The 57,671-nt window shown below is 68.4% G+C and carries 49 protein-coding genes, 1 tRNA gene and 1 pseudogene (2 of these 51 only partly in view); 29 read left to right on the top strand and 22 right to left on the bottom strand.

Features of this window, described 5'->3' with window-relative positions; genetic code table 11:
- Positions 1 to 1,330: the 3' portion of a beta-N-acetylhexosaminidase gene (locus tag K5L49_RS13335; RefSeq protein ID WP_223693442.1), read on the top strand. 338 nt of this gene lie to the left of the window's left edge; 1,330 of the gene's 1,668 nt are visible here — the last part of the coding sequence; its start codon lies beyond the left edge, outside the window; it ends in the stop codon at positions 1,328 to 1,330.
- Between the two features lie 70 nt (positions 1,331 to 1,400).
- Here K5L49_RS13335 and K5L49_RS13340 read toward each other — a convergent pair whose 3' ends face one another.
- Positions 1,401 to 2,261: an aldo/keto reductase gene (locus tag K5L49_RS13340; RefSeq protein WP_223693444.1), complete on the bottom strand. Its 861-nt coding sequence runs from the start codon at positions 2,259 to 2,261 to the stop codon at positions 1,401 to 1,403.
- A gap of 17 nt (positions 2,262 to 2,278) precedes the next feature.
- Positions 2,279 to 3,250: an aldo/keto reductase gene (locus K5L49_RS13345; RefSeq protein WP_223693446.1), complete on the bottom strand. Its 972-nt coding sequence runs from the start codon at positions 3,248 to 3,250 to the stop codon at positions 2,279 to 2,281.
- 110 nt (positions 3,251 to 3,360) lie between these two features.
- Here K5L49_RS13345 and K5L49_RS13350 point away from each other — a divergent pair, with 110 nt between their 5' ends.
- On the top strand, positions 3,361 to 3,990 hold the full coding sequence (locus tag K5L49_RS13350; RefSeq protein WP_223693448.1) for an MBL fold metallo-hydrolase: 630 nt from the start codon (positions 3,361 to 3,363) through the stop codon (positions 3,988 to 3,990).
- A gap of 35 nt (positions 3,991 to 4,025) precedes the next feature.
- On the opposite strand, the gene K5L49_RS13355 is transcribed toward K5L49_RS13350, so the two are convergent.
- From K5L49_RS13355 to K5L49_RS13370, 4 genes are all read right to left on the bottom strand, one after another.
- On the bottom strand, positions 4,026 to 4,286 hold the full coding sequence (locus tag K5L49_RS13355) for a glutaredoxin family protein (RefSeq protein ID WP_223693450.1): 261 nt from the start codon (positions 4,284 to 4,286) through the stop codon (positions 4,026 to 4,028).
- A 21-nt stretch (positions 4,287 to 4,307) separates the two neighbouring features.
- Positions 4,308 to 6,800 carry an alpha-L-rhamnosidase-related protein gene (locus K5L49_RS13360; RefSeq protein WP_223693452.1) on the bottom strand — a complete coding sequence of 831 codons (2,493 nt, stop codon included), beginning with the start codon at positions 6,798 to 6,800 and terminating at the stop codon, positions 4,308 to 4,310.
- A gap of 58 nt (positions 6,801 to 6,858) precedes the next feature.
- Positions 6,859 to 7,644: a nucleotidyltransferase domain-containing protein gene (locus K5L49_RS13365; RefSeq protein ID WP_223693454.1), complete on the bottom strand. Its 786-nt coding sequence runs from the start codon at positions 7,642 to 7,644 to the stop codon at positions 6,859 to 6,861.
- Positions 7,645 to 7,754: 110 nt separating this feature from the next.
- The gene (locus tag K5L49_RS13370; protein ID WP_223693456.1) at positions 7,755 to 8,759 is read right to left on the bottom strand and encodes a LacI family DNA-binding transcriptional regulator; all 1,005 of its coding nucleotides are present in this window, start codon (positions 8,757 to 8,759) and stop codon (positions 7,755 to 7,757) included.
- 286 nt (positions 8,760 to 9,045) lie between these two features.
- Here K5L49_RS13370 and K5L49_RS13375 point away from each other — a divergent pair, with 286 nt between their 5' ends.
- From K5L49_RS13375 to K5L49_RS13405, 7 genes are all read left to right on the top strand, one after another.
- Positions 9,046 to 10,353 carry an ABC transporter substrate-binding protein gene (locus K5L49_RS13375; protein WP_223693457.1) on the top strand — a complete coding sequence of 436 codons (1,308 nt, stop codon included), beginning with the start codon at positions 9,046 to 9,048 and terminating at the stop codon, positions 10,351 to 10,353.
- A 108-nt stretch (positions 10,354 to 10,461) separates the two neighbouring features.
- Positions 10,462 to 11,403, top strand: coding sequence for a carbohydrate ABC transporter permease (locus K5L49_RS13380; protein ID WP_223693459.1), 942 nt, complete (start codon positions 10,462 to 10,464; stop codon positions 11,401 to 11,403).
- A complete protein-coding gene (locus tag K5L49_RS13385; RefSeq protein ID WP_223693461.1) occupies positions 11,400 to 12,230 on the top strand; it encodes a carbohydrate ABC transporter permease in 831 nt (276 codons plus the stop codon). Before K5L49_RS13380 ends, K5L49_RS13385 begins: the two co-directional genes overlap by 4 nt.
- An 80-nt stretch (positions 12,231 to 12,310) precedes the next feature.
- Positions 12,311 to 14,587: an alpha-L-rhamnosidase gene (locus K5L49_RS13390; protein ID WP_223693462.1), complete on the top strand. Its 2,277-nt coding sequence runs from the start codon at positions 12,311 to 12,313 to the stop codon at positions 14,585 to 14,587.
- A 37-nt stretch (positions 14,588 to 14,624) separates the two neighbouring features.
- Complete coding sequence (gene rhaI, locus K5L49_RS13395) at positions 14,625 to 15,788, top strand: L-rhamnose isomerase (RefSeq protein WP_223693464.1); 1,164 nt, start codon at positions 14,625 to 14,627, stop codon at positions 15,786 to 15,788.
- Positions 15,776 to 17,827 (top strand): bifunctional aldolase/short-chain dehydrogenase, encoded by a 2,052-nt coding sequence (locus K5L49_RS13400; protein WP_223693465.1) that lies wholly within the window; start codon positions 15,776 to 15,778, stop codon positions 17,825 to 17,827. Before rhaI ends, K5L49_RS13400 begins: the two co-directional genes overlap by 13 nt.
- A gap of 10 nt (positions 17,828 to 17,837) precedes the next feature.
- Positions 17,838 to 19,307: a rhamnulokinase gene (locus K5L49_RS13405; RefSeq protein WP_223693467.1), complete on the top strand. Its 1,470-nt coding sequence runs from the start codon at positions 17,838 to 17,840 to the stop codon at positions 19,305 to 19,307.
- Between the two features lie 30 nt (positions 19,308 to 19,337).
- Here the strand turns inward: K5L49_RS13405 and K5L49_RS13410 are convergent, their stop codons facing one another.
- The 3 genes and pseudogenes from K5L49_RS13410 to K5L49_RS13420 form a co-directional block, all read right to left on the bottom strand.
- Positions 19,338 to 19,736: an L-rhamnose mutarotase gene (locus tag K5L49_RS13410; protein WP_223693469.1), complete on the bottom strand. Its 399-nt coding sequence runs from the start codon at positions 19,734 to 19,736 to the stop codon at positions 19,338 to 19,340.
- 293 nt (positions 19,737 to 20,029) lie between these two features.
- Positions 20,030 to 21,327: pseudogene (locus K5L49_RS13415) on the bottom strand (MFS transporter).
- A 5-nt stretch (positions 21,328 to 21,332) separates the two neighbouring features.
- Entirely contained in the window at positions 21,333 to 21,764 is a 432-nt protein-coding gene (locus K5L49_RS13420; RefSeq protein ID WP_223693470.1) for a MarR family winged helix-turn-helix transcriptional regulator, read from the bottom strand.
- A gap of 72 nt (positions 21,765 to 21,836) precedes the next feature.
- Between K5L49_RS13420 and K5L49_RS13425 the strand changes: the two genes are divergently transcribed.
- The 7 genes from K5L49_RS13425 to K5L49_RS13455 all read left to right on the top strand — a co-directional run bounded on the left by K5L49_RS13425 (position 21,837) and on the right by K5L49_RS13455 (position 29,947).
- Positions 21,837 to 22,685: an alpha/beta fold hydrolase gene (locus K5L49_RS13425; RefSeq protein WP_223693471.1), complete on the top strand. Its 849-nt coding sequence runs from the start codon at positions 21,837 to 21,839 to the stop codon at positions 22,683 to 22,685.
- A 53-nt stretch (positions 22,686 to 22,738) separates the two neighbouring features.
- A complete protein-coding gene (locus K5L49_RS13430) occupies positions 22,739 to 23,788 on the top strand; it encodes a lipoate--protein ligase family protein (protein WP_223693473.1) in 1,050 nt (349 codons plus the stop codon).
- 199 nt (positions 23,789 to 23,987) lie between these two features.
- Positions 23,988 to 26,213, top strand: coding sequence for an HtaA domain-containing protein (locus K5L49_RS13435; protein ID WP_223693475.1), 2,226 nt, complete (start codon positions 23,988 to 23,990; stop codon positions 26,211 to 26,213).
- A complete protein-coding gene (locus tag K5L49_RS13440) occupies positions 26,210 to 27,430 on the top strand; it encodes a heme/hemin ABC transporter substrate-binding protein (RefSeq protein ID WP_223693476.1) in 1,221 nt (406 codons plus the stop codon). Before K5L49_RS13435 ends, K5L49_RS13440 begins: the two co-directional genes overlap by 4 nt.
- The gene (locus K5L49_RS13445; protein WP_374107688.1) at positions 27,427 to 28,590 is read left to right on the top strand and encodes a FecCD family ABC transporter permease; all 1,164 of its coding nucleotides are present in this window, start codon (positions 27,427 to 27,429) and stop codon (positions 28,588 to 28,590) included. The genes K5L49_RS13440 and K5L49_RS13445 overlap by 4 nt, the downstream gene beginning before the upstream one ends.
- Positions 28,587 to 29,453 (top strand): heme ABC transporter ATP-binding protein, encoded by an 867-nt coding sequence (locus K5L49_RS13450; RefSeq protein ID WP_223693478.1) that lies wholly within the window; start codon positions 28,587 to 28,589, stop codon positions 29,451 to 29,453. Before K5L49_RS13445 ends, K5L49_RS13450 begins: the two co-directional genes overlap by 4 nt.
- 164 nt (positions 29,454 to 29,617) lie before the next feature.
- Complete coding sequence (locus tag K5L49_RS13455) at positions 29,618 to 29,947, top strand: hypothetical protein (RefSeq protein ID WP_223693480.1); 330 nt, start codon at positions 29,618 to 29,620, stop codon at positions 29,945 to 29,947.
- Positions 29,948 to 29,966: 19 nt separating this feature from the next.
- Here the strand turns inward: K5L49_RS13455 and K5L49_RS13460 are convergent, their stop codons facing one another.
- Positions 29,967 to 30,395: a GNAT family N-acetyltransferase gene (locus K5L49_RS13460; protein WP_374107689.1), complete on the bottom strand. Its 429-nt coding sequence runs from the start codon at positions 30,393 to 30,395 to the stop codon at positions 29,967 to 29,969.
- On the opposite strand from K5L49_RS13460, the gene K5L49_RS13465 reads away from it, so the two are divergent.
- Both K5L49_RS13465 and K5L49_RS13470 read left to right on the top strand, forming a co-directional pair.
- A complete protein-coding gene (locus tag K5L49_RS13465; RefSeq protein WP_223693484.1) occupies positions 30,321 to 31,208 on the top strand; it encodes a DNA-methyltransferase in 888 nt (295 codons plus the stop codon). The two genes, K5L49_RS13460 and K5L49_RS13465, sit on opposite strands and share 75 nt — an antisense overlap.
- A 62-nt stretch (positions 31,209 to 31,270) precedes the next feature.
- The gene (locus K5L49_RS13470; RefSeq protein WP_223693486.1) at positions 31,271 to 32,101 is read left to right on the top strand and encodes a phosphatase PAP2 family protein; all 831 of its coding nucleotides are present in this window, start codon (positions 31,271 to 31,273) and stop codon (positions 32,099 to 32,101) included.
- Positions 32,102 to 32,277: 176 nt separating this feature from the next.
- Here the strand turns inward: K5L49_RS13470 and K5L49_RS13475 are convergent, their stop codons facing one another.
- The 6 genes from K5L49_RS13475 to K5L49_RS13500 all read right to left on the bottom strand — a co-directional run bounded on the left by K5L49_RS13475 (position 32,278) and on the right by K5L49_RS13500 (position 40,467).
- Positions 32,278 to 33,300: a LacI family DNA-binding transcriptional regulator gene (locus tag K5L49_RS13475; protein ID WP_223693487.1), complete on the bottom strand. Its 1,023-nt coding sequence runs from the start codon at positions 33,298 to 33,300 to the stop codon at positions 32,278 to 32,280.
- A gap of 26 nt (positions 33,301 to 33,326) precedes the next feature.
- Positions 33,327 to 34,832 carry a glycoside hydrolase family 1 protein gene (locus tag K5L49_RS13480; protein WP_223693489.1) on the bottom strand — a complete coding sequence of 502 codons (1,506 nt, stop codon included), beginning with the start codon at positions 34,830 to 34,832 and terminating at the stop codon, positions 33,327 to 33,329.
- Positions 34,833 to 34,834: 2 nt separating this feature from the next.
- Positions 34,835 to 35,737, bottom strand: coding sequence for a carbohydrate ABC transporter permease (locus K5L49_RS13485; protein WP_223693491.1), 903 nt, complete (start codon positions 35,735 to 35,737; stop codon positions 34,835 to 34,837).
- Positions 35,734 to 36,855, bottom strand: coding sequence for a carbohydrate ABC transporter permease (locus tag K5L49_RS13490; RefSeq protein WP_223693492.1), 1,122 nt, complete (start codon positions 36,853 to 36,855; stop codon positions 35,734 to 35,736). Before K5L49_RS13490 ends, K5L49_RS13485 begins: the two co-directional genes overlap by 4 nt.
- A gap of 78 nt (positions 36,856 to 36,933) precedes the next feature.
- On the bottom strand, positions 36,934 to 38,256 hold the full coding sequence (locus tag K5L49_RS13495) for an ABC transporter substrate-binding protein (protein WP_223693494.1): 1,323 nt from the start codon (positions 38,254 to 38,256) through the stop codon (positions 36,934 to 36,936).
- 216 nt (positions 38,257 to 38,472) lie between these two features.
- On the bottom strand, positions 38,473 to 40,467 hold the full coding sequence (locus tag K5L49_RS13500) for an MDR family MFS transporter (protein ID WP_223693496.1): 1,995 nt from the start codon (positions 40,465 to 40,467) through the stop codon (positions 38,473 to 38,475).
- A gap of 314 nt (positions 40,468 to 40,781) precedes the next feature.
- On the opposite strand from K5L49_RS13500, the gene K5L49_RS13505 reads away from it, so the two are divergent.
- The 4 genes from K5L49_RS13505 (at position 40,782) to K5L49_RS13520 (ending at position 45,093) form a co-directional block, all read left to right on the top strand.
- Positions 40,782 to 41,666 (top strand): amidase domain-containing protein, encoded by an 885-nt coding sequence (locus K5L49_RS13505; RefSeq protein WP_223693498.1) that lies wholly within the window; start codon positions 40,782 to 40,784, stop codon positions 41,664 to 41,666.
- A 211-nt stretch (positions 41,667 to 41,877) separates the two neighbouring features.
- Positions 41,878 to 42,513 carry a M15 family metallopeptidase gene (locus tag K5L49_RS13510; protein WP_223693500.1) on the top strand — a complete coding sequence of 212 codons (636 nt, stop codon included), beginning with the start codon at positions 41,878 to 41,880 and terminating at the stop codon, positions 42,511 to 42,513.
- Between the two features lie 117 nt (positions 42,514 to 42,630).
- Positions 42,631 to 42,861, top strand: a complete 231-nt coding sequence (locus tag K5L49_RS13515) for a hypothetical protein (protein ID WP_223693502.1) — start codon at positions 42,631 to 42,633, stop codon at positions 42,859 to 42,861.
- 171 nt (positions 42,862 to 43,032) lie between these two features.
- Entirely contained in the window at positions 43,033 to 45,093 is a 2,061-nt protein-coding gene (locus tag K5L49_RS13520; protein WP_223693503.1) for a sigma-70 family RNA polymerase sigma factor, read from the top strand.
- Between the two features lie 91 nt (positions 45,094 to 45,184).
- Here K5L49_RS13520 and K5L49_RS13525 read toward each other — a convergent pair whose 3' ends face one another.
- On the bottom strand, positions 45,185 to 46,762 hold the full coding sequence (locus tag K5L49_RS13525; protein ID WP_223693505.1) for a DUF5979 domain-containing protein: 1,578 nt from the start codon (positions 46,760 to 46,762) through the stop codon (positions 45,185 to 45,187).
- A 131-nt stretch (positions 46,763 to 46,893) separates the two neighbouring features.
- A complete protein-coding gene (gene pgm / locus K5L49_RS13530; protein ID WP_223693506.1) occupies positions 46,894 to 48,516 on the bottom strand; it encodes a phosphoglucomutase (alpha-D-glucose-1,6-bisphosphate-dependent) in 1,623 nt (540 codons plus the stop codon).
- A gap of 97 nt (positions 48,517 to 48,613) precedes the next feature.
- Here pgm and pheA point away from each other — a divergent pair, with 97 nt between their 5' ends.
- The 3 genes from pheA to K5L49_RS13545 are packed head-to-tail and all read left to right on the top strand — an operon-like array spanning position 48,614 to position 50,663.
- Positions 48,614 to 49,609 (top strand): prephenate dehydratase, encoded by a 996-nt coding sequence (gene pheA, locus K5L49_RS13535; RefSeq protein ID WP_223693508.1) that lies wholly within the window; start codon positions 48,614 to 48,616, stop codon positions 49,607 to 49,609.
- Positions 49,610 to 49,636: 27 nt separating this feature from the next.
- Positions 49,637 to 50,401 carry a hypothetical protein gene (locus K5L49_RS13540; protein WP_223693509.1) on the top strand — a complete coding sequence of 255 codons (765 nt, stop codon included), beginning with the start codon at positions 49,637 to 49,639 and terminating at the stop codon, positions 50,399 to 50,401.
- Position 50,402: 1 nt separating this feature from the next.
- On the top strand, positions 50,403 to 50,663 hold the full coding sequence (locus K5L49_RS13545; RefSeq protein WP_223693511.1) for a hypothetical protein: 261 nt from the start codon (positions 50,403 to 50,405) through the stop codon (positions 50,661 to 50,663).
- On the opposite strand, the gene K5L49_RS13550 is transcribed toward K5L49_RS13545, so the two are convergent.
- A complete protein-coding gene (locus K5L49_RS13550) occupies positions 50,641 to 51,633 on the bottom strand; it encodes a diacylglycerol/lipid kinase family protein (protein ID WP_223693512.1) in 993 nt (330 codons plus the stop codon). The genes K5L49_RS13545 and K5L49_RS13550 overlap by 23 nt on opposite strands.
- Before the next feature lie 105 nt (positions 51,634 to 51,738).
- Here K5L49_RS13550 and serS point away from each other — a divergent pair, with 105 nt between their 5' ends.
- From serS to K5L49_RS13570, 4 genes are all read left to right on the top strand, one after another.
- Entirely contained in the window at positions 51,739 to 53,004 is a 1,266-nt protein-coding gene (gene serS / locus K5L49_RS13555) for a serine--tRNA ligase (RefSeq protein WP_223693514.1), read from the top strand.
- Positions 53,001 to 53,804, top strand: a complete 804-nt coding sequence (locus K5L49_RS13560; protein WP_223693516.1) for an HAD family hydrolase — start codon at positions 53,001 to 53,003, stop codon at positions 53,802 to 53,804. The genes serS and K5L49_RS13560 overlap by 4 nt, the downstream gene beginning before the upstream one ends.
- A 95-nt stretch (positions 53,805 to 53,899) precedes the next feature.
- Positions 53,900 to 55,186, top strand: a complete 1,287-nt coding sequence (locus K5L49_RS13565) for an LCP family protein (RefSeq protein ID WP_223693518.1) — start codon at positions 53,900 to 53,902, stop codon at positions 55,184 to 55,186.
- 51 nt (positions 55,187 to 55,237) lie between these two features.
- Positions 55,238 to 55,322 (top strand) — tRNA-Ser (locus K5L49_RS13570).
- Positions 55,323 to 55,583: 261 nt separating this feature from the next.
- Here the strand turns inward: K5L49_RS13570 and K5L49_RS13575 are convergent.
- From K5L49_RS13575 to K5L49_RS13585, 3 genes are all read right to left on the bottom strand, one after another.
- Positions 55,584 to 56,429 (bottom strand): SDR family oxidoreductase, encoded by an 846-nt coding sequence (locus K5L49_RS13575; RefSeq protein WP_223693520.1) that lies wholly within the window; start codon positions 56,427 to 56,429, stop codon positions 55,584 to 55,586.
- A complete protein-coding gene (locus K5L49_RS13580) occupies positions 56,426 to 57,319 on the bottom strand; it encodes an isocitrate lyase/PEP mutase family protein (protein WP_223693522.1) in 894 nt (297 codons plus the stop codon). The genes K5L49_RS13575 and K5L49_RS13580 overlap by 4 nt, the downstream gene beginning before the upstream one ends.
- Before the next feature lie 99 nt (positions 57,320 to 57,418).
- Positions 57,419 to 57,671, bottom strand: the 3' end of a protein-coding gene (locus K5L49_RS13585) for a LysR family transcriptional regulator (protein WP_223693523.1). It continues 737 nt past the right edge of the window; 253 of the gene's 990 nt are visible here — the last part of the coding sequence; its start codon lies off the right edge, out of view; its stop codon occupies positions 57,419 to 57,421.

Genomic DNA, 57,671 nt, shown 5'->3' on the forward strand with positions numbered 1-57,671 from the left:
CGGCGCGCAAGCGCTGCTCCAACTGTTGCCCGCCGAGGTCTACCGCCGTTCGCGGGTCGACGGGGTCCGCTGGGCCGCTCCCTGCTGCGAGGTTCGGGACGCGCCCCGCTTCGCCTGGCGTGGCGTGCTGCTCGACGTGGCCAGGCACTTCCTGCCGAAACACGAGGTGCTGCGGTTCGTCGACCTGATGGCGATGCACCGGCTGAACGTGCTGCACCTGCACCTGACGGACGATCAGGGGTGGCGCATCCAGATCCGGCGCTACCCGAAGCTCACCCAGGTGAGCTCCTGGCGGCGGGAGTCCCAGGTGGGCTACGGGCCGGATGCGCCCGGCGACGGTCGCCCGCACGGCGGCTTCTACACCCAGGACGATCTGCGGGAGATCGTGGCCTACGCCGGGTTGCGGGGGATCACAGTGGTTCCGGAGGTCGAGTCGCCCGGGCATGTGCAGGCGGCGATCGCCGCGTATCCCGAACTCGGGGTGGGCGGCCGGCCGCTCGACGTCGGCACACGGTGGGGGATCATCCCGAACGTGCTCAACCTCGAAGAGAGCACGGTGGAATTCTTCACGAACGTGCTTGACGAGGTCGTCGACATCTTCCCCTCCCCGTTCATCGGGGTGGGCGGTGATGAGTGCGTGAAAGACCAGTGGCGCGCCGACCCTCGCACGCAGGAGCGGATGCGCGAACTCGGCGTGACGTCGGAGGAGGGTTTGCAGAGCTGGTTCATCTCTCGCCTCGACGACCATCTGACCAGGCGGGGCCGCCGGCTCTTCGGCTGGGACGAGATTCTCGAGGGTGGCCTGGCGCCCGGGGCCACGGTGGCCTCTTGGCGCGGTGAGACCGGTGCGATCGCCGCCGCCCGCGCTGGGCACGACGTCGTGCTCTGCCCCGACCACACGACGTACCTCAACTACCGGCAATCGGAGCGGCCCGACGAGCCCATCCCGCTCGTGGTTCCGATCACGGTAAAGGACGTCTACCGGTTCGACCCCGTGCCGACCGAGCTGAGCGGGCCAGAACGCGCGCATGTGCTCGGCGGCCAGGCGAACCTGTGGACGGAGTACATGGACTCGCCGCGTACACTCGACTACTTCGCCTTCCCGCGCCTGTGTGCGCTCGCCGAGGCCCTGTGGAGTTCGGCGCCGAAAGACTACGACGCGTTCGCGGAACGCCTGCGTCTGCACCTGGAACGGCTCGACGCGGTCGGTGTGGAGTACCGGCACGAAGACGGACCGTTCCCGTGGCAGACCAGGCCGGGCATCCCGGGACGGATCGACACCCGCGAGCAGCGAGCGGCTGTCGTCGCCGCCCTCGTCGCGAACATCTGAACCGCATCCCCGCCCCGCCTCACGCCGACCCGTTCACGGGCCACGAGCGAGGCGGGGCAGGGCGGGCCGATCAGGCGGCGTCGAGGGAGGAGAACTCCTCGGCGGTGAGCTGCAAGTCGACGGCGGTGGCCGAGTCGCGGATCGACTCCGGTCGCGAGGCGCCGGGGATCGGGATCACATGCGGGCTCTTCGCCAGATGCCAGGCCAGCGCGACGACCTGCGGGCTGACTCCGCGCGCATCCGCCACCGTCTGGAACGGGGCGAACCGGTCGCCGAGGGCGGCCGCCGATCTGATGCCGCCGAGCGGGCTCCACGGCAGGAAGGCGACGCCGAGCCGGTCGGCCAGCACCAGTTCGGTCTCGCTGGAGCGGAACGCCGGCGAGAACTGGTTCTGCACCGAGGCGAGACGCCCGCCCAGGATGTTCTGCGCCAGCTCGATCTGCGCGGGGTCGGCGTTCGAGATGCCGGCGAGGCGGATGATGCCCTCGTCGAGCAGCTCCCGGATGGCGCCGACCGAATCCTCGTAGGGCACGTTCGGGTCGGGGCGGTGGAACTGGTAGAGACCGATGGCGTCTCCGCCCAGCCGGGCGAGGGAGGCTTTGGCGGCCTCCTTCAGATACTCGGGGCGGCCGTCGACGTTCCAGCTGCCGTCGCCCGGGCGCAGGTGGCCACCCTTGGTGGCGATCAGCACACCGGAGGTGTCACCGCCCCAGCGTGCGACAGCCTTCGCGATCAGGGACTCGTTGTGGCCCACCTCGTCCGCGTGCAGGTGATAGGCGTCCGCAGTGTCGAAGAACGTGACGCCGGCGTCGAGTGCCGCGTGGATCGTCGCGATGGAGCGGGCCTCGTCGGGGCGTCCCTCGATCGACATGGGCATGCCGCCCAGGCCGATCGCGCTCACCTCGACATCGGCGATTCTGCGTGTCTTCATTGTCTGCTCTCTGCCGGTCACCAGGCGTAGTCTTCGGGCGCGGTCTTGTGCCCGGGGAAGATCGCGTCGAGGTGGGCCAGCGCGGCGTCGTCGAGCGTGACCTCGAGGGCGCGCACGGCCGCATCCAGCTGCTCGCGGGTGCGCGGGCCGATGATCGGGGCGGTCACGGCCGGCTGGTGCAGCAGCCAGGCAAGGGCGATGTCGCCCGGCTCGTGGCCGAGCTCATCGGCGAACGCCTCGTAGGCTTCGATCGCCTCACGGTGGGTCGCCAGAGTCTCGGCGGCGCGACCCTCCAGGCGGCGCTTTCCCTCGTTCTGCTTGCGGATGACGCCGCCGAGCAGACCGCCGTGCAGCGGCGACCAGGCGATCACGCCCACGCCGTTCGCCTGGGCGGCGGGCAGCACCTCCAACTCCACCTGGCGGGTGAGGAGGTTGTAGATGGACTGCTCGCTGACGAGGCCGGTGTAGTTGCGGCGGCGCGCCTCCGCCTGAGCAGTGGCGATGTGCCAGCCGGCGAAGTTGCTGGAGCCCGCGTAGAGGATCTTGCCCTGCGCCACGGCGACCTCCATCGCCTGCCAGATCTCGTCCCAGGGGGTGTCCCGGTCGATGTGGTGGAACTGGTAGATGTCGATGTGGTCGGTCTGCAGCCGCGTGAGGCTCGCATCCAGGGCCTGGCGGATGTTCAGCGCCGAGAGCTTTCCCTCGTTCGGCCAATCGCCCATGTTCCCGTAGAGCTTGGTGGCGAGCACGGTGCGCTCGCGGCGGCCGTCGCCTTTGGCGAACCAGTCGCCGATGATCGACTCGGTGGCGCCGCGCCCGCGGTGCTGGCCGTAGACGTTGGCGGTGTCGAAGTAGTTGATGCCGTGCTCGTGGGCGGCGTCCATGATCGCGTGCGAGTCTTCATCGCTGGTCTGGGGGCCGAAGTTCATCGTGCCGAGAGCGAGTCGAGAGACAGTCAGGCCGGAACGGCCGAGGTGTGTGTACTCCATGGTCTCAGCCTCCGCCCGCCGGAGTCACCTGTCCAACAGGAAGAATGGATGGCATTGTGCGTCTCGGCTTCTGAGTGGCTGGAGCGGTCGACCGGTGGGATGCTTTCCTCATGCGAGAACTCACTCCCACCGTCTTCGCCCTGGAGAAGACCGCCGGCGCCAACGGGTATCTGGTGGCCGGGGAGGACTGCAGTGTGCTGATCGACCCGGGTCTCGCATCCGGCGCCCGATCATCGCTGGCGGAACTCGCTGGGGCGCGCCGTCTCGTCCCGCCGGTGACGGATGTGGTGCTCACCCACTACGACCCCGATCACTCGGGCGCCGCGCCGGCCGTTCAGGAGGCGCTCGGCGTGAGGGTATGGCTGGGGCGCGAGGATGTTCCGATCCTGCGCGGCGAGACGGAGCCGCCGACGAGGGCGCGTCGGTTCCTGAAGCTGATCAATCCGATGCACCCGCCCGTCGCGTTGAGTGAGATCGTCGAGCCGACCGAGATCATCCCTGGGCTGTCGGTGCTTCCGGCGCCCGGGCACACACCGGGTCACGTGATCGTCAGCTGGCGTGGCGTCGTGTTCGTCGGTGATGCCGCGATGATGCGCAGGGGGCGTCTGGTGCAGCTTCCGGCTCCGCTCATCAGCGACCGGGATGCGGCGCTCGCGACCACGGATCTGATCGCCTCGCTGCGTCCGCGCCTCGTCTGCCCCGGCCACGGCCGCCCCGATCGTCTCAGCCTGTCCGACTGATCGCTTTCGCGAGGCCGGGAAGGGCCAGGAAAGGGTTAGCGGGCGGCGAGGGCGGCTTCGAGGTCGGCGTCGGTGGGCTCGACGAAGAAGGCTCCGTCCGGGAAGACCACGACGGGGATGTTCGTGCGCCCGCTGATGGCCTTCGCCCGCTCGGCGCCGTCGGCGACCGATTCGAGGTCGATGTAGTCGTAGTCGGTGCCGAGGCGCTCGAACAGGGCCTTCGAGCGGCGGCAGTCGCGGCACCATTCGGCGCCGAACATGGTGACACGGTCGAAGGTCTCGGGTGCAGAAGTCATGGTTTCAGCATAATCCGCCGACTACAGGGCGAGCGCGGTGCGCCCGGCCGCGAACCCTTCCTCCCGCCCGTCGGAGTGCACCAGGGTGCCGGGAACGGGGGAGTCGACGGTCACGGTTCCGTCGGCGACGCGCACCACCACCGACCCGTGCGGGGTCGGCACCGCCCCCTCGGCCCAACCGAGGGTGCCGAGCGCCGGCGCGACCCGCACCGTGGCGAAGCCCGGCTCGCCCGGCGTGACACCGAGCACGTACTGCACCAGGTCTTTCGTCGGCGTGCTGCTCCACCCGTGCACCGGGGTTCCCCAGCCCCAGCATTCGCCGAAGGTGTCGTACCCGTCGGTGAGGAAGGGCGACCAGCGGCGGATGAGGGTGACCAATTCGCCGGCGTGACCGGCCGCTGCGACGGCATCGTGCACGAGGTAGCTGAAGAACGGTTCGGCGATCACGATCTGGCGTTCGGCATCCCAGTCGATGCGCTGCACACCGCGCATCTGGTCGGCGATCTTCTGCACATCGTATGAGCCGTCTTCGCCGCCGATCCATGAGCGCACCACGAGCGTGGCGGGATCGGTGACGGTGCCGACGATACGACCCCACCGGCTCTGCGGGGCGAGCCCCGAAACGATCGCGGTGGCGCCTGCCGCCTGCGATGCGGCCGGTAGCGCCTCGCCGTTCACGATGTGGTCGCGGTAGGTGCCGCGCGCCTCATCCCAGAAGTCCTCGAAACCGTGGGCGGCACGGGCGTGCAGGCCGTCGGCCCAGGTGGCCGCACCGGAGTTCCCGACGAACAGGCTCAGTTCGGCGAACTCCCGCAGCCCTCGGGCCCAGAGGGCGGTGAGGATGCTGCTGCGACCGGTGACGAAGACGCTCGACCAGTCCACGAGGTTCCACTCGGGCACGTCGGCGATGGTGCCACGGCCGTCGACGTATGGGAGGTACCAGCGCAGCACCCGCTCGACCGTGGGAAGCAACGCGCGAATCTCCTCGGCATCCCCGAGGTAGCGGTAGAGGTTGTGCACGCCGTGCACCCAGTGCAGCGACCAGTCGGGGATGGTGTACCCGGCCGACGATTCGATCTCGCCGACGACGCTCATCGGCAGGATGCCGTCGGAGCGCGGCGAGTCGCCCAGGGCCACATAGTTGCGGGCCAATCGCCAGTCGCCGTTGGTGGTGAGGTGCACGAGCTGGTGCACGACGCCGTCGCCCACCCAGGCGCGCTGCTCGCGGGTCGGGCAGTCGGTGTACGCGTCCTGCGCGTTCGCCTGAACGGTGCGGATGCCGGCACGGTAGAGCGTGTCGATCTCGGGGTCGTCGGAGCGGAAGTAGGACTCGCCCACCTGCGGGTAGAGGCGTTCGCGCACCTCGAACGACTCGATCACGGTGTCGCCGGAGACGAGGAGGTGGGCGTAGCGCATCCCGTTGACCTCGTGCGCGTCGAAACGGTCGTCGGCGCCGCGCGCGATGTAGCGGGCGCCGGTCTTGGGGATGGAGAAGCTCTCCGCCTCGTCGGAGCGGTGGGGTCGCTCACGGTAGAGGATGTCCACCACGGTTCCCGTGGCGGCACTCAGGCGGAGGTGCACTGTTCCGACGACGACGCGCCCGAAGTCGAGGGTGACGACGCTGCCGGCGGCGACCGGTGCGGGAAGGGCGGTGATCGCATCCGCTTCGACTGTGTGACCGTCGAGTGCGGCGCGCACACCGGCGACCGGATGTTCGGCGGGGGTCGCACCCGTGGCCACCGGGGTGCTCACCCGCACAGTGGCCGGGGTCTCGGTCGCGCCCCCGACGGCAGCCGTGCCGCGGGGGAGCAGCGCGCCGTAGGGATCGGTCGGCGGGTGGGTGCGGCCGAAGCCGCCGATGTGCGCGGCGGGGCGCAGCTGGGCGGCATCCCAATCGCTGTCGTCGAAGCCGGGCTGTTCCCAGCCGAGCGGCATCTGCCGGGCGTCGACGAGCTCGACAGGGACCCCGTCGAGGCCGTCGAGCGCGGGGGAGGTCCAGGCGGTGGAGCGGCGCACGCGCCAGTCTCCGTCGCTCACCAGCCAGCGGGAGCCGAGCCGCGCCTCGAAGGCGAGCACCGCATCCAGGCCGAGGCCGCCATTCGCCACGGCCGGCTGCCAGAAGGCGGTGGGGTTCCCGTAGTAGGTGACGAGAACAGCGACCGTGTTCTGGCCGGCCCGGAGGAACGGGGCGAGGTCGTATTCGTCGAACCGCAGCCGCCGGGGCTGGGATCGGGCGGGGCCGCGACCCACCTCGACGCCGTTGACGTAGAGCACATAGCGGGAGTCGGCCGTGACGCGGGCGGGCACGCCGTCCGGCACGGTGTCGACGGTGACGGTGGAGCGGAAGAAGGTGCGGTGGAACGGGGCGCGTGGGCCGTCGTTGCTGAACGCTTCGGTGGAGATGGCGCCGACGCCTTCGGCGCCGATCCAATGGGCATGCCAGTCGATGCCGGGGAAGGCTGTGGGGGTGGAGGCGGTGATCGCGCGCGTCGTTGCGGCGGGGGCGGAGGTCATTGTGCGGCTGCTTTCGGATCGGAGGGTGGAGGGAGGGTGATGCCTGTCGGTGTGCCGGTCAGGAGTATTCGGGTGTCTTGGTGCGGTAGCGCCAGGCGAGCTCGTTGTCGAGCACGAACGTGGAGAGGGTCTGTTCGTGAGGCAGCACCGAACCGGTGAACGATTCCAGACTCGACAGCAGCGCGCCGCCCGTGGCCGGGTTCGGCTCGCTCAGCAGCGCGCTGATGAGGTCGTCGAAGCCGTCGGGTTTGCGGTCGAGCTCCGCGGTCAGCTTCGCCAGGTACTTCGGTCCGGGGAAACGCCGATGGTTCAGTGCGAGCAGTGCACGGCAGGCCGACGTCGCCAGGTGGACGGATGCGTGCGTGAGCAGCAGTTGATCGCCGGCCGTCCAGGCTTGGTCGAGGAAGTACCCGCCGTGCAGTCGCGCCTGCGCCAGGAACGAGGCGGCGCGCGCCTCCCAATCGGTGTCGGAGGTGGTGTGGATGCGCGCGATGCGGTCGGGGAGGTCGTCGATGCGGCTGAACGCGATGCGCGTCGAGGCGAACGATTCGCGCACGGGGTCGTCGCCGCGATCCGCCGCGTCGTCGAGGTAGGAGAGCGTGGCGAGTTTCACGTCGTAGTAGCCGCCCGGGTAGCCGATGCCGTCGTCTTCGGTGTACATCAGCCGGTTGTGCCGGTGCGCGTCCGCCCAGCGTTCTTCGGTGACGACGAGGTAGAGGTCGACGTCGGATTCGGGGCGCTCGGCGCCGCGGGCGAGGGAGCCGCTCACGATGATGGCGAGGCAGTCGGTGGCCGCGGATTCTCGCTGGACATAGCGTGCGACGGCCTCGTCATGGTGTTTCATCGGGGTCCTCCTGCGTCGTTGCGCCCTCACCATAGCCGAGATCCGTGCGAATTTGAATCGCTTCAATGCAATCGCCCGGAAAATCGTTCGGAAGACGGGGTGCCCGGCGGTTACGAGCTGGAGGCGCGGACGACCAGCTCGGGCTGGTACAGGATCTGCCGTGGCTCGAGCGTCGGGTCGTCGGCCTCTTCGAGGAGGATCTGCACCGCGGTCTCGCCGATCAGCCGGCTCGGCTGCCGCACCGAGGTGAGCGGCACCACCGAGGCGCTGGCGAACAGGATGTCGTCATAGCCGACGAGGGCGATCTCGTCGGGGATCGCGATGCGGCCCTGCATGTAGAGCGCCTGCAGCAGCCCGATGGCGAGGAGGTCGTTGGCCGCGAAGATGGCGTCGGGTCGTGCATCCGCCGGTCGCTCGACCAGTGCCTCGCCGGCCCGCTTGCCCTCTTGCACGGTGAGGGCCGCGAGCGTGATCACCTCGAGCGTGACCCCCGGATGCGCGGCCGCGGCCTGCCGGGCGCCCAGCAGCCGGTCGCTCACCTGGCGGATCTCGGACGGTCCGCCGACGAAGGCGATGCGGCGCCGGCCGGACTCGATGAGATGCGAGACCGCCAGCGAACCTCCGGCGACGTCGTCGACGGAGACCGAGCTGAACGACATGTCCTTGCTCATCCTGTCCACCAGCACCGCCGGGATGCCGCGGTCGCGCATGCGGCGCAGCCGCGGGATCACATTGCCGACGGGGGAGATCAGGATGCCGCGCACCCGAAGCTCCTCGAAGAGTGTGAGATAGCCCGACTCGCGGTCTTTCTTCTCGTCGCTGTTGCCGGCGATCACGGAGTATCCGACCGTGGCGGCCTCGTCTTCGGCTGCCGTCGTCACTTCGGTGAAGAACGGGTTGCCGCCGCTGAGGGTGATCAGGCCGAGTGCGTGGCTGTGGCCGACGCGCAGCTGTCGTGCCGCCTCATTGCGCACGTAGGAGAGCTTCTCCATGGCGAGGGTGACCCGCTCCACGGTCTCAGGCGAGACGATCTCGGGTCGGTTCAGAACATTGGAGACCGTTCCGATCGACACCCTCGCCAGTGCGGCGACATCCTTGACGCTCGATGAGACCATGGCCGTCCTCTCCGCTTGGCATTCTAGGGCGAGCGACGATTGAATCGATAACCTGTGCGCTGGCTTGTCGCCGGCCGCCCCGAATCCCCTCCTGTGTCGAATTGAATCGCGAGACGGGCTCGATCGATCGTATTTCGCTGCGGAACGGCGCGTCATCAGCACCGTTGCTGAATCGTTACAATCGGTCATTGCGGTTGTCGCATCCGCCGTTTATCTTCAAATGAAGCGTTTCAATGCTCACCCGAATACCCGCGGGCGCTACAGCGCTAAATACAAGGAGGTATTTATGTTCTCTCGACGGACGGCAACTCGCACGGCCGCCATTCTCGGTGGGGCGGCCCTCGCCGCCCTCACCCTCGTCGGATGCTCCACCAGCAGCTCGGGCGGCGCGACCACCATCAGATTGATGGCTGGCGGAAACGACCCGGTCGCGACCAAGTTCGCGAACACCATCGCCGACGGATTCCACAAGGCGAACCCGACGATCACCGTCAAGGTCGACACCCGCCCGGGCGGCACCGACGGCGACAACCTGATCAAGACCAAGCTCTCCACCGGGACTATGGACGATGTGTTCCTGTACAACTCGGGATCGCTGTTCCAGGCGCTCCACCCCGACAGCCAGCTCCAGCCGCTCACCGACGAGCCCTGGGTGAAAGACATCACGCCGGACTTCAAGGCGGCGGTCAGCACGTCCAAGGCCACGTACGGCGCCCCGTGGGGCACGACCTTCGACGGCGGCATCATGTACAACAAAAAGGTCTACGAGAAGCTCGGGCTGACCGTGCCCAAGACCTGGGACGAGTTCATCAGCAACAGCGAGAAGATCAAGGCCGCCGGGATCACGCCCGTGCTCGTCTCCTACGGAGACACCTGGACCAGCCAGCTGTTCGTCCTCGCCGACTTCGCCAACGTGAGCGCGCAGGACCCGAGCTGGGCAGCGCAGTACACGGCCAACAAGAAGAAGTATGTGAACCCGCCGGCGCTCGCCGGCTTCACCCACACACAGGAAATCTTCGACAAGGGTCTGATGAACAAGGACTACGCGTCGATGACGAACGTGAACGCCCTGAAGGCCCTGGCCACCGGAGCGGGCGCACAGTACCCGATGATCACCGCAGTGATCGGCAACGTGGTGCAGTCCAACCCGGACCAGGTGAACGACATCGGCTACTTCGCGATGCCGACCGAGAGCGGCGACCCGCACGCCACCGTCTGGGAGTCGAACGGAGCGTACATCCCGAAGACGACCACGGGAGACAAACTGACCGCCGCGAAGAAGCTCATCGCATACATCAACTCGCCCGCCGGCTGTGACGCGCAGAACTCCGTCGGTGTTCCGGCCGGTCCGTTCGCCATCAGCACCTGCAAGCTTCCGAGCGACGCTCCCGCCCTCGTCGCGGACGAACTGAAGTACCAGGAAGCCAAGAAGACGGGCCTGGCGCTCGAATTCATCTCGCCGATCAAGGGCCCGAACCTGGAGAAGATCCTGATCCAGGTCGGCTCGGGCATCACCAAAGCCCCCGCCGGAGCCGCCCTCTACGACAACGATGTGAAGGCGCAAGCCCAGCAACTCGGGCTCAAAGGCTGGTAGACCAGCCAACATCGGGCGCCCCAGGCGACCCGCAATGCGGAGCCGATGGCACCGGGTCATCGGCTCCGCATTTCGCACCAACGCACCGAACTCGACGAGGAGCAACCAATGTCGACTGCCACCCCCGTGACCGCGATCCGAGCAGGCGAAGCCGCCCGTGAAGCGCACCCTCCCGAGAAGAAGCCACGAAGGTCGATCAAGTCGATCTACCCGACCTGGTTCTTCATCCCGGCCCTCGTGCTCTACGTCGTCTTCTTCGCGCTCCCCACCTTCTCGTCGTTCTACTTCTCGCTGACACGCTGGTCGCTCTTCGACTCGACGTTCATCGGGTTCGCGAACTACGTTCAGTTCTTCAGCGACCCGCAGCTCTACACGAGCTTCATCCACACGCTGATCTACGCCGTCATCACCTCGGGGGCGAAGGTGATCATCGGGTTCTTCCTGGCGCTCCTCCTGACGTCTCCGATCATCGGGCGCGGATACCTCCGGGCGGTCGTGTTCTTCCCCGTCCTGCTCTCGACGATCGGGGTCGGGATCATGTGGAAGTCGCTCCTCGATCCGTTCCACGGAATGGTCAACGCAGTGCTCGGGTTCTTCGGACTGCCGCAGCCGGGCTGGCTGACCGACCCCAACCTGGCCCTCTACAGCATCGCCGGCATCGACATCTGGAAGGGCGTCGGCATCGCGACCCTCATCTTCATGGCCGGCATCGTCGCCATCCCGAACGAGTACTTCGAGGCGGCGAAGATCGACGGCGCCGGGAGCGGGAAGATCCTGCGCCAGATCACGGTGCCGCTCACCCGAGGCGCGACCGCGACGGTGATCATCCTCTCTCTCATCGGCGGGCTCCGGTCGTTCGACATCATCTGGGTCACGACCGGCGGCGGCCCCGGCTTCACCAGCGACGTCCTCGCCTCCGTGATCTACAAGCAGTACCAGGCCGGGTTCTTCGGCCTTTCCACGGCGGGCAACGTCGTCCTCTTCCTGCTCGTCACGGTGATCATGGTTCCGCTCTCGTACTTCCTCAACAGAAAGCAGGTGGAACTGTGACCCGCGAGCGCCGCCGCGCCTGGATCGTCGGCAGCATCGCGATCCTCGTCTCCATCGTCGTCTTCCTCGTCCCCTTCGCCTTCGTGCTGCTCCAGGCGGCGAAATCACCGGCGGATGCGTCGAACCTCCAGTTCTCCTGGCCGACGCAGTGGCAGTTCTTCCAGAACTTCGTGGACACCCTGAACTCCAATGACGGCGTCATCTGGCGGGCCATCATCAACAGCACCGTCCTCACGGTCGGCTCGGTCCTGCTGATGGTCGCCATCGGCGCGATGGCGGGCTACGTCCTTGCCCGCAAGCGGAGCAAGTGGGGCCCCGTCGTGAACTTCTTCGTGCTCGCCGGGCTGATCGTTCCGCCTGCCGTGGTGCCGACGATCTGGGTGCTCCAAGGGCTCAAGCTGTTCGGGACGATGCCCGGGATGATCCTCATCGAGGCCACCTTCGGGCTGTCGTTCTGCATCCTGCTCTTCCGCGCGTTCGTCGGGAACATCCCGCGCGAACTCGACGAGGCCGCCGTGCTCGACGGAGCCGGTCCGATCCGGTTGTTCACCCGTGTCGTCCTGCCCCTGCTGCGTCCGGTGATCGTGACCGTCGTCGTGGTGCAGGCGGTCTTCGTGTTCAACGACTTCGCCGGCCCGCTGTACTTCCTGCCGGGCGACCAGGTCACCGTGCAGCTCGCGCTGTACACCTTCTCAGGTCAGAACCTCAGCTTCTACAACCTGCTCTTCATGGCCATCTTCATCATCACCATCCCGCCGCTCATCGCCTACATCTTCTTCAATCGGCAGATCGTGGGCGGTATCACCAGCGGAGCGGTCAAAGGCTGATGCCGCAACCGACGACACCAGCGGGAGCGTTCGCCGCCCCCGCCATCCGAGAACGAACGACACACACGGGAGAAACCGCAATGGACTGGCACGCTCGCATGATCGCAGCCGACGACGATTTCGACGGGGCGCCTCTGCTCCGCTCGGAGTTCGCCCTCGACCAGGGACACGGTGCGGTGACCGGGGCGACACTCACGCTCACCGCCCTCGGCGTGGTCGAGGCCTGGCTGAACGGGCGGAAGGTCTCGGACGACCTTCTGACGCCGGGCTGGAGCAGCTACGAGTGGCGGCTCCGCTATGCGAGCTACGACGTGACCGCGTTCGTCGACACGACGAGCGTGCTCGGGCTGGCTCTCGGCAACGGCTGGTACCGGGGGCGCCTCGGCTGGTCGGGCCGTTCGGCGTTCTACGGTTCGGAGCTCGGCGCATTCGCTCAGCTCGAGGTGACCTTCGAGGATGGCAGCACCCAGACCGTCTCCACAGATGCCGGCTGGACGGCGGGGCCGAGTGCGGTGCTCGCGAACGACCTCTACGACGGTGAGACGATCGATGCCCGGCGCCGCAACGACGCGTGGCTCGCGCCCGGCTTCGTCGGCGAGGGGTGGGTCGGCGTGCACACGCTCGACTTCGACACCGCGATCCTCGAACCGTACGTGGGCCCGAGCGTCAAACGCTGGAACGAGCTCGCCGTACAGAAGGTGTGGACGTCGCCCTCCGGCACGACACTCGTCGACTTCGGCCAGAACCTGGTCGGGTGGGTGCGCGTGCAGGCGAGCGGCCCCGAAGGCACGGAGATCACGCTGCGCCACGCCGAGGTGCTGGAAGACGGCGAGCTGGGCACGAGACCGCTGCGCTCGGCCCTCGCGACCGACCGGTTCATCCTGAGCGGTGGCGCGGATGTGTTCGAGCCCACCTTCACCTTCCACGGCTTCCGGTATGCGGAGATCACGGGCTGGCCGGGCGAATTCGACGCCGCTGCCATCACCGCCGTCGCGATCGGATCGGAGCTCGAACGGATCGGCACCTTCCGCACCTCCGACCCGCTGCTGAACCAGTTCCACGAGAACGTGGTGTGGGGAATGCGCGGCAACTTCGTCGATGTCCCCACCGACTGCCCGCAGCGCGACGAGCGTCTCGGCTGGACGGGAGACATCGCCGCGTTCGCGCCGACGGCCGCCTTCCTCTACGACGTGGATGCGTTCCTGTCCGACTGGCTGATCGACCTCGGTCTGGAGCAGAAGCACCATGACGGCATCGTCGGATTCGTCATCCCGGATGTTCTGAAGTACCTCGGCGGCGACGCTCCCAGCGAGTTCGGAACGGTCGACTCCACGGCGATCTGGAGCGATGCCGCGGTGTGGGTGCCGTGGACGCTCTACGAGGCGTATGGGGACGAGTCGGTGCTGCGCCGGCAGTTCGGTTCCATGGCCGCCCACGTGCGCCACGTGAAGTCGCTGCTCTCGCCCGCAGGGGTCTGGGACGGCAACTTCCAGTTCGGCGACTGGCTCGACCCGGATGCGCCGCCGGAGAACCCGGCCGAGGCGAAAGCCGACAAGGGCGTCGTCGCCACGGCCTGCGCCTACCGTTCGGCGACCATCGTGGCCCAGACCGCCGCGCTGCTCGGCCTCGCTGCCGAACAGAAGGAGTTCGAGGCCATCGCCGCCGGTCTCCGCGCGGCCTTCACCGAGAACTACGTCACCGACGGCATCGTGCTGAGCGATTGCACCACCGTCTACGCTCTCGCCATCGTATTCGGTCTCCTCGATCAGGAAGACGAGGCGACCGCCGGGGCGCGTCTGGCCGAGCTCTCGGCCGCGGCAGGCTACCGCATCTCCACCGGTTTCGCCGGCACCCCCTTCATCACCGACGCCCTGACGAAGACCGGCCACGTGGATGCCGCCTACCGGCTCCTGCTCGAGCGCGAGTGCCCGTCCTGGCTCTACCCGGTGACCATGGGCGCCACCACCGTGTGGGAACGCTGGGATTCGATGCTGCCGGACGGCACCATCAACCCCGGTGAGATGACGTCGTTCAACCACTACGCGCTCGGCGCCGTGGCCGACTGGATGCACCGGGTGGTCGGCGGGATCGCGCCGCTCGCCCCCGGCTACGCGAAGGTGCTCATCGCACCGCAACCGGGCGGCGGTCTCACCGAAGCGGAGACCGAGCTGAAGACTCCGCACGGCCGCGTCGCCGTCGCGTGGACTCTCGTCGGCGACACCCTCACCGTCGAAGCCGACATCCCGTCTGGCGTCGACGCCGTTCTCCGCCTCCCCGGACAGCCCGAGCGACCTCTGGAGGCGGGCCACCATTCCACCACTGTCGTCATCCCCGCCACGGTCCCCGTCGGCCGCTGAGCACCAACCCGCTACAAAGAAACGATTGAGCACTGACATGACTGACCTTCACACCATCGCCCCGGCGCTCGCCGCGCAGGCGATCGAGCTTCCCTCGTGGGCGTTCGGCAATTCGGGCACCCGGTTCAAGGTGTTCGGTTCGCCGGGCACACCGCGTGACCCGTTCGAGAAGGTGTCGGATGCGGCGCAGGTGCACAAGTACTCCGGCCTGGCTCCGACGGTGGCGTTGCACATCCCGTGGGATCTGGTGGACTCGTTCTCCGATCTGCGCAAGCATGCGGAGGACAGCGGGGTGTCGTTGGGGACGGTGAACTCGAATACCTTCCAGGACGACGACTACAAGCTGGGATCGGTCACGCATTCCGATCCGGTGGTGCGGCAGAAGGCGGTCGATCATCACCTGCGCTGTATCGACGTGATGAACGAGACGGGTTCGCGGGATCTGAAGATCTGGTTGGCGGACGGCACGAACTACCCGGGGCAGGACGACATCCGCGCGAGGCAGGACCGTTTGGCCGACTCTTTGGCGGCGATCTACGCGGGTCTCGGTGACGACCAGCGACTGGTGTTGGAGTACAAGTTCTTCGAGCCGGCGTTCTATCACACGGACGTCCCGGATTGGGGGACCAGCTACGCGCACACGGTCGCACTGGGTGAGAAGGCGCTGGTGTGCTTGGACACCGGGCACCACGCGCCCGGGACCAACATCGAGTTCATCGTCGCGCAGCTGCTCCGTCTCGGAAAGCTCGGCTCGTTCGATTTCAACTCGCGGTTCTACGCCGACGACGACCTGATCGTCGGAGCGGCCGACCCGTTCCAGCTGTTCCGCATCCTGGCGGAGGTGATCCGCGGTGGCGGGCTGAACAACCCGGACGTCGCTTTCATGCTCGACCAGTGCCACAACATCGAGAAGAAGATCCCGGGCCAGCTCCGCTCGGTGCTGAACGTGCAGGAGATGACGGCGCGTGCTCTCCTGATCGATCGGGGGGCCTTGTCGGCGGCGCAGGCGGCCGGCGATGTGCTCGGTGCGAACGGGATCCTGATGGATGCGTTCTACACGGATGTGCGCCCGGCGTTGGCCGAGTGGCGCGAGTCGCGCGGTTTGCCGGCCGACCCGATGAAGGCGTATGCCGCATCCGGGTATCAGGAGAAGATCGAGGCCGACCGTGTCGGCGGCGTTCAGGCCGGATGGGGGGCATGAGCGTGACGAACCCGGTAGCGGAAGAACTGATTGCTCGTTCGAATCGGTTGGGTTCCGATCCGCGGAATACGAACTACGCCGGCGGCAACACCAGTGCGAAGGGTGCGGGGATCGACCCGGTGACGGGGGAATCCGTGGAGTTGTTGTGGGTGAAGGGCTCTGGTGGTGATCTTGGCACGCTGACGGAGTCGGGGTTGGCGGTGTTGCGTTTGGATCGGTTGCGGTCTCTTGTCGGGGTGTATCCGGGTGTGGGGCGGGAGGATGAGATGGTGGCGGCGTTCGATTACACGCTGCATGGCAAGGGGGGTGCGGCGCCGTCGATCGATACGGCGATGCATGGTTTGGTGGATGCGGCGCATGTGGATCATTTGCATCCGGATTCGGGGATCGCTTTTGCGACGGCGGTTGATGGGGAGGCGTTGACGGGTGCGGCGTTCGGTGGGCGGGTGGTGTGGGTGCCGTGGCGGCGTCCGGGGTTCCAGTTGGGGTTGGATATCGCGGCGTTGAGGCGGGAGAGCCCGGGGGCGGTCGGCGCTATCCTGGGCGGTCATGGCATCACCGCGTGGGGTGACACGTCGGAGGAGGCCGAGGCGAACTCGCTGTGGATCATCGAAACCGCCGCGGCGTACATCGACCAGCACGGCAGATCGAAGCCGTTCGGAACCGTCTTGACCGGTTACGAGGCACTGGAGGCGGGGGAGCGGCGGGCGAAGGCGGCGGCGTTGGCCCCGCATCTGCGGGCGATCGCGTCGACCGATCGGGCGCAGGTCGGGCACTTCACGGATGCCGACGTCGTCCTCGACTTCCTGGTGTCATCCGAGCATCCGCGGCTCGCCGCCCTGGGCACGAGCTGCCCGGACCACTTCCTGCGGACCAAGGTGAAACCGTTGGTGCTGGATCTGCCGGCGGACGCCTCCGTCGACGAGTCGGTGGCGCGGTTGGAGGTGCTGCACGAGCAGTACCGGGCCGACTATCAGGCGTACTACGACCGTCACGCGAGCCCGGAGTCGCCGGCGATCCGCGGGGCGGACCCGGCGATCATTCTGATCCCCGGGGTAGGCATGTTCTCCTATGGCGCGAACAAGCAGACCGCTCGTGTGGCCGGGGAGTTCTACGTCAACGCCATCAACGTGATGCGGGGAGCCGAAGCGCTCTCGACCTATGCGCCGATCGACGAGGGCGAGAAGTTCCGCATCGAGTACTGGGCGTTGGAGGAGGCCAAGCTTGCGCGGCTGCCGAAGCCGAAGCCGCTGGCTGGTCGTATCGCATTGGTCACCGGAGCTGCATCGGGGATCGGCAAGGCCATCGCCACCCGGCTCGCGGACGAGGGCGCGTGTGTGGTGATCGCCGACCTCGACGTGGAGAAAGCGCAGGCCGCAGCGGCCGAGATCGGCAACACGGATGTCGCGATCGGTGTGGTCGCGAACGTGACCGATGAGGGTGCGGTGCAGCAGGCGGTGGATGCGGCATTGCTCGCGTTCGGCGGTCTTGACCTGGTGGTCAACAACGCCGGCCTGTCGTTGTCGAAGTCGTTGCTGGAGACAACGGTCGCCGATTGGGATCTGCAGCACAACGTGATGGCGAAGGGATCGTTCCTGGTCTCGAAGGCCGCGGCCAAGGTGCTCATCGAGCAGAAGCTCGGCGGCGACATCGTCTACATCTCCTCGAAGAACTCCGTCTTCGCCGGCCCGAACAACATCGCCTACTCGGCCACCAAAGCCGACCAGGCGCACCAAGTGCGGCTGCTGGCAGCAGAACTCGGTGAGTACGGGGTGCGGGTCAACGGCATCAACCCGGACGGGGTGGTGCGCGGGTCCGGGATCTTCGCCGGCGGTTGGGGTGCCAAGCGGGCTGCCGTCTACGGGGTTCCCGAAGACGAGCTGGGTCAGTACTACGCCCAGCGCACGCTGCTGAAGCGGGAGGTCCTGCCCGAGCACGTCGCGAACGCGGTGTTCGTGCTCTGCTCCTCCGACCTCGACCACACCACCGGGCTCCACATCCCCGTCGATGCCGGCGTCGCCGCCGCGTTCCTGAGATGAGGCGACGCCGATGAGCGGCAGCGGGCCGGGCGGAAGCGGCGCTGTCGCCGCGGTCGACCTCGGTGCCACCAGCGGCCGGGTCATGCTCGGCCGCGTCGGACCGAACACGCTCGAACTCAGCGAGACCGCACGCTTCGCGAACACGCCCGTGCAGCTGTGGGAAGGCGACCGTGCCGGCCTGCACTGGAACGTCGTCGAGCTGTACCGGCACGTGACCGACGGGCTCGGTGCGGCACTCCGCACCGAGCCGGGGATCGTCAGTGTGGGAGTGGATGCGTGGGCTGTCGACTACGGGCTGCTGCGCGGGGGAGTGCTCCAGGGCATCCCGTACCACTACCGCGACGAGCGCTCGCTTCCGGGGGTCGAGCTGACCCACTCCCGCGTGCCGGCCGCAGACCTCTACCGGCAGAACGGCCTGCAGTTCCTGCCCTTCAACACGCTCTATCAGCTGGCCGTGGACCGTGCCGGCGGGCGGCTGGCCGACGTCGACACGATGCTGCTCATCCCAGACCTGATCACGTACTGGCTGAGCGGCGAACGCGTCGCCGAGCGCACCAACGCCTCCACGACCGGTCTGCTCACCGCCGACGGCGAATGGAACGACGCCCTCCTCGACCGTCTCGACCTGCCGCGGGGCATCCTCCCCCCGGTCGTCGAACCCGGAACCCCCATCGGAGCGCTGCTGCCCAGCCTCCGTTCCCGGCTGAACGTCGATGGCGTCGGGCCGACGGTCACCACGGTCGGCTCGCATGACACCGCCTCGGCCGTCGTCGCCGTGCCCATGGTCTCTCCGAACGCCGCCTACATCTCCTGCGGAACGTGGGGCCTCGTCGGCGTCGAACTCGAGCATCCCGTCGCCACGGAAGCCGCACGCAACGCCAACTTCACCAACGAGGGCGGTGTCGACGGTCGGGTCCGGTTCCTCCACAATGTGATGGGGCTGTGGCTGCTGAGCGAATCCATCCGCACCTGGCAGGCGCGCGGGATCGACGTCGACCTCGTGACGTTGCTCGACCAGGCCGGATCGTTGACCACACCGGTACCCGTGTTCGACGCCGACGACCCCCGCTTCCTCGCCCCCGGCGACCTGCCCCTCCGCATCGCCGAATGGTGCAACGAACACGGTGTCGCCGCCCCGACCACCCCCGTCGAGTACGTGCGGAGCATCGTCGAAAGCCTCGCGGATGCGTTCGCCGGCGCCGTCCAGACCGCCGCCGACCTCTCGGGCCGGGTCGTCGACACCATCCACATCGTCGGCGGCGGAGCACAGAACCGTCTGCTCTGCCAACTCGTCGCCGACCGCAGCGGACTGCCGGTGCTGGCCGGTCCGGTCGAAGCGACCGCGATCGGCAATGTGCTCGTTCAGGCCCGGGCGCAGGGGCTGGTCGGCGGCGACCTGGAAAGCCTGCGCGCGCTCGTCGCCCGCGTGTTCGCCCCCACGCTGTACTCGCCCGCTCGCGTCGCTCGCCCGCTGGCGTAGCGCGCGGTCGCGATCTGCGCCAAATGGTGGCTACGTCGCGCTGATTCCAACGATGTGCGCCGAATGTTCTGCCGTCGTGGGGGATGACGTGGCGAGTTGGTCGGCCAGGTTGAAGACCTCGTTCAGGTGGGGCGCATCCTGGTCGGCACGGCCGTCGACCGAGAGGAAGAATCTGCCCATCGCGGCCTCCCATTCCGCCGCCACCGCCGATTCGGCGAGGTAGCGTGCGCTCGCCTCGGGGGAGTCCGCTTCGTAATAGCCGATGAGCAGCCCGTCCTCGGCGAGGAACAGCGTGTAATTCCGCCGCCCGGACGCCTCGATCTCGCGCAGCATCGCGGGCCAGACCGCCTCGTGAGCGCGCCTGTACTCGTCAAGCAGTTCGGGACGCACCCGCACCTGAAAGCACACCCGTTGACCGCCTGTGCCCACCGCCGCCTCCTCGCACTATGAATCGTTTCAAGCCTACCGCGACTCCGCCGCCGCCCGTCCGCCCCGCCCGCCCCGCCCCGTCCCGCCCGGTCCCGCCCCGTCCCCCGCCCCGCCCCGCCCCGTCCGCCCCCCACCCACCCCGAAGTGGCACGCGAGTCCGCGAAGAATCCGCGGACTCGCACGTTTTCGGGCGACTTTGAGTGGACTCGACTGCTGGGGTGGGGTGGGGTGGGGTGGGAGAGGGGGGCGGACGGGACGGGGCGGGAGGGGTGGGGAGGGGGGGGGGAGGGGCGTCAGGATGCGCGGGTGGCGGTGGCCTCGGTGTCGGCGAGTTCCTCGCGAACCTCTTCGCGGGCGTCGACGGTGAACCGGGGGCGCCAGGAGGTGAAGCGCAGGCGAAGGTTGCGGTATTTCACCAGGTAGATCACACCGACGAGGGCGGCCGCGAAACCGGAGGCGGCTCCGACGCCCATCGCCCAGCGCGGCCCGAAGGTGTCGGCGACCCAGCCGACGATCGGGCGCCGATCGGGGTGCCGCCCATGAAGATCGCCATGTAGATGGCCATGACGCGACCGCGGAGGTGCGGGTCCGTCGTCATCTGCACGGTGCCGTTGGCGGTCGTCATCAGGGTCTGCGACGAGATGCCGATCACGATGAGGGCGAGGCCGAAGAGCCAATACTCGGGCATGACGGCGGCCAGCGCGCATCCGAACCCGAAGAACGCGGCGCCGGCGAAAAGGAGGGCGACGCGCGGGCGTTCCCGACGGGCCGAGAGCAATGCGCCGACCACCGAGCCGATCGCCATGATCGAGGAGAGGAGCCCGAATTCGCCGGCGCCCTTGTGGAAGACGCTGACCGACATCGTCGAGATGAAGATGGGAAAGTTGAGCCCGAACGTTCCGATCAGGAACACCATGACGAGGATGACGAGGATGTCAGGACGCCGGCGCACATAGCGGAAGCCTTCGGCGAGACCGCCGCGCTGCTTCTTCGCACGCTCGGAGCGGTAGAGCTGGCTCACCCGCAGGAACTTGAGCGAGAGCAGCACCGCACCGAATGTCGCCGCGTTGATGAGGAACACCCAGCCCGCGCCGACCACCGCGGTGAGCACGCCGGCGACGGCCGGGCCGATCATCCGGGCGGCGTTGAAGGACGCCGAGTTGAGGGCGACGGCGTTGGAGAGGTTGGGGCCGGCCACCAGTTCCGAGACGAAGGTCTGCCGGGCGGGGGCGTCGAAGGCGGCAACGCAACCGAGCAGCGCGGCGAACACGTAGACATGCCAAAGCTGCACGAAACCGAAGACGGTGAGGAGGCCGAGTCCGAGGCCGAGCGCGCCCATCGCCCCCTGCGTCGCCATGAGGAGCTTGCGGCGGTCGAGATGGTCGGCCGCCCATCCGGTGACCGGGAGCAGCAGCAGCTGCGGCGCGAACTGCAGCGCCATCACGACGCCGACCGCCGCGGCGTTGTTGTGGGTGAGCTGGGTGAGGACGATCCAGTCTTGCGCCGTGCGCTGCATCCAGGTGCCGACGTTGGAGACGATCGCGCCGGTCGCCCAGATGCGATAGTTCACTCCGGCCAGCGACCGGAACATCGCACTCAAGAATCGGCCAGCTCTCGCAGGATGGTCGCGGCCTCGGCCAGGGTGGAGCGCTGCTCGGGGGTGAGCGTGCGCAGGCGCTTGTTCAGCCAGGCGTCGCGACGGCGGCGGGTCTCGGCGATGAGCTCGCGGCCCGACTCAGTGGCGACCACCACCACCTTTCTGCCGTCTTCGGCGTCGGGGGTGCGGCGCACGTAGCCGGCGTCTTCGAGGTGGTTGACGGTGCGGTTCATCGACGGCGGCGTGACCCGCTCGTGTTCGCTGAGCTGGCCGATCGTGCCCGGCCCTTCTCGCACGGTGAAGGCGAGGACGGAGGTCTGGGTGTCGCTCAGCTCGTGGTCGGCCTTTTCGGCGCGCAGCCGGCGGGAGAGCCGGGCGACGGCGATGCGCACAGCCGTGCTGAGATCGTGGGTGCTGAGGCGTTGAGACATACATTGTTAGCCTAACAAATTAGTCTCGCTAAATAAATCCCATTCTCGGATGCGGTGCGCCAGAATGAGCGCGTGCCTACCTATACAGACGCCACCGGCGTGGAGATCACCTACGATGTGTGGCCTGTCGAAGCGCCGCGGGCCGTGGTGCAGGTCGCGCACGGCGTCGGGGAGCACGCCGGTCGCTATCGTGCCCTTGCCGAACACCTGAACGCCGACGGTTACACGGTCTACGCCGACGACCATCGCGGACACGGTCGCACCGGCATGGCCCAGTGGGGCGACCCGGCCAAGCTGGGCCGGCTGGGGCCGGGCGGGCTGCGGGCCGCGGTGGATGCGCTGCACGACTTCAGCACGCTGGTGCGTCGCGAGAACCCCGGCCTCCCGCTCGTGTTCTTCGGGCACAGCTGGGGATCGCTCATGGTGCAGATGATCCTCAATCGGCACTCGGATGAGTACGACTTCGCGGTGCTCTCTGGAACGGCCTACCGGATGCTCGGCTCGATGAACAGCGGATTCGATCTCAACAAGCGGCACGCGCACCTGGGCGCGACGGGCGCCGAATGGCTCAGCCGCGACCCGGCCGTGGCGCAGGCCTTCGTGGACGACCCGCTCACCACGATGACTCCGCTGCCGAAACTGTTCGGAACGGTCGACGCCATGCGGCTGCTCGGCCGGCCCGCGCGCTCGCTGGCCCGCGACATCCCGTTGCTCGTGCAGGTGGGCGGCGATGATCCGCTGGGCGGCGAGAAGAGCGCGCGTCGCCTCGAACGTGTCTACCGCGAGCGGGCGGGGCTCACGGATGTGACGACCATCGTCTATCCCGTTGCCCGCCACGAGATCTACAACGAGACGAACCGCGCTGAAGTCATGGCCGACCTGACGGCCTGGTTGGATGCGCGCATCGCCCGGCGCAGCTGAGCCGATGGCGGCTCCTGGGTTCAGGTGACGCGTCAGAGTCTTAGGCTGGAGCCATGCACGGTGAATACAAGGTGCCCGGCGGAAAACTCGTCGTCGTCGACCTCGAGGTCGTCGACGGCAGACTTGCCGATTTCCACCTCGCAGGCGACTTCTTCCTCGAACCCGACACGGCTTTGGAGGCGATCGACCGGGCGGTCACCGGCCTCTCGGCCGAGTCGAGTGCGGCCGATATCGCGGCGACCGTGAAGGGGGCGCTGCCCGAGGGTGCCATCCTTCTCGGCTTCTCGCCGGAGGCGGTCGCGGTGGCGATCCGTCGATCGCTCGCCAAGGCCACGAGCTGGCGTGACTACGACTGGCAGATCGTGCACTCGAAGGCGGTTCCGCCCGTCGAGCAGATGGCTTTGGATGAGGTGCTCGCCATTGAGGTGGGGGAGGGCCGCCGTCGGCCCACGCTGCGCATCTGGGAGTGGGATGAGCCGGCCGTGGTGATCGGCAGTTTCCAATCGGTGAAGAACGAGGTCGACGCCGACAATGCGAAGAAGTACGGCTTCGATGTGGTGCGCCGCATCTCGGGCGGTGGCGCCATGTTCATGGAGGCAGGCTCGGTGGTGACGTATTCGATCTACGCCCCTGCCGACCTCGTGCAGGGGATGAGCTTCGCCGATAGCTACGCCTTTCTCGACGAGTGGGTGCTGGTCGCGCTCAAGTCGCTCGGCATCGACGCCTTCTATCAACCGCTGAACGACATCACGAGCCCGAAGGGCAAGATCGGCGGCGCCGCGCAGAAGCGGCTCGGGTCGGGTGCCGTGCTGCATCACGTGACGATGAGCTACGACATGGACGGTCAGAAGATGACCGAGGTGTTGCGTATCGGCCGGGAGAAGATCAGTGACAAGGGCATCGCCTCCGCGGCGAAGCGCGTCGACCCGCTTCGCAGTCAGACGGGGCTGAGCCGGGCCGAGGTGATCGATCGCATGAAGCAGACCTTCGCCCAGCTCTACGGTGCGACCCCGGGCGATATCACGCCCGAGGAGTATGCGAAGGCCGAGCAGCTGGTTCGCGACAAGTTCGGTACCGACGAATGGCTCTACCGGGTGCCGTAGTCGCTCGCCCGTGAACGCTGAGAAGTGTGTCTCATTCATCGCGAATGAGGCACATTTCGCATTTCTGGCGACCGAGGTGCTTGCGTGAGGAGGGGGTCGGCCTGTTAGGTTAGGTAAGGCTTAGTTAGCTAAGCCTTACCTAACCACACCAGATCACCAAGCGAGGCGGCAGCAGCGCCGTCCCGCTCTCAGGAGCGCCATGAGAACGTCGAATCCCCCATCCGCCGTGTCGGCCAGAACCGCGCCCGTTCGCCGGGGAGGCCGCCGCATCCTGGCCGCCGTGCTGGCCACGGCGCTCGCCACCGTGGGCATGACGGCCGTGGTCGCCGCGCCTGCCCAGGCCGCCGGACCGGCCGTGTCCGTGCCCGAAGCGCCCGCGGCCGGTGGCACCATCACCCTCACGGGAAGCGGCTTCGCCGGAGTCTCACCGGGTATCTACCTCGGCGTCGGTCCGGCCGGCCTCGCCGGCTTCTACCCGGGCTCCGGAAGCCTCGTCGCCAGCGAGACGGTCTGGGTCGCGCCGGGTAACGCCGACGGAACCGGCGCCGCCGGCCGCACCGCGCCGATGGCTGCCGACGGTTCGTTCAGTGTGACGGTCACGATTCCTGCGCCCAGCACCTCCGTGCCGGCGTATTCGATCTACACCTCGAAGGCCCACGGGCAGGGGATGAGCGACCCGTCACAGAACACGACGACCGCCGTCACCTTCGCGAAGGCCGCCCCGACCGCAACGAGTCTCGCGCTCACCGCGAGCTCGAGCAGCGTCACCGAAGGCGCCCCCGTCACGTTCACGGCGACGGTCTCGCCCGCCGCGGCTGGAATGGTCGCGTTCTCCGACGGTTCGACATCGCTCGGAACGGTGTCCGTCAGCGGTTCGACCGCCGCGTTCACCGGACCGCTCAGCGTGGGGCTCCACTCGGTGACCGCCGCGTTCACCCCGACGGACCCGGATGCGTTCGCCGGCTCGACCTCGGGCGCCGTCACCGTCACCGTGACCGCGGCCGGACAGCCGGCGGCCGCAGCGGTGTCGGTCTCACCGGCGACCGGTCTCGACCCTGCCGGCTCACCGATCACCGTCACCGGTTCGGCGTTCAAGCCGACCGGTGGTGTGGTGCAGGGCGTGTACGTCGGCGTCGGCCCCAAGAGCGCGAAGAGCGACCCCAGCTGGTTCGTCAACGCCGGCTTCTACCAGGGTGTGCAGTGGGTCAGGACGATCGGCGCAGACGGCTCCTTCACGCAGGCCCTCAGCGGCGTGAAGTCGGTCTTCACCTCGAACGGCACTCAGGTCGACTGCCTCGCCGAGGAGTGCGGCGTCTACACCTTCGCCGCGCACGGCTCATCCGACCGTAGCCAAGACACCTACACACCGATCGCATTCCAGGCGCCGGCCGTCGCACCAGCCGTCACGACGCTGACGGTCACCACCTCCGCGGCGAGCTCGGCCGCCGGCGCTGGCGTCGACGTGACCGTCGCCGTGTCACCGGTCGCCGCCGGCACCGTGGACGTGCTCGACGGCACGAGGGTCGCCGCCCGCAACCTCGCCCTCAAAGACGGCAAGGCGACGACGCGACTCAGCTCGCTCGCAGCCGGAGCACGCGCCCTGGGTGCGACCTTCGCGCCGGCCGACCCCACCGCGTTCGCACCGTCGGTCGCTGCCGTCGTGACCCACACCGTCACCGCGGCCGTCACGACGGTTCCGCCCGTGACCGGCGGTGTCGCGTCGGCCGCGACCACGCAGGCCGAGCCGGTCTGCGTCGCTCGGGCCGTCTCGGGAGCCACCCTGCAGTGGGGTGTGAAGTCCAGCTTCCGAAATTACATCTCCGGCGGGATCGCCAACGGCTCCTGGACCCTTTCGGGCGTCGGCTATGAAAGTGGCCGCTACACCTGGAGCGGGGGCAGCGGAAGCTACAACGCCGCCGACGGCAAGGGCACCGTGCGGTTCCCGGGCAGCGTCTCGTTCACCGGCCACGGCGGCGTACTCAATCTGGTGCTCTCGAACCTCGGAATCCGCGTGAGCGGCCCCGGTTCGGCGACCATCACCGCCGATGTGCACTCCACCGATATGAGCGGCGCCGCGAGCGAACACCCGGGCGTCTCGTTCGCCACCGTCGCGCTCGGCGGCTCCGGGGCTTCCGGTGCGACCCCCACGGCGACGGATGCGCCGGTCACGCTCACCGCGGCCGGAGCCGAGGCCTTCGCCGGGTTCTACACCGCCGGAACGGCCCTCGACCCGGTGTCGTTCCGTCTGCCGCTCGGCGCCACCGTACCCTGTGACAGCAGCACAGCGGCCAACCTCGCCACCACCGGCGGCGGCGACACGGGCGCCTGGCCGATCCTCGGCGGCCTGATGCTGCTCGTCGGCATCGCAGCGGTCTCCGCGGCCCGCCGACGGATCGCCACCCCCGCTCCGGCGGCGCGGGCGTGACGATCGGCATCATCGAGTCTGTGGGCGGCGCGTCGAGCGCCGCCCATGGGCGTGTCTCCGCAGTGACCGCACGTGCGCCGTACCGGTCGAGGCGACGGTTCGGCCGGATCGGCTTGGCAGGCCGGCTCGCCGCGATCGCCCTCGCCGTCACCACTCTCGCCGGTTGCGGCGGGACCGGTGGCGGTGGCGCGCCCGCCGGGCCCGCCGCATCCGCCGCATCCGTCACCCCGAGCGCCGCAGCGAGCACGGACGCGCGGGCCGGACTCGCGAACCCGCGCACCCTCACCGGGCCGTCGACGGCGGCCACCGTCGCCGACGTCGTCCCGATCCAGAAGAACCCCCAGCCGATCCTTCCGGTGACAGTGAAAGACGCCACCGGTGCGAGCGTGACCGTCACCGACGCCGACCGCATCCTCGCCCTCGACGTCTACGGTACGCTCGCCGAGACCGTCGTCGGGCTCGGGCTGGGCGACCGGCTCGTCGGTCGCGGCTCCTCCAACACGCTCACCCCGATGAAGAAGCTCCCGCTCGTGACCCAGAACGGGCACGAATTGAACGGCGAGGCGATTCTGGCGCTGCACCCCACGCTCATCCTCACCGACACGACGCTCGGGCCGCGCGAGGTGCAGGACCAGCTGCGCGCCTCCGGAGTCACCGTCGTGTTCTTCGACCCCAAGCGCAGCATCGCGACAATCGGCCCGCAGGTGAAAGCCGTGGCGCATGCGGTCGGTTTGGACTCGGCTGGAAAGAAGCTCGCGTCGCGCATCGAAGCCGAACTCAGCGAAGCCCGCACCGCCGTCGCCGCACTCGCGCCGAAAGCCGACGCCGAGAAACTGCGGGTCGCCTTCCTCTACGTGCGCGGGCGGGCGGGCGTGTTCTTCCTGTTCGGCAAGGGGATGGGCGCCGACGACCTCATCGACTCGCTCGGTGCCGTCGACGTGGCGACCGCCGCCGGGATCACCGGAGCCAAGCCGGCCAACAGCGAGGCCCTGCTCGCCACCAACCCGGACCTGCTGCTCACAATGACCGACGGTCTCGCCTCCACCGGCGGTGTCGACGGCCTGCTGCAGCGGGCCGGGGTCGCCGACACCGCGGCCGGCCGCCACCAGCGCATCGTCGACATGGCCGACGGCCAGGTGCTGTCGTTCGGGCCGACGACGCCTGCCGTGCTGCGCTCCCTCGCCGACGCGATCTACCGGCCGGGCGGGACGAGATGACGGCCGTGACCGAAAAGGTGGAGGGTGGCGATCCGGCGGCCCGAACGGAGACGGGCGGCCCGCCCTCCGCGCTGCCCTCGGCGCTGCCCTCCGCGCGGTCCGCGCGCCCGAGCTCGGTCGTGCGCGCCCGCCGCCGCCGTGCTCCGGTGATCGTCGGCATGATCGTTCTCCTCCTCGCCGTCGTCCTGGCCTCCGCAGCGCTCGGACAGTTCGCCCTGTCGCCGGCGGAGATCCTCGCGTCGATCGGCCGCAGACTCGGGCTGGTCCCCGTGCCCCCGGGCACCGTCTCCTACGCCGACGGCGCGCTGTGGAACATCCGGTTCCCGCGCCTCGTGCTCGGCGTCATCGTCGGGGCCGCCCTGGGGGTGGCGGGTGCACTGATGCAGGGGGTGTTCGCGAACCCGCTCGCCGAACCGGCCGTCGTCGGCGTCTCCGCCGGATGCGCGGTCGGCGCCTGCGCCGTCATCGTGTTCGACCTGCAGGGGCTCGGCCCCGCGAGCATCCCGGTCGCCGCGTTCGTGATGGGCGTGCTGACCACCATCCTCGTCTACACGCTGTCGCGGGCGCGCGGCCGCACACAGGTGCTCATGCTCGTGCTCACCGGGATCGCCGTGAACGCTGTGGCCAATGCGATCATCGCCTTCCTCGTCTTCTCGGCCGACACCGCGAGCCGGGAGCAGATGATGTTCTGGCAGCTGGGATCGCTCAACGGCGCCACCTGGAACGCCGTGGCGGTCACCCTGCCGCTGCTGGTCGTGGGCCTCGGATGCGCCTGGGCGCTCGCCCGGCGCCTCGACGCCCTCGCCCTCGGCGAACGCAGCGCCCGCCACCTGGGGGTGAACGTCGAACGGGTGCGGCTCTGGGCGATCCTGCTCGTGGCCCTCCTCACCGCGGCGGCCGTGTCGTTCGCCGGGATCATCGCGTTCGTCGGCCTGATCATCCCGCACCTGCTGCGTCTGCTGATCGGGCCCGCGCACAGCGCCCTCATCCCCGCGAGCGCCCTCGGCGGGGCTCTGCTCATCAGCGGCGCCGACGTGGTGGCGCGCACCGCCGTGCCGTTCGCCGATCTGCCGATCGGTATGTTCACGGCTCTCGTCGGCGGCCCCGTGTTCTTCGTGCTGCTGCGTCGCACCGTCTCCGGCAAGGAGGGCGCGGCGTGAGCGCGGAGGCGCAGGCGGCCCGCGACCCGCTGCCGGGCGCCGCGCTGCGCGGGGTCGACCTGCGGATCGCCGGCCGCGACATCCTCACCGCCGTCGACCTCACGGTGCGCCCGGGCGAACTCGTCGCCCTCATCGGACCGAACGGCGCCGGCAAATCCACGGCGCTGGCGGTTCTCGCCGGCGACGCGACCCCAGATGCGGGGCAGGCGACGATCGCGGATCGCCCCGCCCACCGCATCCGGGTCTCCGACCTGGGCCGGCTGCGCAGCGTGCTGCTGCAGCAGAAGGGGGTCTCGTTCTCGTATCCGGTGCGGGATGTGGTGCGGCTCGGTCGGATGCCGTGGCAGGCCGGCGCAGGCCGCGGCCGTCGCATCCTGTCGGCGATCGAACCGGGTTCGCCCACCCGCAGCGCGGAGCAGAACCTGCCCGACGACGACGCCATCGTCGCCGACGCCCTGGCCCGAACCGACACCGCCCACCTCGCCGACCGGGACGTGACAACCCTCTCCGGCGGCGAGCTCGCCCGCGTCTCGCTGGCGCGGGTGCTCGCCCAGCGGTGCCCGATCGTGCTGCTCGACGAGCCGACCGATGCCCTCGACATCGCCCACCAGGAGCAGGTGCTGACCCTCGCCCGCGGTCTGGCCACCGACGGGATCGCCGTGGTCGCCGTGCTCCACGACCTCGGTCTGGCTGCCGCCTACGCCGACCGGGTGGTGCTCCTCGCCGAAGGCCGTGTCGTCGCTGACGGCTCACCGCGCGAGGTCATGACCGGCGAACGGCTGTCCCGCGTGTACGGCCACCCCGTCGAGACGCTCGACCACCCGCGCACCGGCGCCCTGCTGGTGCTGCCGATCCGGGGCTGACGCCCGACGCCGACGCTTTGGCACGCCGACGCGTTGCCACGCCGACGCGTTGCCAGTCGTTGCCGCTCGAGGCGGTCAGAGCGGCGACACCTGTCACACCGCGCTGCGCGTCAGGCGAAGTGGTGGCCCTGGGCCCGCGCGGTCGGGTCGGTTACCCTGGTGGAGTGAACTGGTGGATTCTGGGCGGGATCGGGGCCGTCATCGTGCTGAGCGTTGTGGCGTCGAAGCTCGGCTGGATCGACCTGTCGAACAAGACCACGAGTACCGGGGGGTCGTCGAGCAGCATCGTCGGCATCGGCGATGAGGTGTTCGCGCCGACCCGGCACGAGGCGCAGGTGGAACTCGACCGTCAGACCATGCTTCCCGCGCCGGCCCCCGTGGCCGGCGACGGGGACAAAGGCATCTGGGAGGGCAAGATCCGCATCGATGTCGGGCGGGAAGGCCACGGCCAGCATGTCGCCGGCCGCAGCAACAGCGACCCCAGCGGGAGCTGAGCCCCGCGAAGACCGCGGGTCAGCGCGTTTGCAGGTCCTGGTACTCGGGATGCTCTCCCAGCCAGTGCCGCACGTACGGGCACGACGCCACCACGCGTCGGCTCGAGTTCTGTCGCACATCGTCGAGCGCGGACTGCACGAGGGTTGACGCCATCCCCTTCTCTCGTTTCGCCTCATCGACCTCGGTGTGGGTGAAGACGATCACCCCGTCGCGCAGATCGTATTCGGCGACGCCGAGCTGTTCGCCGTCGCGCAGAAGCACATAGCGGGAGGCATCGGGCTCGTTCTGCACGGTCAGGCTCATGCCGTCAGGGTAGCCCCCGGGCGGCTCGGCGTGAACCCGCGGCTGCAGTGCACTGCGAGAATAGGTCACATGCCAGACGACGCCACCGCGGATGCGCTCCCCGCCGCCCTCTGGCGCCCGGACGCCCCGAGCACGGTCGTGCACGCCGACAATCTGGAGGTGGTCGCGGCGCTGCCCGACGCCTCCTTCACCCTGATCTACCTCGATCCGCCGTTCAACACCGGACGGTCGCAGCGCCGCCGCAGCACCACCTCCGTGCGCACCGGCGGAGGGGCGGGCAGCGTCACGGGGTTCAAGGGGCGCAGCTACGAGCGGATCAAAGGCGACCTGCTCAGCTACGACGACAAGTTCGACGATTACTGGGAGTTTCTGGAACCACGGCTGATCGAAGCATGGCGGGTTCTGGCCGACGACGGTACGCTCTACCTGCACCTCGACTACCGCGAAGCGCACTACGCCAAGGTGCTCCTCGACGCGCTGTTCGGCCGGGAGTCCTTCCTCAACGAGATCATCTGGGCTTACGACTACGGCGCCAAATCGAAGAACCGATGGCCAACCAAGCACGACACGATCCTCGTCTACGTCAAGAACCCCGACACGTACTATTTCGACTCCTCCGCTGTCGACCGCGAGCCGTACATGGCACCGGGGCTCGTCACCGCAGAGAAGGCCGAGCTGGGCAAACTGCCCACGGATGTCTGGTGGCACACGATCGTGTCGCCGACCGGCCGCGAGAAGACCGGATATCCCACCCAGAAACCCGAAGGCGTTCTGCGCCGGATCGTGCAGGCGTCGAGCCGGGAGGGAGACTGGGTGCTCGACTTCTTCGCCGGCAGTGGAACGACGGGGGCCGTCGCCCGCGCGCTGGGGCGCCGGTTTCTGCTCGTCGACCGGAACACTGAGGCCATCCAGGTGATGCGCGCCCGCTTCGAGGGCGCCGACGTGGCGTTCGAGTAGTCTTCGGGGTTCCTCCGGCGCCTCCGGCCATTCCCAGGCACGGTGTGGAAGGCTTGATCGTTATGCGAGTCGGAACGGGTCTGCGTGCCACCCCCTTCTTCTGGGGTGCGCTCGGCACGGCTGCCGCGTTCGTGGTCGTGTACCTGGTGTTCGTGCGCAGCTACATCGGACAGCTCATCGACGAACGCGCGTTCGCGGGCGCGGATGTCTGGAAGGGTGACCTCATCGAGTTCGCGCACGCCTTCCTCAACGCTCTGCCGGTCGTCTCGGTCGTCTTGGCGTGCATCATCGCCGTGATCGTCGTCGCCATCCGCCGCAATTGGGGTGTGTTCGTGGTGGCCGTCGCCGCTGCAGCCCTCGCCAACGGGAGCACCCAGCTGCTGAAGTACACGGTGCTGAGCCGCCCGGAGAAGGGAGTGGACACCGGTCTGAGCAACTCCCTCCCGTCGGGGCACACCACTGTCGCGGCCTCGGCCGCGCTCGTCGTATTCCTGCTCGTCAGCCCCCGGTTCCGGCCGCTCGCCGCGGTGCTCGGTGCGGTGTTCTCGGTCGCGGCCGGCGCATCCACTCTCGTGGAGCAGTGGCACCGTCCGAGCGATGTGGTGGCCGGCCTGCTCGTCGTCGCGTTCTGGGGGTGCATCGCCGGAATCGTGCTGAGCTGGATGCGCGTCGAGCCCGCCGACCCGCCTGTGCGCACCCGGCTGTGGCCGCTGGTCTGGGTCGCGGTCGTGAGCGGGGCGGGCTCGATCGTCGCGCTCGCCGTGACCTACTTCTCAGCCGAGGCGGGCTCGTCTCACCTGTTCGTCGCCTACGCCGGCGGTGTCGCCGCGATCGTGGCGGCCGGCTGTGCGCTCGCCGCTCTCGGCAACCGCCTCTACCGAACGCTCGGCTGAACCTGCCGGGCCGCCGCCCGCTGAAACATCGCAAAGCGTCGTTCTGGGCGACGAAACCGGCCTCAGAGCGACACTTTGCGACGTCTCACGCCCGATCAGGGGGGTGGGGTTGGGCGGGGGCGGGGCGGGGGCGGGGCGGGGCGGGGGATGGGGTGGGTTGCGGGCGGGGCGGTCGGTCAGCTGCTGTGGCGAAGCACGAGTTCGGTGGGCAGCAGTGTGACTCGGTCGACGGGTTCGCCCTCGATCCGTTTCACGAGCACCTCCGCCATCGTCTCGCCGAGCCCGATGGAGGGCTGGTGCACGGTGGTGAGGGTCGGCGTGGCCGTGAGGCCGAAGTAGTCGTCGTCGAACCCGACGACCGCGATGTCGTCCGGGATGCTGCGGCCGCTCTCGAGGATGGCGGAGTATGCGCCGGCCGCCATCTGGTCGTTCGTGGCGAACAGGGCGTCGATGGGGGTGCCGCGGTCGAGGAGCCGCTGCATCGCATCCCGGCCCGACACCGGCGAGAAGTCGCCGAACTCGATGAGGTCGGTCGGGAGTCCGGCTGCCGTCATCGCCTGGCGCCAGCCGCTCAGACGGTCGGCGCCGGCGGGCATGTCCTGCGGGCCGGCGATGATCGCGATGCTGCGGCGCCCGCGCTGGATGAGATGGTCGGTGGCGCCCGCCGCTCCGGCGACGTTGTCGACGTCGACGAATGTCGATGCGTGTTCGGCGTCGCTGAGCGGACGGCCGCCGAACACGATGGGCACGGATCCGCCGAGCTGGGCGTAGGAGTGGTCGCCCGAGTGGTGAGAGACCACGAGTGCGCCGTCGACGTTGCCGCCCATCAGGTAGCGGCGGGTCTTGTCCGGGTTGAGCTCGGAGGAGATGACCATGTTCAGCGTGTATTCGGTGTCCGCCAGATGCAGGGCGACGCCTTGCACGATCGAGGCGAAGAACGGGTCGGCGAACACCTTCGCTGTCGACTCGGGGACGACGAGCGCGATCACCAGGGTGCGCCGGGAGGCCAGGGATCGGGCGGCCCGGTTCGGCACATAGTTGAGGTCGGCGATCGCCCGGGTGACGTTCGCGACGACCTCCGCCGTCACCTTGGGGGAGCCGTTGACCACGCGCGAGACGGTGGCCCGGGAGACGCCCGCTCGCGCGGCGACCGCCTCGAGGGTCGGCACAGGCGGAGTGCCCCCCACATCCGTCGTCATCCGGCCACCTTTCTTACCGTCCCATGCTAGAGCGCGACACGTGAATCGGCTGCGTTGCGCCGCAGGCCGCGCGGGTGGGCGGTGTCGGCCGCGGTGGCCTCGGCGATCAGCCGTGCGTAAGTGTGACCGCTCTGCTTCACCGTGCGCTGCTGCGTCTGGTAGTCGACCCGGACGATGCCGAACCGCTTCTCGTACCCCCAGGCCCACTCGAAGTTGTCGAGCAGCGACCACACGAAGTAGCCCCGCACATCGGCGCCGTCGGCGATGGCCGCCTGCACCGCGGCGAGGTGGGCGACGATGTACGCCTCGCGATCCGCATCCGGCACCCGGCCGTCGGCGTCGAGTTCGTCGTCGTAGGCGGCCCCGTTCTCCGTGACGTAGAGCGGGGGGAGGGTGGGGTAGTCGTCGCCGAGGCGCACCAGCAGCCGGTGCAGCCCTTCGGGGTTCACCTCCCAGCCCATCGCGGTGTGGGGGAGGTCGCGGGGCGGGAACGTGACGTACTCACTGCCCACGAACGGAGAGGATTTCGGCCGATCGGTCGGCACCGGCCCAGGGATGGTGCCGGCCGGCAGCGGGTGTCCGCTGACGTTGTCGTCGTGGTAGTGGTTCACGCCGAGGAAGTCGATGGGCTGGGCGATGGTGGCCAGGTCGCCGTCACGGATGTGCTCGGACAGGCCGTGGTCGGCCACGTCTGCGAGAACGTCGTCAGGGTAGCGGCCGAGCAGCAGCGGCTCGAGGAACAGACGGTTCCAGAGCCCGTCGATGCGGCGGGCTGCTTCGATGTCGACGGCGTCGCCGGGGTCGGCGGGGACCGCCGTAGTGAGGTTGAGCGTGATACCGAATCGGAGGTCGGCGGCATCGGCGCCCCGCTCGCGCATCGTCTGAACGGCCAGGCCGTGGGCCAGGTGCTGGTGGTGCACGGCCGCGAGCGCCGCGCGGGGCTCCCGCCGGCCTGGCGCGTGCTCGCCGGCCGCGTAGGCGATGAGCGAGGAGCAGAGCGGCTCGTTGAAGGTGGTCCAGTGCGTGACACGGTCACTGAGCGCGTCGAAGACGACCGCGGCGTAGTCGCGGAACCGGTACGCCGTGTCCCGCTCGGCCCACCCGCCGGCGTCTTCGAGCGCTTGCGGGAGATCCCAGTGGTAGAGCGTCAGCCAGGGGAGGATCCCGGTGTCGAGCAGTTCGTCGACCAGGCGGCTGTAGAAGTCGAGACCGGCCCGGTTCGTCTGCCGTCCGCCGGGGACGACGCGCGCCCACGAGGTGGAGAAGCGGTACGACTGCAGGCCGAGCTCCTTCATGAGGGCGACGTCGGCGGGCATCCGGTGGTAGTGGTCCACGGCCACTTCGGGCGTGTCACCCCCGGCGATGGCGTTCGGGACTCGGGCGAACCGATCCCAGATCGAGTCCTCTTTCCCGTCCTCGTGGCCGGCGCCCTCGATTTGGGCAGCGGCCGTGGCGGAGCCCCAGAGGAAGCCGGCGGGCCACTTCGACGAGAGGGGCCGGTTCGAAGTCAGGTTCGGGGGAGTGTCGTTCATTCTTAGCCTTTCACCGCGCCGGCCATGATGCCGGAGACCAGCTGTCGGCCGGCCAGCACGAAGAGGATGAGCAGGGGGATCGTCGCCATGACAGCGCCGGCGAGCACGATCGAGTAGTCGACATACTTCGCGGACTGCAGTTGGCTGAGGGCCACCTGCAGGGTGGGGTTCTGCGGCACGACGAGCAGGGGCCAGAGGTAGTCGGTCCACGCGGTCATGAACGTGAACAGCCCGAGGATGGCCATCGCCGGGCGGGCGGCCGGAACCCCGACGTGCCAGAAGGTGCGGATCATGCTGGCGCCGTCCATCCGGGCCGCCTCGATCAGTTCCTCCGGGATCACGTCGACGAGGTACTGCCGCATGAAGAACACGCCGAACGCGGTCACCAGGGTCGGGATGATGACCGCGCCGAGCGTGCCGGTCCAGCCGAACTGCTTCATCACCATGAACAGGGGGATGATGCCCAGCTGGGTGGGGACCGCCAGCGTCGCGATCACGAAGACCATCAGCCCTTCGCGCCCCCGGAACCGGAGCTTCGCGAATGCGTACCCGGCGAGGGTGGAGAATGCCACGACCGAGAGGGTGATCACGCTGGCCACGATCACCGAGTTGCCGAGCGCGAGCCAGAACGGCACGGTGTCGAACACCTGCGCGACGTTCGTCCAGAACTGGCCGCCGGGCAGCAACGGTGGCCAGGTGGAGGTGAGCACCGAGCTGGGGCTGGAGCCGGCGACGACCGACCACCAGAGCGGGTAGGCCCCGCCGACGAACACGACGATCAGCAGACCGTAGGTGAGGAACCCGGGCCGGCGATCGATCCCGAGGGCTTTGCGGCGCGGGGGGCGGCCGTGAGATGTGGTGGGCTTCGCGACGGTGTCGCCGAGGCGGGGTGCGGTGGCGGTCATGCTCTCGTCTCCTCGGTGACTTCGCGGTGGTCGGCGGCCTCGTGCCGTTCCGCGGCCTTGTGCTGGGTGAGCCGTTTCGCGGTGCGTCGTTTGAGCAGTCGGCTCTCGGTGGAGGCGATCCGGCGCGAGATGAGGAAGTTCAGCAGCCCGAACAGCACGATGATGAGGAACAGCAGCCAGGCGATCGCCGACGCCTTGCCGAAGTTCTGGCGGTTGAATGCCATGTCCCACAGGTAGAGCACGGTGGTCTGGTACTGCCGCTGGGCGCCGCCCGGAACGGCACTCGACGGGTTGAACAGCTTCGGCTCCGTGAAGATCTGAAGGCCGCCGATGGTGGCGGTGATGATCACGAAGATCATGGTGGGCCGGATGCTCGGCAGCGTGATCGAGAAGAAGCGCCGGAACGAGCCCGCCCCGTCGAGGGCGGCCGACTCGTGGATGTCGCGCGGCACGGCCTGCATGGCCGCCAGAAGGATGAGCGCGTTGTAGCCGGTCCACCGCCAATTGACCATGGAGGCGATCGCCACATGCGAGGGGAAGGTGTCGGTCTTCCAGTTGATCGGGGCGAGGTGGAACGACTGCAGGAGGTTGTTGATCAGTCCGTACTTCTCGTCGAACGCACTGGAGAAGATCAGGGTCACTGCAACCGGGGTGACGATGTAGGGCAGCAGCACGCTCATCCGCCAGAAGGTGCGGCCGCGGATGTTCTGGTCGAGGATCGCGGCGATGAAGACAGCGCCGATCAGCTGCGGTATAGCGGAGAGCAGGAAGATGCTCACGGTGTTGAACAGCGAGTTCCAGAAGAACGGGTCGTTCAGCTCGGCGATGTAGTTGCCGAAGCCGATCCACTCGCCGGGACCGGTGAGCAGGTTCCACTTGTTCAGGGACACGACGAACGTGTACACGAGCGGGAACAGGCCGACGAGTCCGAAGAGCACGAAGAACGGTGCGACGTAGAAGTAGGGCGACGCCTTCACATCGAAGCGGGTGAGCTTCTGCCGGAAGGTGAGCGAGCGGGTGTCCCGCTCGGGTCCGCGGTCGGGGCGCCGGCGGCCGGTGCCGCTCCGATCGGTCCCGGGCCGCGTTGCGGTGGTGGGTGGCTTGGTGACGGTGGTCATGATCTCCCCAGGTGCGAGGCCCCGGAGTCGAACATCGCCGCATAGCGCGGCGGGCTCCGGGGCCTCGAACGGTTCGTGTTACTTGTTGACGACCAGCTGGTTGAGCAGCGTCATGGCGTTGGCCCACGCCTGGTCGCCGTTCGCCTTGCCCGAGTCGAGCTGCTGAACGGCCGGGCCGAACACCTGCGATTGGATGACCGAGTCATCCGGGCCCTTGTACTGGGCGACGACGCCCTTCGCGCGCTCGCCGAGGATCTCACCGACCGGAGCGTTGTTGAAGAACTTCGTCAGGTCGCTCGTGCCCGTGACGCCCGGGTCGCTCTGCGCCTCGACCACCGACGGGAACGTGCCGGCCGCCTGGAACGCGGCGACCTGCGACTTCGCCGTGGTCAGCCATTCGGCCAGGGCCGCGGCCTCCTTCGGGTGCTTCGACTGCTTGGGCACCGTGAGGAACGAGCCACCCCAGTTGGCGGCGCCGCCCGGGAACACATTGGCGAAGTCCCACCCGGTTGCGGCATCGCCGCCGCCGGCCTTGACCTGGCCCTGCACGACGCCGAGCATCCAGCCCGGGCAGACGAATGTGGCGAACGAACCGTCGGTGAACGCCTTGCCCTTGCCCCAGTCCCACTGTGTCTGGTTCGAGGAGAGGCCCGCGGCGGCGCCCGCGGCGAGCTGGCTCCACAGGCCTTTGAGGTCGGCGTTGTTCTCGATGTTCAGCTTGCCGTCGGAGGTGTAGTACCCCTCCTTCTGCTGGTTGACCATGGAGTTCCACAGAAAGCCGGACTGGTCGTAGAACGCCTTGCCGGTGGCCGCCTTGTACTTCTCGCCGACCGTGAAGTAGTCGGCCCAGGTGGCGTCGGCGCCGCCGAACAGGGCGGCGACGGAGTCCCGATCGCTCGGCAGGCCTGCCGCGGCGAACAGCTTGCCGTTGTAGCAGAGACCTTCGGGCCCGATGTCGGTGCCGTAGCCGATGACGCGGCCGTCTTTGTCGGTGGCCTGCTTCACCTTCCAGTCGACCCAGCGGCTGTCGATCTTCGACGCGCCGTAGTCCTTGAGGTCGGTGAACTGGTCGGAGACCTGCATGACCTTGCTCAGCCATCCCTCTTCGACGGACTGAACGTCGGGGAGACCGCTGCCGGCCGCCTCCTTCGTCTGCCAGTCGGTGAGGGCGTTGTCGCCGGTGTCGATGTTGGTCGCCTTGATCTTGATCCCCGGGTGCTCCTTCTCGTACTGCGAGTAGAGCTTGTCGAGCCCCATCGTTCCGAACGTCGTGACGGTCAGGGTGATGGGGTTCGAGCTGCTGCCGCCCTCGCCGCCGGATGAGCATCCGGCGGCGAGGAGGGCGAAGGATGCGGCGGCGGCAACGGCCGCCGCAGCCTTGGTGCGTCGTGAGAACTTCACGGTCACTCCCTTGTGTGCGTGGTGTGGTGTGTCTTCTGGTGTGGTGCTAGCGGTGTCGTGAGAGCGCTCTCAAATTGGAGCGTGAGAGCGCTCTCACGAACTTCGTCACACCCTATTCAGAGAATCCCATTCCTGTCAAACGTCACAGCGGGAGAATGCGGAACGGCCGCCTGCTCCGTGGGGAGCAGGCGGCCGTTCCGTGACCGGATCGAGACCTCAGTTGGCCTCGGGTGATGCGGTCGGGCGCTGAGCGCGCACGGAGGCCGTGTCGGCCCCCGGCTCGATCAGGGCACCGAAGTTCTCCGCCGCGCGGTTGGCGAGAACACCGGTGTCGAGCTCGGCGTCATCGTCGTCGGAGGCGGAGACCAGCACGCCGTCGGCTGCCACCCGCTCGCGCTCGGTCTGCGCATCCTCCTCGGCCTTGTCGTCGGCCGCTTCCTGCAGCGCCGACTTGGCACGCAGCGGCGGCGCCTTGAAGAACAGCGTCAGGATGAACGCCAGCAGCACGACGAGCAGTGCGACCCAGTACACGGTCACGGCCGAGGCGTTGAAGCCCTCGAGGAACGGTTTCGTCAGACGCGGGTCTGCGCCGTTCAGGAATGACGTGTCGTTGAGACTGGCGTTGCCGGCGGACGACGCCGAGCTCGAGCCGGTGCTCGGGTTGGACTCGATCTTGTCGACCGCCTGCGACACGACCTGCGAGCGCACGGTGTCGTTCGACAGATCGGTGCCGGCGGGCAGCGCAGCCTTGATCGGGTCGACGAACTTGTTGTACGCCAGGCTCATGATCTGCTTGTTCTCGGGCGCAGTGGCGACCGAGGGATCGAGCGCGGCGTTCAGGGCGCTGGTCAGTGTCGCCTGGTTGGTCAGCGAGTTCGTCAGGTTCGTCGGGAACACCGAGAACAGCAGCGACAGCAACACCGCGGTGCCGAGCGTTCCACCGATCTGACGGAAGAACGTGGAGGCGCTCGTCGCGACACCCATGTCCTTCAGGCCGACCGAGTTCTGGCTGGCGATGGTCAGCGTCTGCATCAGCTGGCCGAGGCCCAGGCCGATGAGGAGCATGGCGCCGGCGATGAACCAGTACGAGCTGTTGTAGTGCAGGAAGGTGAGGTAGAAGAACCCGCCGGAGAGGAAGAGCGTTCCGATGATCGGGAACTGCCGGTAACGCCCGGTGCGGGCGATGATCTGGCCGCTGGCGATCGAGGAGATCATCAGGCCGAGGATCATCGGCAGCAGCTGCAACCCGCTCTCGGTCGGGTTCGACCCGAGCACGAGCTGCAGGTAGAGCGGCAGAGTCAGCATGGCGCCGAACATCCCGAAGCCGACGAACACGCCGATGATGGTGGCCATCGAGAACGTGGAGGAACGGAACAGCTTGAGCGGGATGAGAGCGTCGTCCTTCATTGCCATCTCGATGAAGATGAAGGCGAGGATGCCGATCGCGCCGAGGATGTAGCAGACGAACGCTCCGACGCTGTCCCAGCCCCAGTCGCGGCCCTGCTCGGCGATGAGGAGCAGCGGGGCGAGGGCGACGATCACGGCGGTCGCGCCCCACCAGTCGATGCGGACCGATCCGGGTGCATGCTTGGGCAGGTGCAGGAAGCGGAGCACGACGAGCAGCGCGATGATGCCGATCGGCACGTTGATCAGGAACACCCAGCGCCAGCCGGCGATCCAGAGGATCTGGTTCGCTCCGGCGAACAGGCCGCCGACGAGCGGGCCGATCAGGCTCGAGATGCCGAACACGGCCAGGAAGTAGCCCTGGTACTTGGCGCGCTCGCGGGGGGCGAGCATATCGCCCATGATCGCGAGCGGCATCGACATCAGACCACCGGCGCCGAGGCCCTGGATGGCGCGGAAGACCGCGAGCTCGATCATCGACGTCGAGAAGACGGCCAGGATCGATCCCGCGACGAAGATGACGATCGCGAGGATGAACAGGAGCCGCCGACCGAAGATGTCGGAGAGCTTGCCGTAGATGGGTGTCGCGATCGTAGAGACGATGAGGTAGCCCGTAGTGACCCAGGCCTGCTGGCTGAGGCCGTGCAGGTCGTCACCGATCGTGCGGATGGCGGTTCCGACGACGGTCTGGTCGAGAGCGGACAGGAACATTCCGGCCATGAGGCCGAAGATGACGAAGAGGATCTGTCGGTGCGACATGATCGCTTTCGTCGGGGCGGCCGGGGCCGGGGATGCTTGGCTTGACATGAGTCTCCGAGTCGAGAGTCGTAGAAAAAGGGGACGCCCGAGCCACGGGCGACACACCGGTGTGGGCACACAAAGAAATTTGCGGAGAGTGCAAAGTTACACCTTGTGTGCCCATTTGGGCAATGCGGGGGAACGGGCTCGGTGGTGCGTTCGCCAAGGGCGAACGGCCCCGTATCGCTTGTATTTATGCGGATGTATGAACTTTTCTGGTCCCTCCTCAGGTGGCACAAAGGACGCAGGCGTACCGTTGAGACACGTAGAGCCCTTGTCCACCGCGACCACTCCCCGAAGGTTTCATGCGTCCCCTCGTTCGAATGTCCACGTCACGCCGGCTTCTCGCCGTGGCCGGCTTCGCCGCCGCCACCGCACTCATCCTCACCGGATGCGCGGGCGAACCCTCCCCGGTGACCAAGGCCATCGCCGACTCGGCGGCCCCGAAAACGGTCGGAACGACGATCTCGAAGGTCTCGCCGGCGACCGGCAGCGTCTCGGGTGGTCAGATCACCATCTCGGGGAAGAACCTCGGCACGGTGAAGAGCGTGGAGATCGGCGGCCAGACCGCCGCACTCAAGCACACCTCGTCGTCGAAGGTCGTCGCCACCGTTCCGGCTGCCGAGAACTTCCAGGCCGGCGCCGTCGACCTTTCGCTCAACGCGGCAAACGGCAAGACCGTTGCCACGCGCGACAACGCGTACACCTACGCCGTCACGACCCCGGTGGACCGGCAGCTCAACTACGCCATGACGTACTGGAAGAACTACAACACGGCCGCGTGGGGCGACCTCAACCCGGTGGGCGGAGACTGCGCCAACTTCGTGAGCCAGACTCTGATCGCCCGCGGTTGGACCCAGAACGCCGAGTGGTACAACAAGAACGCCGCCGCCGACTGGAGCCCGGCATGGGGCTACGTTCCCGCAATGGACAACTATTTCACCGCGAACGCGGCGACGCTCGGCCTCACCGAGTATCCGCTGGATCAGCGCGCGGCCATCAAGGTCGGCGACATCGTGATGTTCGACTGGAACAACAACGACTCTCTCGACCACGTGCAGATCGTCTCCGCGGTCGAGCACGTGAACGGCAAGATCGAGATCAAGATGGCCGGTCACAATGAAGACACCGACTACCGCGACCTCGACACCACGATCACGGTCGACCACCCGGGCGCGACCGGTCACTTCTGGAGCCTGTCCAAGTAGTCCACCGGCGGTGCGGTGGCGCATCCCCATCATCTGCGGTGGCTAAGCTCGAGCCGTGAATTCCGAGACGCCACGGTCGCACAGACGACGGGCGATTCTCGCCGCGTTCGCGCTCCTCTCGACGCTGTCTCTCGTCGCGTGTTCGGCTCCTGTCGCTCACCATGCGGGCCCCCCGCCCGGCGTGTCGCCGGCATCGCCGATGCCGCGCCCGGTGCCGGCTCACGAGGCGCCACCGGCCGCGGTCGGCTTCGACCTCGCGGCGTTCTCCACCGACGATCCCGCGAGCCCCTGGGTCGTGGTGAACAAGGCGCGTCCGGTCACGCCCAACGGGTACGAGCCCGCCGACCTCGTGTACCCGGATGTGCCCAACATCAACCACCAGCCGATGCGGCAGGAGACGGCCACAGCCCTGGTCGCGATGTTCGCGGCGGGGAAGGCCGAAGCGAATCTGGATTTCTCGGTGCTGAGCGCATACCGTTCCTTCTCGTCGCAGCGCAGAATCTATAACGCCGATATCGCCGCACACGGACTCGCCTACGCCGATGCGTACACGGCTCGCCCCGGTCGCAGCGAGCACCAGACCGGGTTCGCCGTCGACATCGGGGCGGTGCCGGCGGCATGCTCACTCGCCGCCTGCTTCGGTGACACTCCCCAGGGCCGATGGCTTGCCGCGAACGCCTGGCGGTTCGGTTTTCTGCTGCGGTACCCGGCCGACAAGGTCGCTGTGACCGGGTATGCGGCCGAACCGTGGCATTTCCGCTACATCGGGCTGCGGCTCGCCACGCGGCTTCACGCCGTCGGCGTGACGACCCTCGAAGAGTTCTTCGGTCTCCCGGGCGGAGAATGACCGACAGGTCCGAACCCGGAATCGCCTGATCCCGCGTAATGATCGCCCCGGTTCGGCGTCTCTTCGGTGAAGGCCGGGTGTCCGCCCGCCTCAGCCAAGCCGAAGGATGACCATTCCATGACCGTTCTCGACGAGGCGACCCACCCGCTCCTGCCGACCACGGATGCGTCGGGCGCCCGGGCTGCCCGGGTGCCCGCCGGTGACTACCTGCGCGGCCTCCGGGATGCGCGCGCTGCGGTGGCAACGGTGGCCGCCGGCCTCGCAATGAACGACGAGGTCGCGCGCTGCGCCGGCGCCAGCCGCGCCTTCGAAGCCGTCGACGATCTGATCGCCGCATTCGAACCCTGACCGGGGCCCACCGGAAGAGCTCGGGAGGCGGGCGAGAACGGGTCGGCTGAGAGATTGCCGTCTCGGCGTCATGAAGCGGGCGGAGCGCTGTCTCTTCAACAGGATGCCGCGCAGCCGTGACCCATCGGCCTGCGCAACCCGAAGGCATCCCTGCACCCGGAGGTCGAAGTCATGACGAGAACGCGCTTCGGCGCGCGCTCGAGCGATGCCGCATCCCGCTCGGACGCCGCCCTCGTCGAGCTCACCCGCACTGGCGACACCGACGCCTATTCTGAGCTCTGGCGCCGGCACAGCGCCGCCGGCCTCGCCGTCGCGCGCACGCACACCTCGACGTTCGATGCCGACGACCTCGTCGCCGAGTCGTTCGCCCGCATCTTCCAGGCGATCGCCGCCGGTGGTGGCCCGACCACCGCCTTTCGGCCGTATCTCTTCACGACCATACGCAACACGGCGGCCGGCTGGGGGCGGAAGCGTCGCGATATCTCGATCGACAATGCCGACGAGCTCGAAGACCCGCGCTTCACCGAGGAGGCCGAGCTCGCAGCCCTCGACGGCTCGCTCGCGGTCGTCGCTTTTCGGAGCCTGTCGAAGGAGTGGCAGGAGGTGCTCTGGTACTCGGAGGTGGAGGGCCTGGCGCCGCGCGACATCGCCCCGTTGGTCGGCCGGAGTCCGAACGCGACGGCGGCTCTCGCCTACCGCGCGCGGGAGGGGCTGCGCCAGGCCTGGGTGCAGGCGCATGTCGCGGGTGCGGAACCCGGCACGGACTGCCGGTGGACTCTCGACCAGCTGGGCGCGCACCTGCGGGGTCGGCTGCCCAGAAGGCACCGTGCCCGGGTGGATGCCCACCTCGACGAGTGCGTGCGATGCGCCGCCGTCGCGCAGGAGGCTGACGAGGCGAACTCGCAACTGGGGCTGGTGCTGCTGCCTCTCGTCGCCGGGGCGGGAGGAGCCGTCGCGTACACGGCGTGGCTTGCGGTGGCGGGCGGTGCGCCGGCGGATGCGGCGGTCATCGCAGCAGGTGCCACGACCGGCACAGGCAACGCGGCGACCGGCATGACCGGAACCGGCGCCGGTGCGGCCGGAGCTGCCGCGACGACCCTGGGAGCCGTCGTCTCGGCCGGCCTCGTCGTCGTTGCCGTGACGGCCGTCGTGGCGCTCGCCTCGATGTCACTCTCGCCTCCTTCGACGGCCGATTCGGCGGCGGCCGATTCGGCGGCGACCAGGGCAGACGGATCCGGCTCACCCGGCACACCCGTCTCGCCCGTCGGGCCGCCGGAGTCGCCCGGGCCGTCGATGCCGCACACGCCTCCGCCGGTTCCGATCGTCCCGGTTCCGATCTCTTCGGCGCCGGTGGTCTCTGTGCCGCTGGTCTCTGTGCCGCTGGTCTCTGCGCCCGTGTTCGCCCCGCCATCAGCGCCAGACATTCTGGAGCCCGCTGCCGGAGCGCCCCTGATCACCAGCGCAACCGCCGTCGACTTCCGCGGCACCGGAGTCGCCGGAGCTCGGATCGTCGCGCGTCTGTCCGGTCGTGACGTGGGCACCGCATCCGTCGCCGCGAATGGCGGGTGGGTGCTCGGCGTCGCCCTCGGCGACGTGCCCGATGGCACATACCGTGTCGACACCGTGCAACGAACGGACGTCGGCGATTCCCCCGCGGTCGCCCGCACGATCATCCTCGATCGGGTGGTCGCGCCCCCGGTCGTCGTGTCCGTCGACACCGGACAGGGAGCTGAAGCCGGTCGATACTTCCCGCTCCTCTCCGGCACGGCGGAGCCCGGGGCGACGGTGACGGTCGCCGCGAACGCCGCCCCGCTGGCCGAGGTCACGGCCGACGCCGCAGGAGCTTGGTCGACACCGCCGATCGAGGGGCTTTCCGCAGGCTCCGCCGAGCTCGCGGTGACGCAGACGGATCGGGCCGGCACTGTGTCCCGGCCGTCGGTGCAGACGGTCTCGCTCGAGGTGCCGACCCTGCAGGTGGTCGGAACCGTGCTCGGCTTCCTGGCCGTGGTGTCCGGAACGCCGGATGCGGGAATCCAGGGGCAGGTGATCGGCCACACCGCGTGGGCGGACGCCCGCCTCGGCGCCGCCGGAACCTGGAACCGGCTCGTGCCCTGGTGGGATGCCCGCCGCACGGTCGTCGTCGGAGCCCGGTACGCCGCCGACGGGCGATTCGGCCCGACAGCGGTCAGTGCGGTCAGCGCGGTCAGCGCGGCCACCGACACCACCGGATAGGACATCGGCGGGTGCTGTTCGGATCGCAATGCGCAGCACCCGCCGCGCAGCACCCGCCACGCAGCACCCGTCGCTGCGTGGCGGTTGGCTGTCAGCGGCGTCCGGTCGCGGTGCGCCGGCGTGTCCAGCCGAGGATCGCTCCTACCGCCACAAGGGCGAGGGCGCCCAGGGCGACGAGCCCGGGTAACGCGACATCTGATCCGGTGCGGGCGAGCGCATCCGTCGACGGGCTGCCGTCGGCGCCACCCGGAGTGCTCGAACCGCTGGGTGCCGCGGGCGGGGTGGCCGGTGTCGTCGGTGTCGCGTGCAGCTCGAACGTGTTCGTGACGACGACCGCGATCGTCGCCGGCGACCCAGCGGTGACCGTCACGCTGCGGGCGGGAGCGTACGCCACCGCGTCCGCCCCGCGATTGTTGGTCTCGTCCACGGTGCAGTTGCTGCCGACCGGGATTCCCGGGAACACCTGCGTCTGGCCGGCGGCAAGGGATGCTTGGGCCGGGAACCCGGCGATCGCGGCGCCCTGAGGATTCGTGCAGGAGACGGTGAACGGATACGTTCCGGTCGGCGCGGGGCCGGAGCCGGCCAGCATTTTGGTGACGCTGATCGCGCGCAGGGCGTCGCCGGAGGCGCTGCCCCCGGCGGCGACATAGTCGACGGATGCGCTGGCGTCGCCCGCGCCCTCGCCGCTGACGGTGTTGTCGAAGTGCGTGCCGTCGGCGGTGCCGGCGGGGGCGGCCAGTGTGTAATACAGGCCGTAGATGCGGTCGGCGACCGGTTGGTGGATGGTCACCAGAAAGCTGGACGGGGTGGCCCCGGCCGCAAACGTGTATGTGTCCGCCCCGGTTCCGGCGGTCAGATCGTGGAACGATCCGCTCCAATCGCCGTTGTTCCAGTCGGCGGCGTTCACGTAGCCGACCGTGAGCGACGAGGGGTCGAAGGTCAATCGACTGTCGAAAGTGTCGGTGAGTGTCACCTCTTTGCCGCCGGTCAGCAGCAGCGATCCGGGAACGAAGATGTCCCAACCGAGGGAGCCGTCGGCGTTCTGCCAGCCGCCCTTGCCAAGACTGGTCGGCACCGGCCAGTCGCCGCCGGGCGTGCCCGGCCCGATCGCGCCGCCCGGAACCGGAACGGTGAAGGTGGTTCCGGCGCTGGTGGTGAACAGCACCGGTCCGTCGGTGGTCTGCGCCGCGGTGGCATGGAAGTAGAGCGAGCCGGTCACATTCGAGTGCGTGGCCACATACGCACCGACCGTGCAGCTCAGACTGGTCGACGTCACCGCGCAGGTTCCCACTCCGGCGCCGGTCGCATCGAGAAGCGTGAACTCGGAGGAGTAGCCGCTGACCGGCGACGGGAACGTCACGGTGAAGGTGTCGCCCGGTCGTGCCCCGGCGGGCAGGGTCCAGTCGGCATCCACCTTGAACTGTTCACCCACTGTGAGGGGCGCGGACGGATCGGCGGAGTCGGGCGCGACGATGCTGACCGCGGTGATCGCGGAGACGGTTGCGGCGCTCGCCGACACCGCCGGGGCGAGGGCCAGCAGGGAGCCTCCGGCGACGGCGATCAGTCCGACGACGGCCGTGATGATATGGCGGGCGGGCTGTCGCGGCGCTCGCCGTCGGGTGGGGTTGGTTTGCCGCTGGGCGGGTTCGGGTAGGGGATTCGGGTTCATGTCGGTGCTCCAACTCGGTGCACCGGCCGGGATTCGGGCCAGGTCGGCGCACATCGGAGGACCAGCGGGTTCCGGCCCTCACCCAGAGGGAGTCGACGATTGCTCGACTATGACGCGGGATCAGGAAGAACTCAGTCGCCCGCGATTGCGTCGGCGACGATGCGCTTGGCCTCCTCTTGCACAGCGCGCAGATTGTCGGGGCCGTCGAACGATTCCGCATAGATCTTGTACACGTTCTCGGTGCCGCTGGGGCGGGCCGCGAACCAGGCCCTGGCCGTCTCGACCTTGACGCCGCCGAGTGCCGCATCATTGCCCGGGGCACGGCTGAGCTTGGCCGTGATGGGTTCGCCCGCGAGCTCAGTGGCGGTGATGGCGTCGCCGTCGAGCTTGCCGAGCGCGGCCTTCTCGGCCGGCGTCGCGGGGGCGTCGACCCGCTGGTAGACCGGGTCGCCGAACCGTTCGGTCAGCTCGGTGTAGAGCTGCGATGGCGTCTTTCCAGTGACGGCGAGGATCTCGCCGGCGAGCAGCGCAAGAAGGATGCCGTCTTTGTCGGTGGTCCACACCGAGCCGTCGAAGCGCAGGAAGCTGGCGCCGGCGCTCTCTTCGCCGCCGAACCCGACGGAGCCGTCGATGAGGCCGGGCACGAACCATTTGAAGCCGACCGGAACCTCCCAGAGCCGGCGACCGAGCGCTTCCGCCACCCGGTCGATGATCGAGGAGGAGACGAGGGTCTTGCCGACCGCCGCGTCTTCTCGCCAGCCTGTGCGGGTGCGGTATAGGTAGTCGATGGCGACAGCGAGGTAGTGGTTCGGGTTCATCAGCCCGCCGTCGGGGGTGACGATGCCGTGGCGGTCTGCGTCGGCATCGTTGCCGGTGAGGATGTCGAAGTCATCTTTACGGGCGAGCACCGACGCCATGGCCGACGGGCTCGACGGATCCATGCGGATCTTGCCGTCCCAGTCGAGGGTCATGAACCTCCAGGTGGGGTCGACCGTCGGATTCACGACGGTGAGGTCGAGGCCGTAGCGCTCGGCGATGGCCGCCCAATAGTTGACACTCGCGCCGCCCAGCGGGTCGGCCCCGATGCGGATTCCGCTCTTCTTGATGGCGGCGACGTCGATGATGTTCTCCAGATCGTCCACATAGTGCCCGCGGAAGTCATAGGTCTCGACCGCGCTCGGCTCGCTCATGCGCACCTCGCGCAGCCCATCGGCGATCAGCTCGTTGGCGCGGTCGGCGATCCAGCGTGTGGCGTCGGTGTCGGCGGGGCCTCCGTGCGGCGGGTTGTACTTGAAGCCGCCATCGCTCGGCGGGTTGTGGCTCGGCGTGACGACGATCCCGTCGGCTTGATCGTCGTGGCCGGCGTTGTTGTAGCGCAGGATGGCGTGTGAGAGGGCCGGTGTCGGAACCCAATCGTCGAACTCGTCGACGAGCACGCGGACCTCGTTGGCGACGAGCACGGCCAGTGCCGTGGTGAGCGCGAACTCGCTGAGCGCGTGCGTGTCCGCACCGATGAAGAGCGGGCCGGTGATGCCCTGCGAAGCCCGGTATTCGACGATCGCCTGCGTGGTGGCGGCGATGTGGTTCTCGTTGAAGGCGGTGTTCAGCGAGCTGCCGCGGTGACCGGAGGTGCCGAAGACCACCCGCTGCTCCGGGATGCTCACATCTGGTGTGAGCTCGTAGTATGCGTGACGCAGGGCGTCGACGTCGATCAGGTCGGACTCCTGGGCGGGGGTGCCAGCTCGTTCGTTCATGGCTCCATCCTTCCGACTCCGGCGGCGGCGCGCCAGCGGGTCGGCCGACTTGTGGAGAACTTCTTCGCGGCGCGGGCGCTTGGCTAAGCTGATCGCCATGTCAGAACCTGTCGCCCCATCCGCCGATCCCGCTGCCGAGCTGCCGAGTTCCGTCGACGAGGTCTACAGCTTCCTGGGCCCGGCCGGAACCTTCACCGGGGCGGCATTGGCGCAGGTTCCGGAGGCCGCAGGCAAGCACTGGCGATCGGTCAACAATGTGGGGGAGGCCCTCGCCGATGTCGTCGCCGGCCGCAGCGTCGCCGCGATGATCGCCATCGAGAACTCGATCGAGGGCGGCGTCTCCGTCGCCCAGGACGCGCTCGCCACAGTGCCGGGCCTGCGCATCATCGGCGAATACCTGGTTCCCGTGACATTCGTGCTGGTGGCTCGGCCGGGAACGACGTTGGCCGATGTGAAGGTCATCAACGCGCATCCCGTCGCCTACGCGCAGTGCCATCTCTGGCTGGATGCGAACCTCCCTGAGCACGGGCACCTCCCGGCCTCGAGCAACGTGTCCGCCGCCGAGTCGCTCTTCGAGGGCAGCACGGCGGATGCGGCGATCGCGCCACCGGGGATCGTCGACCACCACGACCTCGCCGTGCTGGCCGAGAACATCGGGGACAATCCGAACGCGGTCACCCGGTTCGTGCTGGTCAGCCGGGAGCGCACCGTCCCGGCTCCCACGGGCGCCGACAAGACGAGCCTCATCGCCGAACTGCCCGACGACCGACCCGGCAGCCTGCTCGATCTGCTCGAACAGTTCTCGACGCGCGGGGTCAACCTGAGCCTCATCGAGTCCCGCCCGATCGGCGACGCGCTGGGACGCTATCGGTTCGTCATCGACGCCGACGGTCACATCGAGGATGAGCGCGTGGCGGATGCACTGCTCGGCCTGCGCCGGTTCAGCCCGGGCGTGATCTTCCTGGGCTCCTACCCGCGCGCTGACCGTGTGGAGGTGGCGTTCGACCGACGGTACCGCGATGAGGTGTTCACCGAGGCGCGGGACTGGCTCGCCTCTTTGACCTCCCCGCCCCCCGCTGCACCCCGGGGGTAGGCTGCGGATCAGGAACGAGGAGGCGCCATGATCCTGGACGACGCAGGTCACGACGTGGGGGAGGATCGCCGTCGCGGGGCGGCTGCACCAGAGACGCCGGAGGGGTCGCAGAAGCCGGAGACGGCGCAGACGCCCGAGTCGCCAGATTCGTCAGTGACGTCAGAGTCCGGCGCAGACGCCCCGGGCGGGATCGACCCGCGGTTCGATCCCGTGTTCCAGCGTGGGTACCGAGCGCGACCGGGCGAGCAGCCGCGAACGCGGCTGCGGCCGAGCACACCGGCCTCCGACGCCACGGCAGCATCTGCCGTGGAGGAGCGCATCGTCGCCCCGCTGCCGAGCCGACCGCCGACGGTGGATTCCGTCGTGCCGTCTGCGGAGGGCGGGAGCGTCGAACCCGACCCGCTCGACGTTTTCGAGGTCGACCGTTTCGACGTCGGCGCCGCGCTGGCCGATGTCTCCCTGGGGGCGCCTGCCGCCGGCATCCTCGACCGGGCGGAGCTCTCCCCGCGCCGGAACCCCTACATGCTCGCGCTGTGGGTGATGAGCGGCGGGTTCATCGTGCTCGGGATCGTGCTGTACACGATCACCCTCTACACCTCGTATTCGAACAACCCGACCGGCGAACAGGACATCACCATGCTGGTCTTCAGCCAGCTCGGCTGGATGCTCGCCGCGCCCCTGGTCACGGTCGGCCTGATCACGATCGTGACACTCGTGCTGCTCACCGCCATCCGGGCTCGGGCGACAACGCCGGACGCATCGCCGTTCGTCGACCCCGAGCGGAACGACTGATATGCGCCGCAGTGCGCGCGTGCTGGGGATCATCGCCGTCTGTTCCGGAGTCGTCGCCGTGCTCAGCGGGATCCTCCCGACGATCATGCGCGGCGACAGCGGCGAAGTCATGCCGCAGGTGACCTCGTTCATCGCCGGCGTGATCGCGATGCTGAACGCCCCGTCTGTGCTGCTCGCCCTGCTCGCCGCCGTCGGGATGGTCCTGATGCGCGCGCTGCTCTGGCGACCGCATCCCGCTGTCACTGCGCGGCGGGAACCCTGACCCTCAGCCCGCCCGGGTCGACCGTGAGATCCACGGCCACGACCGAGCCGAACTCGTCGCCGTCGAGCTCGAACGGCTCCGGAACGTCGACCGTGAGCTGCACAGTGCGGCCGCGCAGGTAGCTGAGCTCGGTGCGCACCGCACGGGAGGTCATGCGGATGATCCGCTGACCGAGCGCCGTGCGGCGCAGCACCCGGTTCTCCCAGGTGACCCGGCGCCAGATCAGCAGCCAGCCGAACAGCGATTTCGGCTGCAGGATGGCGATGTCGAGCAGCCCGTCGTCGACGAGTGCGTCTGGGATCAGCTCGATGTTGCCCGGCAGGCTTCCGCAGTTGGCGACGAGGATCGTGCTGACATGCGCCGTGCGCCGCTCGCCACCGTCGAGTGCGTAGCCCACCCGCACCTTCTTCGCCTTCGGCAAGGCGCGGAACCCCGCATCCACGTAGGCGAGCCAGCCGAGCCGCCGTTTGAGCCGCGGTCGCGTGTTGGCGATCATCGCGGCGTCGATGCCGACGCCGGCCATCACGAGGAAGGCGCGCTCGTTGGTGTCGCCCTCGATGTCGGTCGTCACCGCGACCCCGATGTCGATCGACCGGGTGTCCCCGGCGAAGGCGATCGTGCAGGCATCGTCGAGGCTGCTGTGGGTGACCCCGATGTTGCGGGCCAGCAGGTTGCCGGTGCCGGAGGGGAGGATCGCGAGCACCGCATCCCGGCCCCGCAGGGCTTCGGACACGGCGCGAACCGTGCCGTCGCCGCCCGCGGCGAGCACCAGGGTCGCGCCCGCGTCGAGGGCTTGGCGCGTCTGCGCCTGGCCTTCGTCTTCAACGGTGGTCTCCAGCCAGAGGATGTCGGCCACGCCGACCCTGCCCGCCGCCGCGGTGACTGCCGCCCGCACCCGGTCGATATCGACCTTCACCGGGTTGTAGACGACGGCTGCACGCGCCGGGCTGCCGCTCGTCTGCTTGGTCACCCCCTCAGGCTAGGTCATGCCGGGCGCGGCGTCGGTTGCGAACAGTGCCGCATCCGTTCATTCCGGCGAGGGGATGCGGTCAGTGGCGGTCGATAAGCTGGGCGCGTGATCGATCCAGTTCTTCTCCGCGAAAACCCCGACCTGTTCAAGCGATCGCAGGAGGCCCGAGGCGAATCCGTCGAGCTCGTCGACGAGGCGTTGGAGGCCGACCGCGCCCGCCGCACCGCCATCACCGCCTTCGAAGAGCTGCGCGCTCAGCAGAACGCATTCGGCAAGACGGTGGCGGCCGCCCCCAGGGAGCAGAAGAAGGATCTCGTCGCGCAGGCGCAGAGCCTGGCCGGCCGGGTGAAAGAGGCGCAGCAGATCGCCAATGATGCGGATGCGCGGTTCGGTGAGGTGCTGCGCCGCATCGGCAACCCGATCATCGACGGCGTGCCGGCCGGCGGCGAAGACGACTTCGTCACCCTTCGCACCGTGGGCGAGAGGCCCTCCTTCGATTTCGCGCCGCGCGACCACCTCGAGCTCGGCGAGCTGCTCGGCGCCATCGACATGGCCCGCGGCGCCAAAGTCTCCGGCGCCCGCTTCTACTATCTGCGCGGCATCGGTGCTCGCCTGGAGCTCGCGCTCATGAACATGGCGCTCGATCGCGCGATCGCCGCGGGGTTCATCCCGCTCATCACGCCCACCCTGGTGAAGCCCGAGATCATGCAGGGCACCGGATTCTTGGGGGCGCACGCCGACGAGATCTACTACCTGCCGGCAGACGACCTCTACCTCACCGGAACGAGCGAGGTCGCCCTCGCCGGCTACCACTCGGACGAGATCATCGACGTCGCCGAGCCGATGCGCTACGCCGGCTGGTCGACCTGTTACCGCCGGGAGGCCGGATCGGGCGGCAAGGACACCCGCGGCATCATCCGCGTGCACCAGTTCAACAAGCTGGAGATGTTCGTCTACGCACTGCCCGAAGAAGCCGAAGCGGAGCACGCCCGCCTGCTGTCGTACCAGGAGGAGATGCTGCAGGCGCTCGGCCTCAGCTACCGGGTGATCGACACCGCCGCCGGCGACCTCGGCTCGAGCGCGGCCCGCAAATTCGATGTGGAGGCCTGGGTGCCAACGCAGGATGCGTACCGCGAGCTCACCTCCACTTCCAACTGCACGACGTTCCAGGCCCGACGGCTCGATATCCGCTACCGCACCGAGAGCGGCAAGACCAGCCCGGTGGCCACGCTCAACGGCACGCTCGCGACGACGCGTTGGCTTGTGGCGATCCTCGAGACCCACCAGCGCGCCGACGGTTCGGTGCTCGTGCCCGAGCCGCTGCGACCCTACCTGGGCGGCCTCGAGGTTCTGGAGCCGATCGCCTCGTGACTGCTTCGAACCGCCTGCTGATCGCGCTCGACGTCGACGGCACTCTGATCCACGAAGACGAGACGGTCGGGCAGGCGGTGCTTGATGCCGTTGCCCGCGTTCGCGACGCCGGCCACGAGGTCATGCTGGCCACCGGCCGCAGCTGGGAGACGGCCCGCGGCATCCACGAGAAGTTCGGTCTCACCAGCGAATACGTGGTCTGCGCCAACGGTGCGCTGACCATGCGGCGTGATGAAACCGCCGAAGAGGGTTACCGCCGCGAGTTCGTCGAGGCGTTCGACCCGACCGAGGTGCTGGAGACCATTCGGCCGTTCCTGCCGAGCGGCAGCTTCATGGTCGAAGACGCCACCGGGTTCCGCCGCTACACCGCCGGCATGAGCGAATGGGAGCTGGCGAACGGCATCGAGGTGTCGTTCGAGGAGCTCACCGCGCATCCCGCCACCCGCGTCGTCGTCATCTCACCGCAGCACGACGAGGAACAGTTCCTCTCCATCGTCGAACGAATGGGCCTGCACAAGGTCAGCTACGCCATCGGCTGGACGGCCTGGCTCGACATCGCCCCCGACGGCGTCAACAAGGCCACGGCGATGGAGCGCGTGCGACAACAGCTGGGCATCCCGTTGTCCGATGTGGTGGCGATCGGCGACGGCCGCAACGACATCGACCTGCTGCTCTGGGCGTCGGCCGAGGGTCGCGGCGTGGCGATGGGCCAAGCACCGGATGAGGTCAAAGCGGTGGCCGGCAGTGTCACCGATCCGGTCGTGCAAGACGGCGCGGCCACGCTGCTCGATTCGCTCTGATCAGGGCTTCTAGCGTTCCTGTCCAGTTGTTTGCCAGGGTGGTCTGGCACCGTGGATAGTCTGTCCGACGTGACGAACGCCTCGAAAGGGAGTGAATGAGCGAGTTGCCCACCCGTGCCCAAGTGCGCGCGCAAGAGAATTCGGCTGGTCCGAGCATTGCGCGTCACGGTCGGCTCAAACAGCATCGCCCGTTCCGGTTCATCCTCAAACTCGTCGCCGCGGTCGTCGGTGTCGCGGTCGTGAGCGGCGTCTCCGTCGCGGCATATGCGGTGTGGGACGTCTCCAGCAGCCTGAAACCGTCGGTGAAGCTCCTCGACGCCAAAGGCAACCCGGTCATCCCCCAGGTGGGCGCGATGGACGGCGCGTTCAACGTGCTCCTCGCCGGCAGCGACAGCGGCGGCGGCAACGCGGCCTACGACCTCTCCAACCGCGGTGAAGACCTCAACGATGTGACGATGCTGCTGCACGTCTCGGCCGACCACAAGAACGCCACGGTCGTGAGCTTCCCCCGCGACATGCTCGTCCCCATCCCGTCGTGCCCGAAGGCTGACGGCTCCGGTTCGTACGACGCGATGAGCAGCCAGAAGATCAACAACACGCTGAGCTATGGCGGTCTCACCTGCACCGTTCTCACGGTCGAGAAACTCACCGGCATGACCATCCCCTACGCGGGCGTCATCCAGTTCGACGGCGTGATCGAGATGTCGAACGCGGTCGGCGGCGTTCCGGTCTGCGTGGCCGGCGACATCCAAGACCCCTACACCGGTCTCGATGTGAAGGCGGGCCAGAACGTTCTGAAGGGCGCGCAAGCTCTCGCGTTCCTGCGCACCCGGCACGGCGTCGGCGACGGCTCCGATCTGGGCCGCATCAGCAACCAGCAGGTGTTCCTCTCCTCGCTGGTGCGCACCATCAAGAGCGCCGACACGCTCTCCAATCCGCTCAAGATCTACGGCATCGCCAAGGCCGCGACCGAGAACATCAAACTCTCCGAGAGCCTCAACAACGTCACGACGATCGCCTCCATGGCTGCCGCGCTCAAGAACATCGACCTCAACAAGGTGGTGTTCGTGCAGTACCCGAACCACTATGTCGAGGGCGGCGGCGCGGTCGCCCCCACCGTCGACGAGGCCGACGCCCTGTTCGCCGCCCTCGAGAGCGACAAATCGATCAGCCTCACCGGCGACACCGGCGTCGGCTCCGAAGCCGACCCCAACGCCCCCGCCACCCAGACGCCGTCCACCACCCCGGCCACGGGCGCCCCGACGACGGGCACCCCCGGCACCGGCACCGACGCCTCCGGCGGCAGCACGGTCGACCTCCCCTCCAGCATCCACGGCCAGACCGCCAACCAGTACACCTGCTCCAAGCCGTTCAGCGACTAGCGCCGAGCCCGTTCCGTTAGAATCGGGCGACGTCGGTTCACGCCGGCGCCAGGAGGGCTGTCCGAGCGGCCGATGGAGCCAGTCTTGAAAACTGGTGGGCAGAAATGTCTCGTGGGTTCGAATCCCACGCCCTCCGCTTTGTAAAAGACCTGGTCAGACGCCATTTTTGATTGGCACAAATAGCCCTTGTTCGCCATGATTTGACAACTGAACAGGTTTCGCGACCATGTGAGCGCGCTCAGGGTGCCGATAGTACGTCTCAACCGTCGGCGGTGCGCGGCAGGCGCGTCTCGCGGAACTGAAGCGCGCGCGAAACTAGCGCCAAGTCGGCCGCGAAAATCGAGATGCCATCCGACCGGCGGGGGGACCGGTCGGATGGCATCACTCTGTTTGGCGATCAGCGTGCTGCGGTGATACCGCCGAGGTCGAGCTGCCCGGTGGTGAGGGCACCGATCACGCCGCCGTCGACGAGCAGGTCGGTTCCGCTGATGAAGCTCGCGTGCGGTCCGAGCAGGAACTCGGCTGCTGTCGCGATGTCCTCGGGAGTGCCGAGTCGGCGCACCGCTGAGCCGTCGATCATGGCCCGCATTGCGCCGCCGGTGGGGCTGTCGAGCTCGGCTAGGCCCATCGGGGTCGCGATGACGCCGGGGCTGATCGAGTTGATGCGGGCACCCTTCTTGCCCCATCCGACGCTGGCCGCGCGCACGCGCATCGCGTTGGCGCGCTTGGCGAAGCTGTAAGCGCTTCCTCCGTTGTCGAACTGATCGACCGCGACGAACGGCAGATCGGCGATGTTCTCGGCAGGAGTTCGAGCAAGGGCGACTTCCTGCTCTGGCGGCATGGGCCGGACCATGTGCCCGCCCATGCTGGCGATCACCACTCCCGCGCCGCCGGGTGCGACCACCTGCTCGAACTCCTCCAGCACGTGTGCGACGCCGATGAGGTCGACGGCGATGATCGCCGCCGTGGGAGCCTGCACGGGCGAGAGCCCCGCAGTGTGGGCGATGCGGGTGACGGGCCCGAGTGACGCGGCCTTCGCGGCCAGTTCATGCACCGACGGACGCGAGGAGACGTCGACCACCTGGGTCGTGATGTCGAATCCTTCGCCTCGCAGCCTGTCGGCGGTCTGCTCGAGGGCTGAAGCGTTGAAGTCCGCCAGGAGGATGCGCTCACCCGATCCGAGCCGGCGCGCGATCGTCTGGCCCATGCCGCCGACCCCGACGACTACCAGCACGCCGGTCACTTCTGGGCCGCCTTGAATGCGCGGGCCATCTCGTTCATCGAGTCATCGTTCTGGTCGATCAGGCCGTACTTCCTCGCCTGTACGCGTGCGTCTTCGATGCCGAGGAACTCGTCGAACCCGGCCACGCTCAGCTTGTTCTCGATGCTGACGGTCGAGGCGTTCTTCTTGAGTACCTCGTACGCCTCGAGCATCCCGGCTTTCGCTGCGATGTGGGCGAGGCCGTAGTAGAGGACCACGTCCGCTCCCTGGGCCGCGTGATCCGCGGCGCTGTGCTGCGGGAAGTCGGGCGAGTAGATCGGCACGCGCGATTCGGCCTTCAGGCGGGTCCACGAGTCGGCGTCGAGGAAGCCGGCGACGAAGAGTCCGTCGGCTCCGGCCTCCTGGTAGGCGAGCAGGCGGTCGACCCCCGCAGCCGGACCTTCGACGAAGAGGGAGTCGGTGCGGGCGATGATCAGGAAGTCCTCGGACGCGCGTGCGTCGACGGCGGCCTTGATCTTGTCGACGGCCTTCCCGGTCGAGATGACCGACGACTTCGCGGTGATGTGCTTGCCGAAGTCGTGGTCCTCGATGTGGGTCGCTGCAGCGCCCGCGCGCTCCAGGACCTGCACGGATCGTGCGACATGGATCGGGTTGCCCCAGCCGCCCTCGCCGTCGACGATGACGGGCACGCCCGCGATGGGGGCGAGGCGGCGCACCTGGTCGGCCATGTCTTCGAGGCCGATGTAGCCGATGTCGGGGACGCCGTAGCGGCTGGCGCCGGTGGCGTAGCTGCCGATGTAGGCGGCTTCGAATTCGAGTTCCTTGATGAGGAGTGCGGAGATTCCGTCGTACATGGAGGGGACGATCAGCGGGTGGCTCTCCGCAATGAGGGTCCTAAGTGAGCGCGCCATCGCGGCTTCCTTTCATTGATGAACATTACGACGATACGGGTCATGACTGGCGGAGTCCACGACCAGAATTGCCATCGATTGATGCGTTTGGAGTCGTAATCACAAGTCGAGCGGCGAGTGAAAACGCTCCCGCGCGGTCTGGATGATCGGACCCAGATCCTCGGGGTGGTCCCGGTCGGTTCGCCACGCGAGATAGGTGGTTCCTGCGGGCGCGGGTCTGGCGAACGGTCGAATCACCACGCCGTCGCCGGCAAGGTACCTGTGCCAGGGTGCTGTTGGGTTGGCCAGGGTGAGGCAGCAGGAATCTCCGGCCGCGATGACTGCGGCCAATCCCCCGATGATCTCGGAGTCC

The sequence above is a fragment of the Leifsonia poae genome (assembly GCF_020009625.1).
Taxonomy (GTDB): domain Bacteria; phylum Actinomycetota; class Actinomycetes; order Actinomycetales; family Microbacteriaceae; genus Leifsonia; species Leifsonia poae_A.

Coding starts and splice junctions, on each gene's coding strand:
- K5L49_RS13340 (WP_223693444.1), bottom strand. CDS start 2,261: ATGAAGACACGCAGAATCGCCGATGTCGAGGTGAGCGCGATCGGCCTG.
- K5L49_RS13345 (WP_223693446.1), bottom strand. CDS start 3,250: ATGGAGTACACACACCTCGGCCGTTCCGGCCTGACTGTCTCTCGACTC.
- K5L49_RS13350 (WP_223693448.1), top strand. CDS start 3,361: ATGCGAGAACTCACTCCCACCGTCTTCGCCCTGGAGAAGACCGCCGGC.
- K5L49_RS13355 (WP_223693450.1), bottom strand. CDS start 4,286: ATGACTTCTGCACCCGAGACCTTCGACCGTGTCACCATGTTCGGCGCC.
- K5L49_RS13360 (WP_223693452.1), bottom strand. CDS start 6,800: ATGACCTCCGCCCCCGCCGCAACGACGCGCGCGATCACCGCCTCCACC.
- K5L49_RS13365 (WP_223693454.1), bottom strand. CDS start 7,644: ATGAAACACCATGACGAGGCCGTCGCACGCTATGTCCAGCGAGAATCC.
- K5L49_RS13370 (WP_223693456.1), bottom strand. CDS start 8,759: ATGGTCTCATCGAGCGTCAAGGATGTCGCCGCACTGGCGAGGGTGTCG.
- K5L49_RS13375 (WP_223693457.1), top strand. CDS start 9,046: ATGTTCTCTCGACGGACGGCAACTCGCACGGCCGCCATTCTCGGTGGG.
- K5L49_RS13380 (WP_223693459.1), top strand. CDS start 10,462: ATGTCGACTGCCACCCCCGTGACCGCGATCCGAGCAGGCGAAGCCGCC.
- K5L49_RS13390 (WP_223693462.1), top strand. CDS start 12,311: ATGGACTGGCACGCTCGCATGATCGCAGCCGACGACGATTTCGACGGG.
- rhaI (WP_223693464.1), top strand. CDS start 14,625: ATGACTGACCTTCACACCATCGCCCCGGCGCTCGCCGCGCAGGCGATC.
- K5L49_RS13400 (WP_223693465.1), top strand. CDS start 15,776: ATGGGGGGCATGAGCGTGACGAACCCGGTAGCGGAAGAACTGATTGCT.
- K5L49_RS13405 (WP_223693467.1), top strand. CDS start 17,838: ATGAGCGGCAGCGGGCCGGGCGGAAGCGGCGCTGTCGCCGCGGTCGAC.
- K5L49_RS13420 (WP_223693470.1), bottom strand. CDS start 21,764: ATGTCTCAACGCCTCAGCACCCACGATCTCAGCACGGCTGTGCGCATC.
- K5L49_RS13430 (WP_223693473.1), top strand. CDS start 22,739: ATGCACGGTGAATACAAGGTGCCCGGCGGAAAACTCGTCGTCGTCGAC.
- K5L49_RS13435 (WP_223693475.1), top strand. CDS start 23,988: ATGAGAACGTCGAATCCCCCATCCGCCGTGTCGGCCAGAACCGCGCCC.
- K5L49_RS13445 (WP_374107688.1), top strand. CDS start 27,427: ATGACGGCCGTGACCGAAAAGGTGGAGGGTGGCGATCCGGCGGCCCGA.
- K5L49_RS13465 (WP_223693484.1), top strand. CDS start 30,321: ATGCCAGACGACGCCACCGCGGATGCGCTCCCCGCCGCCCTCTGGCGC.
- K5L49_RS13470 (WP_223693486.1), top strand. CDS start 31,271: ATGCGAGTCGGAACGGGTCTGCGTGCCACCCCCTTCTTCTGGGGTGCG.
- K5L49_RS13475 (WP_223693487.1), bottom strand. CDS start 33,300: ATGACGACGGATGTGGGGGGCACTCCGCCTGTGCCGACCCTCGAGGCG.
- K5L49_RS13480 (WP_223693489.1), bottom strand. CDS start 34,832: ATGAACGACACTCCCCCGAACCTGACTTCGAACCGGCCCCTCTCGTCG.
- K5L49_RS13485 (WP_223693491.1), bottom strand. CDS start 35,737: ATGACCGCCACCGCACCCCGCCTCGGCGACACCGTCGCGAAGCCCACC.
- K5L49_RS13490 (WP_223693492.1), bottom strand. CDS start 36,855: ATGACCACCGTCACCAAGCCACCCACCACCGCAACGCGGCCCGGGACC.
- K5L49_RS13500 (WP_223693496.1), bottom strand. CDS start 40,467: ATGTCAAGCCAAGCATCCCCGGCCCCGGCCGCCCCGACGAAAGCGATC.
- K5L49_RS13505 (WP_223693498.1), top strand. CDS start 40,782: ATGTCCACGTCACGCCGGCTTCTCGCCGTGGCCGGCTTCGCCGCCGCC.
- K5L49_RS13515 (WP_223693502.1), top strand. CDS start 42,631: ATGACCGTTCTCGACGAGGCGACCCACCCGCTCCTGCCGACCACGGAT.
- K5L49_RS13520 (WP_223693503.1), top strand. CDS start 43,033: ATGACGAGAACGCGCTTCGGCGCGCGCTCGAGCGATGCCGCATCCCGC.
- K5L49_RS13525 (WP_223693505.1), bottom strand. CDS start 46,762: ATGAACCCGAATCCCCTACCCGAACCCGCCCAGCGGCAAACCAACCCC.
- pgm (WP_223693506.1), bottom strand. CDS start 48,516: ATGAACGAACGAGCTGGCACCCCCGCCCAGGAGTCCGACCTGATCGAC.
- pheA (WP_223693508.1), top strand. CDS start 48,614: ATGTCAGAACCTGTCGCCCCATCCGCCGATCCCGCTGCCGAGCTGCCG.
- K5L49_RS13540 (WP_223693509.1), top strand. CDS start 49,637: ATGATCCTGGACGACGCAGGTCACGACGTGGGGGAGGATCGCCGTCGC.
- K5L49_RS13545 (WP_223693511.1), top strand. CDS start 50,403: ATGCGCCGCAGTGCGCGCGTGCTGGGGATCATCGCCGTCTGTTCCGGA.
- K5L49_RS13565 (WP_223693518.1), top strand. CDS start 53,900: ATGAGCGAGTTGCCCACCCGTGCCCAAGTGCGCGCGCAAGAGAATTCG.
- K5L49_RS13580 (WP_223693522.1), bottom strand. CDS start 57,319: ATGGCGCGCTCACTTAGGACCCTCATTGCGGAGAGCCACCCGCTGATC.